At 34.6% G+C, this 57,671-nt stretch carries 56 protein-coding genes and 1 pseudogene (2 of these 57 only partly in view); 23 read left to right on the top strand and 34 right to left on the bottom strand.

Going from position 1 to position 57,671, the window contains the following annotated elements; all coding sequences use genetic code 11:
* From Q5N74_RS12875 to xrtF, 4 genes are all read right to left on the bottom strand, one after another.
* A protein-coding gene (locus Q5N74_RS12875; protein WP_304389266.1) for a TonB-dependent receptor crosses the window boundary here: on the bottom strand, positions 1–764 show its beginning. The gene continues 1,483 nt to the left of window position 1, outside the view; the window shows 764 of its 2,247 coding nt (coding positions 1–764); its start codon is at positions 762–764; the stop codon falls past the left edge of the window.
* Positions 765–900: 136 nt separating this feature from the next.
* On the bottom strand, positions 901–1,314 hold the full coding sequence (locus Q5N74_RS12870) for a hypothetical protein (protein WP_304389264.1): 414 nt from the start codon (positions 1,312–1,314) through the stop codon (positions 901–903).
* Positions 1,315–1,363: 49 nt separating this feature from the next.
* Complete coding sequence (locus tag Q5N74_RS12865) at positions 1,364–1,792, bottom strand: exosortase F system-associated protein (RefSeq protein WP_304389263.1); 429 nt, start codon at positions 1,790–1,792, stop codon at positions 1,364–1,366.
* 1 nt (position 1,793) lies between these two features.
* Positions 1,794–2,336 (bottom strand): exosortase family protein XrtF, encoded by a 543-nt coding sequence (gene xrtF / locus Q5N74_RS12860; RefSeq protein WP_304389262.1) that lies wholly within the window; start codon positions 2,334–2,336, stop codon positions 1,794–1,796.
* Positions 2,337–2,428: 92 nt separating this feature from the next.
* On the opposite strand from xrtF, the gene Q5N74_RS12855 reads away from it, so the two are divergent.
* Both Q5N74_RS12855 and purH read left to right on the top strand, forming a co-directional pair.
* Positions 2,429–2,887 carry a GAF domain-containing protein gene (locus tag Q5N74_RS12855; protein ID WP_304389272.1) on the top strand — a complete coding sequence of 153 codons (459 nt, stop codon included), beginning with the start codon at positions 2,429–2,431 and terminating at the stop codon, positions 2,885–2,887.
* 185 nt (positions 2,888–3,072) lie between these two features.
* A complete protein-coding gene (gene purH, locus Q5N74_RS12850; protein WP_304389260.1) occupies positions 3,073–4,605 on the top strand; it encodes a bifunctional phosphoribosylaminoimidazolecarboxamide formyltransferase/IMP cyclohydrolase in 1,533 nt (510 codons plus the stop codon).
* A 500-nt stretch (positions 4,606–5,105) separates the two neighbouring features.
* Here purH and Q5N74_RS12845 read toward each other — a convergent pair whose 3' ends face one another.
* From Q5N74_RS12845 to Q5N74_RS12835, 3 genes are all read right to left on the bottom strand, one after another.
* The gene (locus Q5N74_RS12845; RefSeq protein ID WP_304389259.1) at positions 5,106–5,852 is read right to left on the bottom strand and encodes a LytTR family DNA-binding domain-containing protein; all 747 of its coding nucleotides are present in this window, start codon (positions 5,850–5,852) and stop codon (positions 5,106–5,108) included.
* A 1-nt stretch (position 5,853) separates the two neighbouring features.
* Positions 5,854–7,587: a tetratricopeptide repeat protein gene (locus tag Q5N74_RS12840; protein ID WP_304389257.1), complete on the bottom strand. Its 1,734-nt coding sequence runs from the start codon at positions 7,585–7,587 to the stop codon at positions 5,854–5,856.
* Positions 7,588–7,690: 103 nt separating this feature from the next.
* Entirely contained in the window at positions 7,691–8,110 is a 420-nt protein-coding gene (locus Q5N74_RS12835; protein WP_304389256.1) for a hypothetical protein, read from the bottom strand.
* Positions 8,111–8,494: 384 nt separating this feature from the next.
* Between Q5N74_RS12835 and Q5N74_RS12830 the strand changes: the two genes are divergently transcribed.
* From Q5N74_RS12830 to def, 6 genes are read left to right on the top strand one after another with little or no spacing between them, the layout of a single operon-like run.
* On the top strand, positions 8,495–9,523 hold the full coding sequence (locus tag Q5N74_RS12830) for a rod shape-determining protein (RefSeq protein ID WP_304389255.1): 1,029 nt from the start codon (positions 8,495–8,497) through the stop codon (positions 9,521–9,523).
* An 11-nt stretch (positions 9,524–9,534) separates the two neighbouring features.
* Positions 9,535–10,359, top strand: a complete 825-nt coding sequence (mreC, locus tag Q5N74_RS12825; protein ID WP_304389254.1) for a rod shape-determining protein MreC — start codon at positions 9,535–9,537, stop codon at positions 10,357–10,359.
* Positions 10,352–10,858 (top strand): rod shape-determining protein MreD, encoded by a 507-nt coding sequence (locus Q5N74_RS12820; protein ID WP_304389253.1) that lies wholly within the window; start codon positions 10,352–10,354, stop codon positions 10,856–10,858. The genes mreC and Q5N74_RS12820 overlap by 8 nt, the downstream gene beginning before the upstream one ends.
* On the top strand, positions 10,855–12,831 hold the full coding sequence (locus tag Q5N74_RS12815; RefSeq protein ID WP_304389252.1) for a penicillin-binding protein 2: 1,977 nt from the start codon (positions 10,855–10,857) through the stop codon (positions 12,829–12,831). Before Q5N74_RS12820 ends, Q5N74_RS12815 begins: the two co-directional genes overlap by 4 nt.
* A gap of 19 nt (positions 12,832–12,850) precedes the next feature.
* Positions 12,851–14,128 carry a rod shape-determining protein RodA gene (gene rodA, locus Q5N74_RS12810; protein ID WP_304389251.1) on the top strand — a complete coding sequence of 426 codons (1,278 nt, stop codon included), beginning with the start codon at positions 12,851–12,853 and terminating at the stop codon, positions 14,126–14,128.
* 32 nt (positions 14,129–14,160) lie between these two features.
* Complete coding sequence (def, locus tag Q5N74_RS12805; RefSeq protein ID WP_304389249.1) at positions 14,161–14,796, top strand: peptide deformylase; 636 nt, start codon at positions 14,161–14,163, stop codon at positions 14,794–14,796.
* Here the strand turns inward: def and gldC are convergent, their stop codons facing one another.
* Positions 14,797–15,129 carry a gliding motility protein GldC gene (gene gldC / locus Q5N74_RS12800; RefSeq protein WP_304389248.1) on the bottom strand — a complete coding sequence of 111 codons (333 nt, stop codon included), beginning with the start codon at positions 15,127–15,129 and terminating at the stop codon, positions 14,797–14,799.
* Positions 15,129–16,091 carry a gliding motility lipoprotein GldB gene (gene gldB / locus Q5N74_RS12795; RefSeq protein ID WP_304389247.1) on the bottom strand — a complete coding sequence of 321 codons (963 nt, stop codon included), beginning with the start codon at positions 16,089–16,091 and terminating at the stop codon, positions 15,129–15,131. The genes gldC and gldB overlap by 1 nt, the downstream gene beginning before the upstream one ends.
* 92 nt (positions 16,092–16,183) lie before the next feature.
* On the opposite strand from gldB, the gene nadE reads away from it, so the two are divergent.
* Together nadE and Q5N74_RS12785 are read left to right on the top strand one after the other, a co-directional pair.
* Complete coding sequence (gene nadE, locus Q5N74_RS12790) at positions 16,184–16,972, top strand: NAD(+) synthase (protein ID WP_304389246.1); 789 nt, start codon at positions 16,184–16,186, stop codon at positions 16,970–16,972.
* Between the two features lie 102 nt (positions 16,973–17,074).
* Positions 17,075–17,707, top strand: a complete 633-nt coding sequence (locus Q5N74_RS12785; protein ID WP_304389245.1) for a response regulator transcription factor — start codon at positions 17,075–17,077, stop codon at positions 17,705–17,707.
* Here the strand turns inward: Q5N74_RS12785 and dnaG are convergent.
* Positions 17,702–19,660, bottom strand: a complete 1,959-nt coding sequence (dnaG, locus tag Q5N74_RS12780) for a DNA primase (RefSeq protein WP_304389244.1) — start codon at positions 19,658–19,660, stop codon at positions 17,702–17,704. The genes Q5N74_RS12785 and dnaG overlap by 6 nt on opposite strands.
* Before the next feature lie 178 nt (positions 19,661–19,838).
* Between dnaG and Q5N74_RS12775 the strand changes: the two genes are divergently transcribed.
* On the top strand, positions 19,839–20,345 hold the full coding sequence (locus Q5N74_RS12775; protein WP_304389243.1) for a hypothetical protein: 507 nt from the start codon (positions 19,839–19,841) through the stop codon (positions 20,343–20,345).
* A gap of 366 nt (positions 20,346–20,711) precedes the next feature.
* On the opposite strand, the gene Q5N74_RS12770 is transcribed toward Q5N74_RS12775, so the two are convergent.
* From Q5N74_RS12770 to Q5N74_RS12760, 3 genes are all read right to left on the bottom strand, one after another.
* On the bottom strand, positions 20,712–21,803 hold the full coding sequence (locus tag Q5N74_RS12770) for a hypothetical protein (RefSeq protein WP_304389242.1): 1,092 nt from the start codon (positions 21,801–21,803) through the stop codon (positions 20,712–20,714).
* A gap of 81 nt (positions 21,804–21,884) precedes the next feature.
* Positions 21,885–22,628, bottom strand: a complete 744-nt coding sequence (locus tag Q5N74_RS12765; protein WP_304389241.1) for a hypothetical protein — start codon at positions 22,626–22,628, stop codon at positions 21,885–21,887.
* Positions 22,615–23,181: an RNA polymerase sigma factor gene (locus Q5N74_RS12760; RefSeq protein WP_304389239.1), complete on the bottom strand. Its 567-nt coding sequence runs from the start codon at positions 23,179–23,181 to the stop codon at positions 22,615–22,617. The genes Q5N74_RS12765 and Q5N74_RS12760 overlap by 14 nt, the downstream gene beginning before the upstream one ends.
* Before the next feature lie 310 nt (positions 23,182–23,491).
* Between Q5N74_RS12760 and Q5N74_RS12755 the strand changes: the two genes are divergently transcribed.
* From Q5N74_RS12755 to Q5N74_RS12725, 7 genes are all read left to right on the top strand, one after another.
* Positions 23,492–24,934, top strand: a complete 1,443-nt coding sequence (locus Q5N74_RS12755; protein WP_304389238.1) for a circularly permuted type 2 ATP-grasp protein — start codon at positions 23,492–23,494, stop codon at positions 24,932–24,934.
* A gap of 17 nt (positions 24,935–24,951) precedes the next feature.
* A complete protein-coding gene (locus tag Q5N74_RS12750; RefSeq protein WP_304389237.1) occupies positions 24,952–25,878 on the top strand; it encodes an alpha-E domain-containing protein in 927 nt (308 codons plus the stop codon).
* A gap of 14 nt (positions 25,879–25,892) precedes the next feature.
* Positions 25,893–26,867 (top strand): transglutaminase family protein, encoded by a 975-nt coding sequence (locus Q5N74_RS12745; RefSeq protein ID WP_304389236.1) that lies wholly within the window; start codon positions 25,893–25,895, stop codon positions 26,865–26,867.
* Between the two features lie 93 nt (positions 26,868–26,960).
* Complete coding sequence (locus tag Q5N74_RS12740) at positions 26,961–27,290, top strand: helix-turn-helix transcriptional regulator (RefSeq protein WP_304389234.1); 330 nt, start codon at positions 26,961–26,963, stop codon at positions 27,288–27,290.
* A gap of 38 nt (positions 27,291–27,328) precedes the next feature.
* Complete coding sequence (locus tag Q5N74_RS12735) at positions 27,329–27,799, top strand: DUF6428 family protein (RefSeq protein WP_304389233.1); 471 nt, start codon at positions 27,329–27,331, stop codon at positions 27,797–27,799.
* Between the two features lie 16 nt (positions 27,800–27,815).
* A complete protein-coding gene (locus Q5N74_RS12730; protein WP_304389232.1) occupies positions 27,816–28,439 on the top strand; it encodes a low molecular weight phosphatase family protein in 624 nt (207 codons plus the stop codon).
* The gene (locus Q5N74_RS12725; protein ID WP_304389231.1) at positions 28,432–29,211 is read left to right on the top strand and encodes an MIP/aquaporin family protein; all 780 of its coding nucleotides are present in this window, start codon (positions 28,432–28,434) and stop codon (positions 29,209–29,211) included. Before Q5N74_RS12730 ends, Q5N74_RS12725 begins: the two co-directional genes overlap by 8 nt.
* A gap of 44 nt (positions 29,212–29,255) precedes the next feature.
* Here Q5N74_RS12725 and Q5N74_RS12720 read toward each other — a convergent pair whose 3' ends face one another.
* From Q5N74_RS12720 to rsgA, 10 genes and pseudogenes are all read right to left on the bottom strand, one after another.
* The gene (locus Q5N74_RS12720) at positions 29,256–30,233 is read right to left on the bottom strand and encodes a polyprenyl synthetase family protein (protein WP_304389230.1); all 978 of its coding nucleotides are present in this window, start codon (positions 30,231–30,233) and stop codon (positions 29,256–29,258) included.
* 47 nt (positions 30,234–30,280) lie between these two features.
* Positions 30,281–31,321 carry a 23S rRNA (adenine(2503)-C(2))-methyltransferase RlmN gene (rlmN, locus tag Q5N74_RS12715; RefSeq protein WP_304389229.1) on the bottom strand — a complete coding sequence of 347 codons (1,041 nt, stop codon included), beginning with the start codon at positions 31,319–31,321 and terminating at the stop codon, positions 30,281–30,283.
* Between the two features lie 226 nt (positions 31,322–31,547).
* Positions 31,548–32,597, bottom strand: coding sequence for a tRNA preQ1(34) S-adenosylmethionine ribosyltransferase-isomerase QueA (queA, locus tag Q5N74_RS12710; RefSeq protein WP_304389227.1), 1,050 nt, complete (start codon positions 32,595–32,597; stop codon positions 31,548–31,550).
* Positions 32,598–32,712: 115 nt separating this feature from the next.
* Positions 32,713–33,945 carry a 3-phosphoshikimate 1-carboxyvinyltransferase gene (locus Q5N74_RS12705; RefSeq protein ID WP_304389226.1) on the bottom strand — a complete coding sequence of 411 codons (1,233 nt, stop codon included), beginning with the start codon at positions 33,943–33,945 and terminating at the stop codon, positions 32,713–32,715.
* 95 nt (positions 33,946–34,040) lie between these two features.
* Complete coding sequence (locus tag Q5N74_RS12700; RefSeq protein ID WP_304389225.1) at positions 34,041–34,367, bottom strand: nucleotide pyrophosphohydrolase; 327 nt, start codon at positions 34,365–34,367, stop codon at positions 34,041–34,043.
* Positions 34,368–36,386 carry a DUF3857 domain-containing protein gene (locus Q5N74_RS12695; RefSeq protein WP_304389224.1) on the bottom strand — a complete coding sequence of 673 codons (2,019 nt, stop codon included), beginning with the start codon at positions 36,384–36,386 and terminating at the stop codon, positions 34,368–34,370.
* Entirely contained in the window at positions 36,387–38,303 is a 1,917-nt protein-coding gene (locus tag Q5N74_RS12690) for a DUF3857 domain-containing transglutaminase family protein (protein ID WP_304389222.1), read from the bottom strand.
* A 68-nt stretch (positions 38,304–38,371) separates the two neighbouring features.
* Positions 38,372–38,907: pseudogene (locus Q5N74_RS12685) on the bottom strand (metal-dependent hydrolase).
* Positions 38,907–39,359, bottom strand: a complete 453-nt coding sequence (gene dtd / locus Q5N74_RS12680) for a D-aminoacyl-tRNA deacylase (RefSeq protein WP_304389221.1) — start codon at positions 39,357–39,359, stop codon at positions 38,907–38,909. Before dtd ends, Q5N74_RS12685 begins: the two are co-directional and overlap by 1 nt.
* Positions 39,360–39,410: 51 nt before the next feature.
* Complete coding sequence (gene rsgA / locus Q5N74_RS12675) at positions 39,411–40,361, bottom strand: ribosome small subunit-dependent GTPase A (RefSeq protein WP_304389220.1); 951 nt, start codon at positions 40,359–40,361, stop codon at positions 39,411–39,413.
* Between the two features lie 87 nt (positions 40,362–40,448).
* Here rsgA and Q5N74_RS12670 point away from each other — a divergent pair, with 87 nt between their 5' ends.
* Entirely contained in the window at positions 40,449–41,099 is a 651-nt protein-coding gene (locus Q5N74_RS12670) for a hypothetical protein (protein WP_304389219.1), read from the top strand.
* A 44-nt stretch (positions 41,100–41,143) separates the two neighbouring features.
* On the opposite strand, the gene Q5N74_RS12665 is transcribed toward Q5N74_RS12670, so the two are convergent.
* From Q5N74_RS12665 to Q5N74_RS12650, 4 genes are all read right to left on the bottom strand, one after another.
* Positions 41,144–42,226, bottom strand: a complete 1,083-nt coding sequence (locus Q5N74_RS12665) for a bifunctional 3-deoxy-7-phosphoheptulonate synthase/chorismate mutase type II (RefSeq protein WP_304389218.1) — start codon at positions 42,224–42,226, stop codon at positions 41,144–41,146.
* A 219-nt stretch (positions 42,227–42,445) separates the two neighbouring features.
* Positions 42,446–43,297 (bottom strand): prephenate dehydrogenase, encoded by an 852-nt coding sequence (locus Q5N74_RS12660; protein WP_304389217.1) that lies wholly within the window; start codon positions 43,295–43,297, stop codon positions 42,446–42,448.
* Positions 43,298–43,373: 76 nt separating this feature from the next.
* Positions 43,374–44,519, bottom strand: coding sequence for a pyridoxal phosphate-dependent aminotransferase (locus tag Q5N74_RS12655; protein WP_304389216.1), 1,146 nt, complete (start codon positions 44,517–44,519; stop codon positions 43,374–43,376).
* Positions 44,516–45,343 carry a prephenate dehydratase gene (locus Q5N74_RS12650; RefSeq protein ID WP_304389215.1) on the bottom strand — a complete coding sequence of 276 codons (828 nt, stop codon included), beginning with the start codon at positions 45,341–45,343 and terminating at the stop codon, positions 44,516–44,518. The genes Q5N74_RS12655 and Q5N74_RS12650 overlap by 4 nt, the downstream gene beginning before the upstream one ends.
* A 284-nt stretch (positions 45,344–45,627) precedes the next feature.
* On the opposite strand from Q5N74_RS12650, the gene gldA reads away from it, so the two are divergent.
* The 4 genes from gldA (at position 45,628) to Q5N74_RS12630 (ending at position 51,048) form a co-directional block, all read left to right on the top strand.
* The gene (gene gldA, locus Q5N74_RS12645) at positions 45,628–46,524 is read left to right on the top strand and encodes a gliding motility-associated ABC transporter ATP-binding subunit GldA (RefSeq protein WP_304389213.1); all 897 of its coding nucleotides are present in this window, start codon (positions 45,628–45,630) and stop codon (positions 46,522–46,524) included.
* Between the two features lie 40 nt (positions 46,525–46,564).
* A complete protein-coding gene (locus Q5N74_RS12640; protein ID WP_304389212.1) occupies positions 46,565–47,506 on the top strand; it encodes a hypothetical protein in 942 nt (313 codons plus the stop codon).
* A gap of 261 nt (positions 47,507–47,767) precedes the next feature.
* Complete coding sequence (pta, locus tag Q5N74_RS12635; protein WP_304389211.1) at positions 47,768–49,858, top strand: phosphate acetyltransferase; 2,091 nt, start codon at positions 47,768–47,770, stop codon at positions 49,856–49,858.
* A gap of 2 nt (positions 49,859–49,860) precedes the next feature.
* Complete coding sequence (locus Q5N74_RS12630) at positions 49,861–51,048, top strand: acetate/propionate family kinase (RefSeq protein ID WP_304389210.1); 1,188 nt, start codon at positions 49,861–49,863, stop codon at positions 51,046–51,048.
* Here Q5N74_RS12630 and Q5N74_RS12625 read toward each other — a convergent pair.
* The 7 genes from Q5N74_RS12625 to Q5N74_RS12595 all read right to left on the bottom strand — a co-directional run.
* Positions 51,034–51,780 carry a head GIN domain-containing protein gene (locus Q5N74_RS12625; protein WP_304389209.1) on the bottom strand — a complete coding sequence of 249 codons (747 nt, stop codon included), beginning with the start codon at positions 51,778–51,780 and terminating at the stop codon, positions 51,034–51,036. The two genes, Q5N74_RS12630 and Q5N74_RS12625, sit on opposite strands and share 15 nt — an antisense overlap.
* A 1-nt stretch (position 51,781) precedes the next feature.
* Positions 51,782–52,882: an acyloxyacyl hydrolase gene (locus tag Q5N74_RS12620; protein ID WP_304389208.1), complete on the bottom strand. Its 1,101-nt coding sequence runs from the start codon at positions 52,880–52,882 to the stop codon at positions 51,782–51,784.
* A 35-nt stretch (positions 52,883–52,917) separates the two neighbouring features.
* On the bottom strand, positions 52,918–53,874 hold the full coding sequence (gene metF / locus Q5N74_RS12615) for a methylenetetrahydrofolate reductase [NAD(P)H] (protein ID WP_304389207.1): 957 nt from the start codon (positions 53,872–53,874) through the stop codon (positions 52,918–52,920).
* Positions 53,875–54,014: 140 nt separating this feature from the next.
* A complete protein-coding gene (locus Q5N74_RS12610; RefSeq protein ID WP_304389206.1) occupies positions 54,015–54,254 on the bottom strand; it encodes a hypothetical protein in 240 nt (79 codons plus the stop codon).
* A gap of 78 nt (positions 54,255–54,332) precedes the next feature.
* Complete coding sequence (gene metH / locus Q5N74_RS12605; RefSeq protein WP_304389205.1) at positions 54,333–57,008, bottom strand: methionine synthase; 2,676 nt, start codon at positions 57,006–57,008, stop codon at positions 54,333–54,335.
* The gene (locus tag Q5N74_RS12600) at positions 57,008–57,289 is read right to left on the bottom strand and encodes an antibiotic biosynthesis monooxygenase (RefSeq protein WP_304389204.1); all 282 of its coding nucleotides are present in this window, start codon (positions 57,287–57,289) and stop codon (positions 57,008–57,010) included. Before Q5N74_RS12600 ends, metH begins: the two co-directional genes overlap by 1 nt.
* A gap of 29 nt (positions 57,290–57,318) precedes the next feature.
* Positions 57,319–57,671, bottom strand: the end of a protein-coding gene (locus Q5N74_RS12595) for a homocysteine S-methyltransferase family protein (RefSeq protein ID WP_304389203.1). It continues 649 nt past the right edge of the window; 353 of the gene's 1,002 nt are visible here — the last part of the coding sequence; its start codon lies off the right edge, out of view — the gene reads right to left on this strand; its stop codon occupies positions 57,319–57,321.

Raw genomic sequence — 57,671 nt, 5'->3', positions numbered from 1 at the left:
ATGTGCGTATTTAATTCCACACGTTCACTACTGGCAGCGTAAAGGTTTATAAATAATTTATCGTCGGTTGATGGTTTTACCAATTCCGCATTTATTTGCCCCGCAATACTTTCATAACCATTTACAGCACTTCCCGCTCCTTTGGTAATTTGAATACTTTCTACCCAAGTTCCAGGAATAAAACTCAACCCAAAAGCTTGAGACGCCCCACGTATGGATGGAATATTCTCTGTAGCGATTAAGATATATGGACTTGTTAAACCCAACATTTTTATTTGACGCGTACCTGTAACGGCATCGGCAAAATTAACATCGATAGATGGGTTGGTTTCAAAACTTTCCGACAAGTTACAGCAGGCTGCTTTCAGCAATTCGTCACTACTTACCGTAAAGGTATTTGTTGCCTGTAAATACGATTTTGCGGTTGCTTGCTTTCTTGAGGTTACGGTTACCGAATTCAAATTATCGGTTGGTTGCAACCAATGGCGCACCTGTTTTGGTTTTGAAATAGTTAGAGTATCTGTTTTATACCCTACATAACTAATAACCAATTTTGTGTTTTCTTTTGAATAGGAAAGCGTAAAGGTTCCATCCAAATCGGTAACCGTTCCTATGGTTGTATGAAGCCAGTACACATTGGCACCCGCTAAACTTATACGCTCATTTTTCTCATTAGCTTCCATAATAATACCCGAAATATGTTCCTGGGATATGCTTATAAACGGAAGTATAAAAAGTATAAATACTAAATTTTTTGTTGTCATTATATAAATGAAATTCACCACGCGCTTTGAATTCTAATTCGTAGCGCTATTTATGGTTTTTAAATATTTTGAAATAATAAGTTGGCATGCTTACTCGCTAATAACCGAGCACATGCAGAAACAAAAAATATAGGAATCAAATAATGAAAACTTGGTCTAAAACCTGAATATCGGCAACCAAATTGGGTGGTGAGTAGTTTTTATGAGGAACTACATATTCTCGTAACCCTTCAAAAGCATCACTAAAAACAAGCTTAATGTTCGCAATAAAAAGTTGCTTATTGAAATCAAAATCTTCAAAAGTAGTCAGTCTTAAATTCTCTTGACCTTGAATAATTTTAATTTCATCTGTACAACATATTTTCTTTGTGAGCACTTCTTGCTCTGCTTCAAAAGCTTCTAAAATACATTTTTGAGCTTCGGTATAAACAGAGACATTTACCAACACATCACCACAAAAATGCTTCTCAATAGTAAAAGATACTGTTGAAAACAACACAAGCAAAGCTAGGAGTGCCGAAAAACTTTTATGTAGAATCTGTTTTATCACACTGCGAAAATACAAAAAATCTAAAACGCGGCCTTACTTTTATGCCACCTTAACTTCTAAGTTTATGGTAATAAAATGCTGGCAACAGCAATATTAAAATAATAGGCTGAATTAAAAACCGTCGTAAATTGAAAAACAAATAGTAATCTTTTTGCCTTGGGTTAATTACAAAATATAGATAAACCGTAATTAAGGCTAGAAATGCCAGTGCATAAACAAGCGTAGAAAATTTCACTATGCTTTTATCTTTAAAAACTAAATACAGAATACCCAACGACGTGGCACTGTTTAACACGTAGCGCAACCCAGTAAACATGGTAACTTTAAACACCTCACGTCTAGGACTATCGATATACAAATAATCGTTTTGGAAGAATATTAAATAGGGATCGTAAAACAGTTCGTTTTCAAATAACCGAATTAAAACTAATACGCCAACTAAACAAAAAACCAAGATATATGTAATGTGTTTCTGCATACTATTTTTTTAGTTTAGAAAATCTGTTTACCCAAAACACCCACAATAGAAAAACCATTCCGTAAATAACGGCAGGAAATACAACGGTGTGAAAAACATCTTTTTGTTGCGGAAAATGATACAAGCCAATACTCAACAATACAATACGCAATAGGTTTACCGTATAAAGTAGCACGCTACCAGCAAGCATATAAAAAAACGTGGTTTTAAATTTAGAAGCAAACGCCGCTATGAACGATACAAATAAAATAATCACACTTATAGAATTGCACCCTTCTATAACTCGGGCTAAATAAGTACCATTAAGTACCACTTTCATAGAGGGTTCATTGGGGTGCGGCAGCATTTCCACATCGTATCCTAAGGCATCTAACAAAGCGTCACTTTGCATCGCGACTAAATGCGTCATGTAATCGGGATAGTATTTAGACCCGTCTGAAAACTGTAAATAAAACTTATACATCACAGACAAGATCATATACACCAACAAAAACGCAAGCATAAACCGGATAACTAACTTATATTTTACTAGGAGTGACTTCAAAAAAAACGTAATCTATTTATAAGGTTAAAATTATGCAAACCAAATATAATATTCACCCCATTTTAAATACTTTTGCCAAAACTTTTGATGTTATGACTTTTGAACTATTAAAACCCCAAGTAGAAACTATTGTTTTAAACACGAATAAAACAGTAAACGATCGCCTTTTAAACATTTGCGAATTACTTGAAAAACATATTAACCACTACAATTGGGTGGGGTTTTACTTTAGAAATGGCAAAAAAGAAGAACTTATTTTAGGGCCATATGTTGGCGCACCAACAGATCACACCATCATCCCGTTTGGAAAAGGCATATGCGGACAAGTAGCCGTAAGCAATCAAAACTTTGTAGTGCCCGATGTGGCTGCGCAAGACAATTATATTGCCTGCAGTATTACTGTAAAGGCTGAAATTGTAATCCCTATTTTTGTAAATGGCGAAAATATTGGACAGATTGATATCGACTCTAACACCCCAGACCCTTTCACCGAAGCAGACGAACGTTTTCTAGAATTTGTTTGTACGCAAGTGGCAACTATAGTGGCATAAATTTAAATTAAAAAAAAACAAGCATAAATACCCACGCAAGAAATTTCACATTGAAATTTTGGAATTTAAAAAACCTTGTTGCTAATTTTCATATTTAGTTAAAAAATCGACTCCTTTTTTATTTTATAAACAGTTGTATTTTAGTTGAAATAACTACTTTTGCAACTTCTAATCAGATTAAAAAAATGAGCAACGAAAAAACAGTAAAATCAGCATTAATATCCGTATTTAGTAAAGACGGTTTAGAGCCTATTGTTAGAAAACTAAACGAGCAAGGTGTAACCATTTATTCTACTGGTGGTACCCAAACATTTATTAACGATTTAGGTATTGATGTGGTTCCTGTAGAAGAAGTAACATCTTACCCTTCTATTCTTGGTGGTCGTGTAAAAACATTACACCCAAAAGTATTTGGTGGTATTTTAAACAGACAAAACCATGACGGTGACGTTAAAGAATTGAAGGAATTTGATATCCCTCAAATTGATGTGGTTATTGTTGATTTATATCCGTTTGAAAAAACAGTTGCTTCAGGTGCAAGCTCACAAGATATTATTGAAAAAATTGACATAGGTGGTATTTCACTAATTCGTGCTGCTGCTAAAAACTTTGCAGACGTTGTTTGTGTAGCATCTGTTGATGATTATGCCGAATTTTTAGAACTTATTTCAGCTAATAACGGAAGTATTTCTGAAGAAGACAGAAGACGTTTTGCAGGAAAAGCATTTAATGTATCATCTCATTACGACACAGCTATTTTTAATTACTTCAACCAAAACAATGAAGAAACTGTTTTAAAAATTAGCGAAACTAAAGGAAAAACACTTCGTTACGGTGAAAACCCACACCAAAAAGGATCTTTCTTTGGTGATTTCGATGCGATTTTCACAAAACTTAACGGAAAAGAATTAAGCTACAACAACCTTTTAGATGTTGATGCTGCCGTTAATTTAATAAACGAATTTAAAGGTGAAGCACCTACGTTTGCGATATTAAAACACAACAATGCTTGTGGTTTTGCACAAGCCAACAGCATTCACCAAGCTTATAAAGATGCTTTAGCAGGAGACCCTGTTTCTGCTTTTGGTGGTGTATTAATTAGTAATACTGAAATAGATAAAGCAACTGCCGAAGAAATTAGTAGCTTGTTCTGTGAGGTTGTGATCGCTCCTTCATACAATGCAGAAGCTTTAGAAATTCTTAAAGGCAAGAAAAACAGAATTATTTTAATTCTTAAAGATGTGGTTTTACCACAAACCAACGTGAGATCTTGTTTAAACGGTGTTTTAGTTCAAGACAGAAACAATGTTACAGATACTATTGAAGGTTTAACATACGTTACAAACACAAAACCATCTAACGACGATTTAGACGATTTAATATTTGCTTCAAAAATTTGTAAGCACACAAAATCGAATACCATCGTTTTAGTAAAAAACAAAAAACTATTGGCTAGCGGAACTGGACAAACCAGTCGTGTAGATGCTTTAGAGCAAGCAATTCACAAAGCACAAACTTTTAAATTTGATTTAACAGGAGCTGTTATGGCAAGTGATGCTTTTTTCCCGTTTCCTGATTGTGTAGAAATTGCTAAAAACGCAGGTATTACTTCGGTTATTCAACCAGGAGGTTCTATTAAAGACCAGTTGAGTATTGATTACTGTAATGAAAACAATGTAGCTATGGTGATGACAGGAACACGTCATTTCAAACATTAAGCATACACACATTATATATCACAAAGAGAGCGCTAATTATTAGCGCTCTCTTTTTTTAAATTAATTCTTATAATTAATATCCCTTATTATTTATAGCCTAAATTAATTTACATATTCGATATATTAAAACTCCTAACTGAACTACTACAGCCACTACAAGTAGTAACATCCAGTAATTAGATTTTGTTTGATCAGTCATCTTATGTACAATCATTTTTTATAATTTACTTTAGTAACTTCTTATTTTTCAGAAAAGAACTTCCTTTTTCTTCTGTAAAACTAGAGCATAACTAGAGGCAATTACATAAAATAGGCACGAAAGCGGTTTTTTTATCCATAAGAGCGGAAATATTTAAAACAGCGACCTCTTTAATTAAATTTTAGATGATTTTATTTAGAAAATAAGCATGAAAAATGAAAACATCCCATGGTTTATAAGTTGTTTTTTTAGAAGCTGTACGACTTAAAGTTATAAGAAAAGCTAGAGTTTCTCTTTATACTTATTTTAAAGTAGGGAGTTTTTTTAAGAAGTCTTTATAATTTTCACTTAGTGTTACTTTGTGATTACCAGATAACATAATAAGATTATCTCCTGGCACTATTTCAATTATTTTAATGGAATTGACAATATAGTTTCTGTGCGTTCTAAAGAAAATGGTAGCATCTAATAATTTCAGCATTTTTGTTAACGAGATTAGAATTACGAACTTCTCATTTTCTGTGATGATATTACAGTATTTCTCTTCTACTTCAATATAAATTATATCTGCAATAAGTACTTTTTTAAGCGACTTTCCTTTCTTTATAAAGAGGTATTCGTTACTTATAACAGTATCTTCTTCCTCTCCTAAAAACACATCGGGTTGTGCGTAAAATTTTTCTACGGCCATTTCTAAGGCATACAGAATTTCTAGCTCATTAAACGGTTTCATTAAATAACTGAATGGCTGTGTTAACTTGGCTCTTTCAAATATTTTCCTATCGGTAGAACTCGTTAAAAACACAAATGGTTTTGAGGCATTCGGACTCCCATTTATAGTTTCGGCAAACGAAATTCCTTCAGGAAACCCGTTCAAAAAAATATCAATAACAACAATATCAATCTTATTATTATAAAACAAATCGAGTGCTGCTTTAAAGCTAGTTGCCACACCAACAATGTTGTAATTATTAACTTCAAGCACCTTTATTAAAGCATCACTTTCAGCAGGTGTATCTTCTACAATAAGCACATTTACATTATCCATCTCATGTTGTTTTAGGCAAAGATACAATCATTTTCGCGCCTTTTTCTAGCTCACTTTCAATTGAAAACTCACCTTTATTAATTTTAATCATCGATTTACATAATTGTAAACCTAAACCGGTTCCTATCACATCTTCATGCTCTTTTTTAGAGAGCATGCCCGTCTCTTTTAACAATTCCAAACGGGTAATCTCACTCATCCCCAATCCAGAATCTTCAATAACCAAATCGCAAAAAGCATCGGTCGTACTTCTGGTGTAAATTTTAATACTTCCGTTAGGTTTAGAAAATTTTATGGCATTGTCTAATAAATTTCTCAACACAATTTTTAACGATTCTTGGTCTGCAAAAACCACTTCACTTTTTAAAACAGAATTATCAAACTGAATGTTCTTTTCTTGCATTAAGGGTTTATAATTGTAAGCCGTTTGCTCTACGATAAAAAACAAACGAAGGGAAGCAATTTCAAAATAAGATTGCTTGGTTTGTAATAATGCCCAATGCAACAAATTATCTAACAAATTATAGGCGCCATTTACAATGCCACTATTAGTATGCAAAAGGCTATCGAGTTGCTCTAAATTCTTAGCTTCTAAATGGCCTAACAACTTCGTGTTACTTGATTTTAGTGCATTTACAGACGATCTTAAATCATGACTTACAACAGAGAATAGCTTATCTTTAGTAGCATTCAAAGCATCCAAATCTTCTTTTTGTGCCACTATAATTTTATTAACCTTGGCTTTCTCTTTATAGAAGTATATGGAAATACCTAACAAAAACAACAGTACAACTGCCGAATACAACAACCCGTTTCTCTCTATTATTTTCGCTTTATTTTCGGCTTGCAGCAAACCAACTTCCTTTTGTTTTTCTTTAACTGCAAATTCTTTTTCGAGTTTCGCGACTTCCCATATTTTATTCTGGTCGTTTAAAGAATCCTTCCATTTTTCATATTCTTTTCGATAAGCTAGTGATTTCACAAAATCTTTTCGATTTTCTTCTACCACAGCCATATTAAGGGTGGACCTTCTCTTGACATTAAAATCCTTGATTTTTTTTGATAGTTGATAGGCTTTCTCAAAGTACGGAATCGCTAAATCATCTTGATATTGTTCGTAATATAAATTGGCGACATTGATGTACGCATTTATTATCTCGAGAGTATCTTTTTGTTGTTCTTTCAATTCGACACTTTCACTTAAATATGGTGCTGCTTTTTTAAAGTCTCCTAAATGAAGATAACATAAACCTAAGTTATTAAGAGTGGCACTCTTTTCAAAATAAAACGAATCTTCTTCTGATAATTCTTTTAAAGCTTGAAAATAAGGAATTGCTTCTTCAAACCGATTTTGCTCTAGTGCTATTTGGCCCAAACGCGCAGTAACTAGGTAATAAAACTCAAACGCCTTCGATATCAATTCAAATTCATTTTGAGCCTCTTTAAACATCTTTTTTTGTTTAAAACTATAACCTCTAAAGTAATGCGCATAATCCGTTAACGTGATATTCTCTTTTGAGGTATCTAGCAACTTCATGGAATTAACCAAGGTAGAATTCCATTCCTTTTCAATAAAAAAGGAAGCCGCTTTGTAAAAAAACGTATTGCTTTTAAAGGCCTCTGCTTTTTTCATAATTTCAGCATGAAACAAGTCTTCTTTATAGTGTTCCTGAGAAAAAACTACAGTACAAAAAAACAGGGTAATTAAAACGAATCGTAATTTAAATTTAGCCATTATAGTTATGCCTTTTATTTAAATAAAATATACTTAAAAAAGAATCCGGAAGCTTTTCAAACCAACGGATTCTCACTCTTTCTTTAGAATTAAATAACCTCTATCAACCTCCTACTACCGCTGTTTCTGTACCTCTAGAAGTTACAGGATCTTCATCCCACAGAAAAGACTCAATGTTTTTAATAGATTTTGTTGGATCCTCAAGATCAAACGAAAAAGTGTAAGGGTACAAGGCCTCAGGTATTTCCTCTTTGTAGTTATACACAAAATAAACACCCTGCGTATCACCTACCAACGGTTGGGTTATATACACATCAATACTATTTAAATTATCTGCAGCATCCACATATATGGTCGCAGTAATCGTTATAGTGTTTCCGTTTTCTACAGCGCTTACGTGGTCTGGTTGCAGTGGCGTTAGAGATGTTTGTGTGGACGGACTTATTAAAGCCCCTTTTTGTAGGTTAGAAATTGTTTTAAAAAGAACAGTTCCTGTTGGTAATTCGATGCTTTCTGTACTCATATTTACAAGTTGGTTTATCAATTAATATTTAGAGTTTTACTACGACCTTAGCAATAAATTTCAACCCTAATGACGCCTAAAGAAACGACAAAATATCTAAGTTTAAAAAAGAAAAGAATGAAAGAAAGCATAAATTAACGGCCACCGTTAAAAACGGATTGAAACCCACTTTTCAACCTTCACTTTTTAGGTTTCACGTACACACAGAATATCAATAACTTATGAGAAATTAAACATAAAAACGTGACCATTTTCCTCTTTTTCGGACGAACAACACACCTTAGAAAATTAATTCTACAACTAAACATAATAAACTCTTTTTTTTTCCTTAGATTTATTACTTTTACACCATTCGTTTATTCAACTTCTAATTATTAATAGCACATGGGCTTTTTTGACTTCTTAACCGAAGAAATTGCAATCGATTTAGGTACTGCAAATACTCTTATTATTCATAACGACAAGGTTGTGGTTGACGCACCTTCCATTGTAGCACGCGATAGAATTTCTGGTAAAATTATAGCAGTTGGTCAAGAAGCTAGTTTAATGCAGGGAAAAACGCATGAAAACATTAAAACCATTCGCCCATTAAAAGATGGTGTAATTGCCGATTTTGATGCGTCGGAACAAATGATAAGTCTATTTATTAAAAACATACCAGCCTTAAAAAAGAAATTTTTCACACCAGCGCTTCGTATGGTAATCTGTATCCCTTCTGGCATTACAGAAGTTGAAATGCGTGCGGTAAAAGAAAGTGCTGAACGTGTAAACGGAAAAGAAGTGTATTTAATACACGAACCTATGGCAGCAGCTATTGGTATTGGTGTAGACATTATGCAACCTAAAGGAAATATGGTGGTGGATATAGGTGGTGGTACTACCGAAATTGCTGTAATTGCATTAGGTGGTATTGTATGTGACAAATCGGTTAAAATTGCCGGTGACGTTTTTACAAATGATATTGTTTATTACATGCGTACTCAACACAACTTATATGTTGGTGAGCGTACTGCTGAAAAAATAAAAATTCAAATTGGTGCTGCCACGGAAGATTTAGAATTGCCTCCAGAAGACATGAGTGTTCAAGGGCGTGATTTACTTACAGGTAAACCAAAACAAGTATCTATATCTTACAGAGAAATCGCTAAAGCTTTAGATAAATCTATTTTACGTATTGAAGATGCGGTTATGGAAACCTTATCGCAAACACCTCCAGAATTAGCTGCCGATATTTATAATACGGGTATTTATTTAGCTGGTGGTGGCTCTATGTTAAGAGGTTTAGATAAACGTCTGTCTCAAAAAACAGACCTCCCAGTTTATATCGCAGAAGATCCTTTAAGAGCTGTAGTTAGAGGTACAGGTATTACTCTTAAAAACTTAGCGAAATATAAAAGCGTTTTGATTAAATAGGCTTATAAAACATGCAACAGATTATTAATTTTATAATAAGAAACAAAAATTTTTTGTTGTCCTTGTTGCTGTTTTCTATTTCTATGGTTTTTACCATTCAAACACATTCTTACCATAAAAGTAAGTTTATAAACTCGGCCAATTTTTTAACTGGAGGTATTTACAACTCCATTAATAATTTTACAGGCTATTTAAGTTTGAAGTCGCAAAACCAAGTATTGGCAGAAGAAAACAGTCGATTAAAAATGCTGATATTTAATTCTGAAAACAAAAAAGACTCTACTTATTTAGACACCATAACTTATAGCGGTACTTACAAGTTCACATTAGCAAACGTAATTAAAAACACGTATTCTGGAGCGAACAACGTTTTACTTTTAAACCGTGGAAAAAACGATGGCTTAAAAGAAGATTTGGGTGTTATAAGTTCTAAAGGTATTGTGGGTATTGTGGATGGCACAAGCAAACGCTACGCCACCGTTATTTCAGTATTAAATACGGTAAACAAAATTAGTGCTCAACTTAAAAAAACAAACCATTTTGGCACCCTTTTCTGGAATGCCAAATCACCCTATTACATTCAACTTATCGATATTCCTAAAATAGCACCTATAGTTAAAGGCGACACTATTATTACATCAGGACGCTCGTCTATTTTCCCTAAAGGTATTCCTATTGGGATTATTCATGGGTTTAAACTGGATGCAGCCGAAAACTACTATGAAATAGATATCAAGTTATTTAATGACATGACGAATCTGGAGCATGTGTACACCATTGAAAACATTGATGCCACAGAAATTGATAATTTACTAAATAAAAAAGTGAATGAATAACACAGTGTTTTTACATATTACGCGTTTTATTTCATTGGTTTTCTTACAAGTCGTGTTGTTTAATAACATCAACTTTTCTGGCTACCTAAACCCGTACATTTACATTATGTTTATTGCGTTGTTTCCAGTAAAAAACAATCGTTTCATCATTATCTTTTTAAGTTTCTTTTTAGGATTATCTATCGATTTGTTTTCAGATACGGGAGGTATACATGCGGCAGCCTGTGTGTTTATTGCTTATATAAGACCCGCTATTTTAAAGTTTTCTTTTGGGGTCATTTATGAACATCAAACCATAAAATTCACCACCGTTGAATTTGGTGAAAAACTAACCTATTTAACCATACTCACCTTTTTGCATCACCTCGTGTTATTCCTATTAGAAATGTTTAACTTTTCTGAGATAATATTAGTGCTTCAAAAAACGTTATTCTCAAGTATTTTTACTATTTTATTAATTCTAATAGTAACCATTATTTTTAGTAAAAAAACTAAATGAGACGATTTTTACTTGTTATAGCCATAACCATTGTTGGGCTTATATTCATATCTAGACTTTTCTATTTACAAATCTATAGTGAAGGTGTTCATGATATATTTAGTGATAACGCTTTAAGAAAAGTTTACGACTACCCGAAACGTGGTTTTGTTTTTGATAGAAATGGCGAATTGCTGGTTTCTAACCAACCCTCGTACGATGTTATGTTTATTCCACGCGAGGTAAAACCCTTAGACACTACAGAATTTTGCCGCTTATTAAAAATTGAAAGACCACGGTTTAAAGAAATATTTGAAAAGGCATACCGCTACTCCCCTTGGCTCCCATCGGTTTTTATTCCGCATTTATCAAAAGAAGATTATGCTAGTTTGCAGGAGAAGATGCGAAAATTTGAAGGTTTTTATATTCAGAAACGTTCTTTAAGACATTATGAAACCACTATAGGTGCCAATGTATTAGGTGATATTGGAGAGGTGAATGATGCCATAATTGCCCGAGATCCTTATTACAAAATGGGTGACCTTATAGGAAAACAGGGTATCGAAACATCCTATGAAAAAACATTACGAGGTGTAAAAGGCCTTAAAGTAATTCAAAAAGACCGGTTTAATAGAGATTTAGGCCCCTATAAAGATGGTATTTATGATACTTTACCAAAACCAGGTAGCGACATTACTATTACCATCGACGCTCAGTTACAAGCCTATGGCGAGTTACTTATGCAAAACAAACACGGTGGAATTATTGCAATAGAACCTGCTACGGGTGAAATTCTAACAATGGTCTCTACGCCCACTTACAACCCTAATTTACTAGTAGGGCGCAACAGGTCTGTCAATTTTTCAAAATTATATAACGACAGCATTAACAAACCTTTATATGACAGAGGTTTGCAAGCCATGTACCCACCTGGGTCGCCATTTAAAATTTTAAACGCCCTTATTGGTTTACAAGAAGGTGTGGTTACCACACAAGATCGTTTTTATTGCAACCACGGTTACAGTTATGGCGGTAGAAAAATGGGGTGTCACGGGCACGCCAGTCCTTTAGCCATGAACGGTGGTATTTATAATTCTTGTAATGCCTATTTCGCAAATGTTTACAGACGCATTATAGACAAAACTAAAAGTCCTGGCACAGGGTTGGATGTTTGGAGCGAGCACGTAAAAAGTTTTGGGTTAGGTAATTATTTAAACAACGATCTATCGGTAGGGCAACCTGGTAAAATCCCAACGAGCAAAACCTACGACCAACTTTATGGTAAAAACAGATGGGGAAGCACCTTCAACTTATCCAACGCAATTGGTCAAGGTGAAGTTTTAACAACCCCAATACAGTTGGCTAACATGACGGCAGCTATAGCCAATAGAGGTTACTATTACACACCTCACATTATAAAAAATATTGAGGGCCATACCATCGATACGAAATACACAACCCGCAACCAAACCACGATAGACAAAGAACATTTCGAACCCATTATACAAGGTATGTTTGATGTTTACAACCTCGGTACTGCTGCTGGAGTACGAGTAAACGGTATTGAAATTTGTGGTAAAACAGGAACCGCCGAAAACTTTGTAAAAGTTGACGGCAGGCGTATGCAACTAACAGACCATTCTATATTTATTGCATTTGCTCCCAAAGACAACCCAAAAATAGCCTTGGCTGTTTTTGTTGAAAATGGTTATTGGGGCGCTCGATTTGCTGGAAAAATTGCCAGTTTATTGATTGAAAAATATATTAACGACACAATTACCAGAACAGATATGGAAGATTATCTTTTAAAGCATACTTTAGAGCATGAGTATGCCAAACCCTATTCTGGACAAGCTTTTGGTATTAACAAGAATACCACTCTGGAAGTAGTTGATGAGCCAGAATACAAACAACTTAAAGAACTATTAAATCAGCTAAATAGTAGATCAAAAAAATCTCCAGAATTTAAGAAAAACCAAGGCGCTAATTTATAACCCAGACCATACCTAATTAATGATAACAGAAGCTAGTAAATATTATAAATTCGATTGGATTACCATTCTTTTATTTCTATTACTTGTTGGTTTTGGATGGTTAAATATTGTATCGGCTTCACATGTAGGAGAGACGATTAACTATTTCGATTTTTCGCAACCTTACGGAAAACAGCTCATGTTTATCTTTTTAACCATAGGGCTTATTATCCTTATTTTAGCTGTAGAATCTAAATTCTATGAACGGTTTTCAAGCGTTATATACATTATTTCCATGCTTTCACTGGTTGGTTTATTCGTGTTTGGAAAAAGCGTTAACGGCGCTACCTCATGGTACGGCATTGGAGGCATGACGCTACAACCCAGTGAATTCGCTAAAGCCGCTACCGCACTTGCGGTTGCTAAATATGTAAGTGATTTAAACACCGACCTAAAACGTGTTAAAGATCAAATTGCTGTATTTACTATTATTGCGATTCCTGCACTATTGGTATTACTTCAAAAAGATGCTGGTAGCACCCTGGTATATGGCTCGTTTCTTTTTGTTTTATATAGAGAAGGCATTTCGCCTATCTATTTAATCTTGCTATTAATGCTTATTGTTATTTGTTTGTTTTCTTTAAAATTTGGAAGCATCATAACCTCAATTATTATTACTATAGGTGTTTTAATCCATCATTTTACAAGAAGACGGAAACCACTTCTTATTCAACCTATTTCCATCATTCTAATAAGTATTTTAATTTCGTTTGGGGTTCGTTATTTTTACGATAACATTCTACCTTTTCACCAGAAAGACAGAATTACTATTTGGCTGAGTCTTGAAAAAGATCCTGCAAAATTAGAGCGCATGAAAAAAACCATCGCTTATAATTTAAATGAATCTGAAAAAGCCATTAGCTCTGGCGGTTTAACTGGGAAAGGCTTTTTAGAAGGCACACGAACTACTGGTAAATTTGTACCCGAACAACATACCGATTATATTTTTAGTACTGTTGGTGAAGAATGGGGCTTTATAGGCAGCTCAGGCGTCGTTATCGTTTTTATACTACTGTTTCTTCGTATTCTTCATTTAGCCGAACTGCAACGCTCGCAATTCAGCAGAATGTATGGTTACGGTGTCGCGTCCATATTCTTTATGCACTTTTTTATAAATATAGGTATGGTTATGGGGGTGATTCCTACTATTGGTATTCCATTACCCATGTTTAGCTATGGTGGTTCCGGGCTTTGGGGCTTTGCTATTCTATTGTTTATTTTTGTTAAATTAGATTCCGATAGAATCAACCAATGGTAATTAGTAAGCCGTATCTTAAATTTTAATTTCATATGAAACTAAACGCATTCCTTCTCTTAGGCTTGGCGCTATTGCTCTCTGCTTGTTACGGTTCCAAAAGCATGTTGACGCATTCGTTTTCGGGAGAACAATCAGAATTGATTATGGATTCCGATTCTTTAACTGCGATGCGTGTTTTCAAAATAACTAATAACCAAGATTCGTTATTGTTACGTAGCAAAAGCAAGCACATAAAAGCCAATCCAAACGACCTCGTATTACAACGTTTTGTAAAACGACTTTATGCTACCGTTAGAGACAGCATGTCTTTAGGTGTTGGTATTGCCGCACCACAAGTTGGGATTTTAAAAAACATTATTTGGGTACAACGTTTTGATAAAGAAAACGTTCCGTTTGAAGTGTATTTAAACCCCGTAATTAAAACCTATTCCAACAAAAAACAAACGGTTAAAGAAGGTTGTTTATCCATTCCCAACCGATCAGACACCTTAAATTCTCGTGCTTTTTCCATTGTCATTGAATACGACACGATGAATGCTAACCATAAAACAGAAACCGTTGAAGGCTTTACATCTGTGATTTTTCAGCATGAAATAGATCACTTAAATGGCATTTTATATTTAGACCATTTAGCAAAAGAAGTGACCGATGCTAAACAGCAAAATTAACTACTTTTTAATCTCTAATTTTTCAGCGAAATAGTCGCAAAAATCTTTCATAGTAGCCGTCATTTTATCATCCTGCGTCGCTCTTTGAAAGGTATCACTCATAGCCACTAGCGTTTGATGGAAAAATACTTTCATTTCATCAACAGGCATATCTTTAGTCCATAAATCGATACGTAAGGTTTCTTGAACTTTAGAGTCCCAAACAGCCAACATCATTGCTTTAGCTTCTTCATTACTAATGCCACCATCTTCTGCAGTCCAAAATAATTTTTCTGGTACTCTGTTAGCATCAAGTTCTACGTTTAATTCTATTTTCGATGTAATCTTCGACATTATTTTCTTGGTTTAAACTTTGAATTATTAAAAATTTCTTCAGGGCTTTCAATCAACATATCTTTTAAAGACACGTTGTTTTCTTGCATATACGCGCGCACAATTTGCCAACCTATATATTGTCCCAAACGCCCTGGCGATTCGGCATCCACATCTTCCAAATAAAATTTAGAAAAGGGTGCTGCAGTAATAAACCTGCCAGCCAATTTACTATCGGTACTAAACAACAGTTCGCGTTCTACAAAATAGCGCCATATATAACTTTCGTTGGATACCGCCCAATCCAGTTGTTCTTGGGTATAGCCAATACGGTCTGCTTCTGTTTTAAAAGGAATCACAGCATCTTTAAAATACAACTGCTTTCCATAATAAATAAGCTCGTCTAAAAAAGTATTACTAGGTTGTTGGTAAATGAATCTCTTGGCATATTCAGACGCCAAATCCACCACAATTTGTTCCTTTTTTAAATCTTCTCTTATATATTTAGGAATGTTTTCATAAAATTTATGCGCACTACCTAAATAGGTGTCCAAGGCCATCAACACAATGGTATCGGTTACAATAATGCGATTTCTATAATCCACATCACTTGTAGTAGCGATAATTCTAGGGGTATGAAACTCTGGAAAATAATATTTTAAATGATTGAATAAAGATTCAACCTCCAATTCAATACCATCTATATTTAAAAACACGCTTTCAACCTCGCGATATAGGTGCTGTTGCAAGGTATCTTGTGCCTTTTCTATCCAGAAAGAATCTTGGTATTTTGCTGAAAACATAAAGGGATAGGCTTGCTTCAAATTAGCAAGGCTTTCGCTATCAATTTTAGCAAATAATAAATCAAACCGTTCAATTTTGGCGTCTAAATTTATTTTAGCAATGTCACTTTCTAACTGACTTTCATTTTTACAAGAAAATGCCATTACTACCAGAGCCAAGAAAATTAATACATGCTTCATATGAAACTTAACCGTCAGAAATTTTTATTAATAAAGTGTTTCGTTTATTTTTGTTTGCAAAGGTACAATTATCGGAATTAAATTCATTTAAAATGCATACAGAAAAAGTTGTAAATTATATAGTTGATTGGTTAAGAGATTACGCAACCAAGGCCGGAGTTAACGGTTTTGTAATTGGTATCTCTGGAGGTATAGATTCCGCAGTCACATCTACATTATGTGCCAAAACAGGCTTAAATGTGTTATGTATTGAAATGCCTATTCACCAGGCTGAAAGTCATGTAACCAGAGCACATGAACATATTAAACAATTAAAAGAACGCTTTGAAAATGTTAGCGATACAAGAACCGATTTAACCCCTGTTTTTGAATCTTTCAAAAATGAAGTATTTTTTGATGGCGACCAAGCAACGGTTGATATGGCATTAGCCAATACCCGTGCCCGTTTACGTATGACGACTCTTTACTATTATGCAGGCCTTTACAAACTATTAGTTGCCGGTACTGGAAATAAGGTAGAAGATTTTGGAGTGGGCTTTTATACCAAATATGGTGATGGTGGTGTAGACTTAAGTCCTATTGCCGATTTGCTTAAAACTCAAGTTTATGAATTAGGCACTTTTCTAAACGTTCCAGAATCTATAATGACAGCTGCACCAAGTGATGGATTGTTTGGAGATACGCGAAGTGATGAAGATCAAATAGGTGCATCTTACCCCGAATTAGAGTGGGCAATGAAAATGGATGAGGCCGGAAAAACGGAAACTGACTTTTCTGGAAGAGAACAAACGGCATTTAAAATCTATAAACGGTTGAACAATTCCAATAAACATAAGATGATTCCTATACCTGTATGCGAAATCCCTAACAATATCGCATAAATTTTGCACATTGTTTAAAAGTTTACTACTTTTGCGGAAAGCCTATTCTCTCAATTATATATTTCTCTCAATCCAACATTTAAAAAATAGGCTTGAAATATTATGATAAATTTATTAATAGCAGACAATCACCCTATCACTAGGAAAGGGCTTGAGGTACTTTTTTCGGCATCTTCCGACATTAAAATTGTTGCAAGTGTAGACAATGGCGACGCCATTTTAGAGTACATCAAAACAAATCCAGTAGACATTATTTTAACCGAAGCTGATCTCCCAAAGCTTAATGGTTTAACAGTTTTACGTTATTTAAAAAATGACTATCCGGACATCAAAACAATTATTTTTAGTGGACAACCTGAAGAGGTGTATGCCGTAAATGCCATCAAAGCTGGTGCGCATGGTTACATTCACAAATCGGTTAACGTTATTACCATTAACGAAGCGATACTAAAAGTAAACGATGGCGGTATTTATTTAAGTAACGACTTAACGCAACAATTAGCTTTTGGAAACAGAGTTAATAAGGGAGGTTCTTTCTACAAAAAACTATCAACTAGAGAAGCAGAAGTTTTAAAGCTTCTTACTATTGGTAGAAAAAACAAAGAAATTTCTAAAGAATTAGATATTAACGAAAAAACTGTTAGTACTTACAAAGCACGTTTAATGCGTAAATTGAAAGTTACTAATCTAGTTGATTTAGTTAATCAAGCAAAACTTAACGAAACCTTGTCATAGAACACGGTTAAGTTTTCTAGACAACAACATTTTTAGACCCGAATAGTCTTTTACTTCTTCAAGTATATTTCTATTCGTGTCTATTTTGTTTTGTAAGGTTTCCTGTTGAAACTCTTTCACCTTTTGGTCTATTAAAAAACAACGAAGACTCAATATAGTTTCACTTACTAATTGGGCTACACTATCTGTTTTTACTTTCGGAAAAATATCCATACGGTTCCAATCATCTAGCACGTAACGTTCATCTTCCATTAAAATATGAGTGATTTCCGTTCCCATTTCTGCATCTACAGAATTTATATAGTTCTTAAGCTCAAACTCTGGTTTTTGGTTTAAGGTATCAATAATACTATAGTACAAGGTTTTAAATTGTGGATTTGTAAATTGCATTTCATCATCTTGAAGGTCTAAAAACACTTTTTCAAACACTTTTGCTTGATGAATAACTGGTTCTAACTCCAATTCACCTTTCGCATTTTCTTTGAAAACCAAATCTTCAAAATCTTCTGTTCTATCACCATAAAGCAATAACAATTCAATAATTTTACGTTCTAACAGATACAGCACATCTACCTTTTCTACAGGCTGTTTATGCTTAATAACTTCAAACGCTTTTTGCTCTGTTTTATACTGGTTATTTTCTTCTTGAGACTCCTTTTTATTCATTTGAGCCAGGGTACTAAAAAGTACTTCCTCGCTAATATCCATAATTCGGGCACATTCCTGAATATAGATTTCCTTTTTAATACGATCTGGAATTTTCGAAATGCTGTTTACAATATCACGAACCGTATCTGCCTTTTTAATCGGGTCGTTTTTAGATTCTTCAAATAAAACAGATGCTTTAAACTGAATAAAATCTTTAGCATTATCTGCTAAATAAGCGCCCAATTCTTCCAAAGTGTTTTGGCGTGCAAAACTATCAGGATCTTCACCTTCCGGAAACGTACATACTTTTACGTTCATGCCTTGCTCCAGAATTAAATCGATACCTCTTAAAGAGGCACGCATACCTGCAGCATCGCCATCAAAAAGCACCGTAATGTTTTTAGTAAGCCTATTTATTAATCGAATTTGCTCTGAAGTTAACGCGGTACCCGAAGAGGACACCACATTGGTAACACCCGTTTGGTGAAACTGAATCACATCGGTATATCCCTCAACCAAAAAGCAATTATCTTCTTTAGCAATACTTTGTTTGGCATGATGAATACCATACAACACATTACTTTTATGGTAAATATCACTTTCGGGAGAGTTTACATATTTCGCTGCTTTTTTGTCGCTAGTTAAAATACGCCCACCGTAACCCAAAACACGCCCGCTCATACTTTTTATAGGAAACATAACGCGCCCTTTAAACCTGTCGAAACGTTTTTGATCTTTAACGATGGTTAGCCCCGTTTTTTCTAAAAAATCGATGTTATAACCTTGTTTTAGAGCTTCGTCTGTAAACGCTTGCCACTCATCAAGTGAATACCCTAAATCGAATTTCTTAATAGTTTCTTCTGTAAAACCACGTTCTTTAAAATAGCTTAAACCAATCGATTTCCCTTGATCTGTTTTATGCAGTATTTTTTGAAAATACGTGTTTGCAAATTCACTTACCAAATACAAGCTTTCACGCTCACTCGCCTTTTCTTTTTGCTCGTTACTTTGTTCGGTTTCGTCAATTTCAATATTATACTTTTTAGCCAAGTATTTTATAGCTTCCGGATAGGTAAAATGTTCGTGTTCCATTAAAAATGAAACCGCCGTACCACCTTTACCTGTTGAAAAATCTTTCCATATCTGTTTCACCGGAGACACCATAAAACTCGGGGAACGCTCTTCGCTAAAGGGGCTTAAGCCTTTAAAGTTACTACCCGATTTTTTCAGTTGAACAAAATCGCCAATAACCTCCTCTACGCGAGCAGTTTCAAAAACTAAATCTATGGATGCTGGTGATATCAATTAAAAGGGAATTATAATTAGACTGTAAAGGTAATTATAAACTATCGATTTTTGTAATATAGATTTATTTTGGGTGGTTGAATTTGTGAGAAAAAAGAACTAACTTCGTGTTGCAACTGATAAAGTTCATTAAAAACAGAACTTCGTCATAGCATTGTAATTCATAAATGAATGAGAGATGAGAAATCAAATTTGGGCTGAATTGTGTAATCTAAGATTTAAAGGATATTGTCTAAACTTTTTGATGGGTAAATTTCAAAAATGGGATAGAAATATTAATATTTTTTTAGCCATAGCATCTTCAGGAAGTATTGCTGCCTGGGCAATTTGGGACAGCAACCCATTGATTTGGGGAGGAATTATTGCTCTATCTCAAGTAATCACGGTCATAAAACCGTATTTTCCATATTATAAGTATGTTAAAGAATTGAACTCAAAATGCCTAAAAATTGATGTATTAAATATTGAATTTGAACGGTTATGGCACAAAATCCAAAATGGATTAATTACAAGTGAGCAATCGGCTGACGCCTATTTTGAATATAGAAAAGAAATCGCAGAAATATTAAACTTCAATGATGACATACTGTTTGAAGTAGGAAATAATATCATAAATAAATCAAATTTTAAGATGAAAATTTATCTTAAAAACAATTACGGAATTGACATAAATATTAACAATTAAATATACCGATATGCCAGACAAAACAAACAAAGCCCCCCTAAATGAAGGCCAAGGAAGAAGAATTACTGAAAGACCTAATTCTGAACCTATAATCAAGAGTGACGTTCCAGATTTCGTATACACACCCACTCCTCCCGCTCCTAACAATGATAGGACTATTGATAAAAAAGAATAGTTACAAGGAAGCACAAAAGAACACATAAAACAACAATAAGTTTTAAATTGTATTTATTTGCAAAGACCAAAAAAATTGAAACCTGATTCAGTGTTACAAAAACGAGTATTTAACACTTCTCTTCAAATACAGAACCTTAGTTAAACAGGCAAATTAAAAAGCTTCCGTTTGGAAGCTTTTTGATGTTTCATTTAATCCATATCAAACCGCAATCCAATAGATATATTATTTTGCTTAATCGCTTGATCTTTAAAAATAGGTGAGAGATCATACTTCACATACAGTGCCACTTGATCGAAAGCAATGTAACCGCTTAAACCATACACCAGGTTACTGGTATTAAAGCTTTGTTTTTGCTTCTCTTTTTTGGCATCACCATCTAAGTCGTATTTTAATTTTTGACGCGTTCCTATATTAAATCCGCCATAACCACCAAATCCTATTTTAAATTGATTCGTGGTTGAATACCTAAAATACGTGTCTTTTTCTACTTTTTTTGATGGGCCAAACTCAAAATGCACAGGAAATACTAAATTGCTCACCGTTAGTTTTGCTTTTTTCAAATCGGATGGAAATGTTTCCAAAACCGTTTCATCACCTTGTTGTACAAAATATTGATTATCCACTGGTTTTAAGCCATTCATTTGGAAGGAATACCCATATTTAATTCTCATAAAATTAGACTCTTTAAAAACGCGGGTTTTCCATGCCCACCCTATTTCGAAAAAACGGGAACCTCCAAATTTATAAGGAGAATCGTCTAGTTTTTCACCTTCAACAAGTGCATTATTTAAACCAAAGGCTAGTACAAAATCGCTTGAAGTACGCCTGTCATATTTTAAGTTTTTAGGGGTATCGTTACCCTTATCACCTATAAAAATAAAACTTTCGTTGGTATCGTCGCCCGTTCCTATTCTTATAATGCCATTTATACCGCGCTCACCTACAAATTCATAACCAGTTTCATTGCGTTCAGAAAGAGCAATTTTATTATCGATAATCGCCATTCGGTTTTCAATATTTAAAGCATGTTTTTTGGCAGCTTCCTTTTTTAACATGTCGGCTTCTTCATTTGAAATTTCGCCATTTTCAACCTGCTTATTAATAGCTTCTACTTCCTTTTTCAAAAGTGCCCGTTCTTCATTTACAATTTGGTCTTTTGCTTTTTGAAATGTTTCTAGTTTACCATCCTGATTAGGTTTTGAGATCGTGTCTTGTGCAGCGATGAATTGCACGCTTAAACTTAGTAGCAAGAGCGCTACATACTTAGTAATTGTTTGCATAACTGTTCGTTTTTTTGATTTTGATTGATGAATTTTTATTTGATATTACTGTTTTTCTAGAATCAGGATTTGATACGAGTATTAATCGTTTCGCTGTGCCACCGCCGTTTTCACTGTTCCGTAACTTGCTTTTATCGCTTCAAACACTTTACTTCTAAAGGACTGGTCTAATTCGGCTTCCACTTCCTGAAGAAGTGAGTTGGCATCCACAACACTTGTGCTCGCATTATACATGCGGTTTACTCGAATTTGTTTTTGGGCTTTTTGTAATAAGTCATCGATAACAGCATCGGTCACCACTAAGCTCTGGTCTCTCAAACCTTGCACGGTTGCAACCACATCTTGTATTTTTTGTTCTTCAAAGGACAAAACTTCTTTTACGATCTCCACAGGTTTGATTATTTCTTTAGGGTTTACAGCTGTGTTAGTTCCGACAACCACTACTGGACTTTCTTTAACCTGAGTACTTTTAATTTCTTCTAAAGTCGGTTTAATTAAACTCTCCTTCAATTGAATCTCCTTAACAGCCTCTTTTGGCGTCTCTTTTGTATCTACAACCGCCTGGATAGTTTCCTTGTTTGAAATCTCGGTTGGGACATCTACTATAATAGGTGATACTACTTCCGTTTTATAAAATTGAAATGCTACAAACAAAATACCCACAACACTCGCTGCGATACCCAACCACCAAGCCGCTTTGAACGTTTGCTTCTTGTCTTCCTTTTCTAAACGACCTGAAAGTTGCTCCCACCCCTTATTTGATGGCTGTAAATTTCTACCTTCCAGCTTCTCTTTTATACTGTGATCAAATTTATTTGATTCCATAACTTGTTTTTTTATCCAATTCTTGTAATCGCTCCTGAAGCATTTTGCGCGCTTTAAATAATTGCGATTTCGACGTCCCTTCACTTATACTCAGCATGCTCGCTATTTCATGATGTTTATACCCTTCAATCGCAAACATTACAAATACCATTTTATAACCTTCAGGCAAGGCATCAATTAATTGTTGTATTTGGTCGAGCTCTATATCTGTATTTATAGGGTCGTTACATTCGTTTCTAAAATCGATTTCTTCAACAGGAAATTCAATATGTTTCTGACTTCTTAAAAACGAGATAGACTCCCTTACCATAATGCGGCGAATCCACCCTTCAAAACTACCTTCTGCTCTAAAATTTTTCAAACTTGAAAACACTTTAAAGAAACCATTCAACATGGCTTCCTCAGCATGCTGCACGTCTTTAATATAATACCGGCATACGCTTAGCATTTTGGGTGCATACCATTCATACAACATATGTTGTGCGTCCCGATGACCTTTCGCTGCCCGCTTTATTAGTACGGGTTCGTTTTTATGGAGTTGTATGACTTTCAAAAATGAGTTCATTTAGCTTTCTATCTATAAAGACGCCAATTTTATGCCAATGGTTGCCTAGTTTTAAATATTTTTCTTAAATATAACTTGAAGTTGCTCTTTTAATAAATATAATTCACTAATTTGAACACATGCTTTCTTACAAAAATTATTTAGCCCATAATTAAAGCAGAAAAAAACAGGTTACTTATCAAAATATCGAATTATTTTTAACAAATTGAAATAAAGCCTGTGTTTTATTCACATAAACCGTTAATTCATTAAAAATTTTTCAGCAATTTATTACTTTTGAGACTATAGCTTTTAATATATGAATAACAATCATCTTTTCTCGTCTTACGACAAACTCCCTAGTACATGGGATGAAATGTACTGTGATAGTAAGAAATTCAGAGCCCAATACGAAGGTTTTATTGAATATCTAAAAAACACATCTCCAGAAAAACTTACAAAAAAAGAAGACCTTTCTAAACAGCTATTTATGAGCCAAGGGGTCACCTTTACGGTTTATAATGACAATGAAGGTATTGAAAAAATATTCCCCTTTGATATTGTACCTAGAATTATTACAGCGCCTGAATGGGATAAAATTGAAAAAGGTATTAAACAGCGTCTTAAAGCCTTAAACCTTTTTATAAAAGACATCTATAACGAGCAGTTTATTATTAAGGACGGCATTATTCCTGCCGATTTAATTTACTCTTGTCCTAATTTCTTAAGAGAGATGAAAGGGGTAAAAGTACCATACGATGTGTATGTGCATATTTCTGGAGTAGATTTAATACGAAATAATGATGGTGAATTTTATGTGCTTGAAGATAATTTAAGAACCCCATCTGGCGTAAGTTATATGCTAGAGAACAGAGAAATTTCGAAGCGCTTATTCCCTGGTGTTTTACCAAAAAGCCATGTGAGGTCGGTTTCAAACTACCCAAACTTGCTTTATAAAAAACTAAAAGAACTTTCAGATTTACCCAACCCGAATATTGTATTACTAACACCTGGTATTTATAATTCTGCGTATTACGAACATACAACCCTGGCCCGATTAATGGGAATTGAATTAGTTGAAGGCACCGATTTGGTAGTAAAAAACCACTTTGTTTACATGAAAACTACCAATGGTTTAAAGCAGGTAGATATTATTTACAGACGTGTTGATGACGATTATTTAGACCCACTAGAATTTAATGCGAAAAGTGTTCTAGGTGTTGCTGGCATCATGGCTGCTTACAGAAAAGGGAATGTAAATATTGTAAATGCACCCGGAACTGGTATTGCAGATGATAAAGCCATATACATTTACGTGCCAGATATGATTAAATATTATTTAAATGAAGAACCGCTTTTAAAGAATATTGACACCTACCAATTAGGTAAACCAGACGAATTGGAATATGTTACTAAAAACATACGCGACATGGTTATTAAAAAAACCGATGGTAGTGGTGGATATGGTATGCTTATGGGCCACGAAGCTAGCGATGAGGAAATAAAAGACTATCTAGACAACGTTAAGAAAAAACCAGCGAACTTCATTGCTCAACCCATATTAAGACTATCAACTGCCCCGTGTTACATCAATGGTCAGTTATCACCTCGTTGTATCGATTTACGCCCATTTGCCCTAGCTGGTAAAGACGGTATTGATATTTGCCCTGGAGGCCTCACAAGAGTCGCACTTAAAAAAGGCTCTCTGGTAGTAAACAGCTCGCAAGGTGGTGGTAGTAAAGACACATGGGTATTAGAATAATTCATAAAAAATAAAATATGTTAAGCAGAGTAGCAAATAACCTTATTTGGTTAGACCGATACATGGAACGTGGTAATGGAATTTTAAGTTTACTTAAAGTAAATTTTTATGCAAATCAAGACTCCCCAGAACTATTCTCATGGACCCCCATTATTAAAAACTTCACAACTTCTGAAAATGATTTTTACACAGAAGACGCCATAGAATGTATCGATTTCATGGTATTTAATATTGGTAATTCAAACTCCATTTTAAACATTGTAACCAAGGCCCGAGAAAACGCCCGAAGTGTTCAAGAACACATCTCCAGAGAACTTTGGTTATGCATTAACAATTACTACTTATACCTTACAGATAAAGATTTACCTAGAAGACTTAGGGAAGAAGACCCTGTTCAATTTTTAGAAGATTTAAGAAAGCACCATTTAATTTACTATGGCACTTCTGACGTAACACAAGAACGCGGTCCTTCCTATTACTTTATGCATGTTGGTAAGTTCTTAGAACGTGTAATTCAAATATCTGATTTCACGGCTCTTAAACTGAAGGAGATTGCTAATACTTCAGATAGTTTAGAAAAAAGTTTCTATTGGAAAAACTTATTACTATCCATTGGTGGCTATCAATTGTATTTAAAAACACATAAATCAACATTTAACGAAGAGCATATCATTCGAATGGTTTTCCAAGACAAATCATTTCCAAGATCAGTATATTACTGCGTTAATAAACTAAACAGACATATCAATCAACTTATTGAAACCAACGAACTTGAAAAAAACAATTTAGAATTCTTATTAGGAAAGCTAGAAAGCACCATCAAATACACAACCACAGAAAGCATTATGGAGCAAGGCTTAAATAATTATATTGAAGGCATAAAAGAAGATGTTCGAAATATTTCAGCTAATATAAATTCCGTTTACTTCTCTAACGTTAATTGATTTTTAAAATAATTATGGCCACATTCTTTATAAAACATATTACCAAATTCAGCTACAGCAACACTGTAATTGACGGTGCCAATTTAATTAGACTACACCCTATTAATGATGATTACCAAAAGGTAGTTTCGCATTTTATATCGGTCACAAAAAACCCGCTTGTAGAAACATATTTTGATTTTTACAACAATCGAATAGGTACTTTTTTAATTACTGAACCACATGATGAACTCATGATTACTTCTGAAGCAGAAGTTATTACTACGAATCGCTTATTTCCAGATGATAGTGTAAAAACTTCAGAACAGTGGGAAGAATTAAAATTAAGAAAATATGATGCTGATGTAATTGATTTCTTAAAACCAGCAGTATTTAGTGGCTCTGATGATGTGTTAGACTTAATTCAGTCAAAAAACCTGAATGAGACCACGCCATACAAAGCAGCTTTACTACTTTGCGAATATGTTTACACCAATTTTAAATACATTAAAGGCGTTACCAATGTAGACTCTACTCTTGATGATGTTTGGAATTTAAAAGCTGGTGTTTGTCAAGATTTCACCAACATTTTACTGCAAATGGTTAGAATGACTGGCATCCCTGCGCGTTATGTTAGCGGCTATATTTGCCCTACAGATGGTATATCGCGAGGTGAAGGTGCTACCCACGCTTGGATAGAGGCATACATTCCGTTTTATGGCTGGTTAGGTATCGACCCTACCAATAATGCCATTGCAAATGAAAACCACGTACGCTTAGCGGTAGGAAGAAATTATACCGATTGCTCGCCCGTAAAAGGCGTCTTTAAAAGAAAAGTTGAATCTGATTTATTTGTAAAAGTTGAAATTAACACATCTAAACAACAAGAAGCGACATTTATACCGCCAAATACCTTTGCCGATTCTGAAAAAGGTAATAGTTACCAACGTAATTTAGAACGCATCCAACAACAGCAACAACAGCAACAACAGCAACAACAGCAACAGTAACAGCAGCAACAACAGTAAAATTTTAAAAAAATTATTGTTGTTGTTTCCTTATTCAATTATTAATCGTAATATTGCAATATAACAATACAAGACATGGGATTAGCCAAAACTGAAATATTTACCGACTTACAAAACGAAATCGCCTTGTTCGCCAAAGTGTTTGGTCACCCTGCACGCGTAGCGATTTTGCAGCATTTATTTAAAATTGACACCTGTGTATGCGGTGATTTGGTTAATGAAATTGGGCTTGCCCAACCCACCATTTCTCAGCATTTAAAAGAATTAAAAAACTTAGGACTCATTAAAGGTAACGTAGAAGGCACCAGTGTTTGCTATTGTATAAACACGGAAAACTGGACAAAAATGAAGGCAGTTATGCTTCAATTTTTAGATCAAGACCTTCCCCAAACAACCTGTTGTTAAAAAAAATTACATTTATTAATCGCATTAAATAGATACATATGAAACTTTCAGAAGTAAAAAAAGTATTAAGTGAATTAGACACCATCGCTTTTAAATTACCTAACGGCGATTTAGTACCAACCCATTTCCATGTGACCGAAGTTGGTAAAATAACCAAAAACTTTATCGATTGTGGTGGTACGGTGCGTAAAGAAGAAGTTGTGAATTTTCAACTTTGGAACGCAAACGACTACGACCACAGATTGCACCCAGAAAAATTACTAAACATTATTACCCTTTCCGAAAACATATTAAACATTCAAGATTTAGAAATTGAGGTAGAATACCAAGCCGATACCATTGGAAAATTCGGATTGGACTTTGATGGAACCTCTTTCCTACTAACCACAAAACAAACAGACTGTTTGGCGCAAGACCAATGCGGTGTGCCAGTAGAAAAACAAAAAAATCAACTATCTAAAATAGCACCTGCAGGCGCATCTTGTGCTCCTGGAAGTGGTTGTTGCTAATTTAAACAAACAGTACATGACATTATTTAACACCATTGAGAGCCTTATTTCAACTTTAAACGTTGAAACCATCACCAAAGAACGTAAAGAAACGCTACAGCCTTTAGTCGATTATATTCAAGCTAAAAGTGATGCACAGCAAACAATACGCATCAACTTTATCTGCACGCACAATTCAAGACGCAGCCACTTATCGCAAATTTGGGCACAAACCATGGCAGCACATTTTAATATTAAAAATGTGTTTTGTTATTCTGGTGGTACCGAAGCAACTGCTTTATTTCCTGTGGTTGCAGAGACCTTAAAAAAATCTGGTTTTGAAGTTAACACGCTTTCTCAAGGTGAGAATCCTGTTTACAGCATAAAATACAGTGATAACGAACAGCCTATCATTGGTTTTTCAAAGAAATTAGATGCGTCTTTCAACCCGAAATCGGAATTTGCAGCCATCATGACTTGCTCACAAGCCGATGGCGGTTGCCCATTTATAGCAGGTGCCGATTTACGTATTCCTGTCACCTTTGAAGACCCTAAAGCCTTTGATAATACGCCACAACAAGCCGAAAAATATAATGAAAGAAGTTTACAAATCGCCACAGAACTTTTATATGTATTTGCTTCAATAAAAACCAATGGCTAACATTAAAGAGTATCTAGGTGAATTCGCTGGAACTTTCATTTTAGTACTATTTGGGTGTAGTTCTGTGGCTTCTGCCGTTATACTAGGTGCTTTTAATAGTCTTTTAGAAGTTGCTATTATTTGGGGTATTGGCGTTGCCATTGCTATTTTCACGGTTAGAAACATGTGTCCTGCACACCTAAACCCTGCCGTAAGTTTAGCCATGTGTTTCGCTCAAAAATTAAAATTTAAAAAACTTCCTTTTTATATTTTAAGTCAAAGTTTCGGAGCCTTTATGGCAGCAGCATTGATTTACTTTATATTTAATGACAGTATTATAATTTACGAAACCACCCACGCTATTGTTCGTGGCAGTGCAGATTCATACCGCTCTGCCATGATGTTTGGCGAGTATTTTCCAAACCCAAGCTTTGAGGGCTTGTTGCATACATCACCATTAAAAGCAGGGTTTATGGAAGGACTAGGTACATTTATTTTGGTTCTCGTTATTTTCAGGTTGATAGAAAGACAGGAACAAATTGACAACACTACACCCATACTCATTGGACTTACAGTTACGTTACTCATTTGTTTAATTGCTCCTTTTACACAAGGTGGTTTTAACCCGGCTCGAGATTTTGCACCAAGACTAGTTGCTTATTTTGGTGGTTGGAAAATGGCTGCATTTCCTAGTTACCCGTATAGTTTTTTTACCGTATACATCCTCGCTCCTTTTATTGGCGGCCTATTAGCTACATTAATGAATAAAATCATTAATAACATTAAAGCATAAAATTCAGAGAAATTATTAATTCTTGGAGATACCCAACCAAACGGTTATTTTTTTCTATCAATTACATAATTCACCATTAATTCTAGTGAATTTCTATAGGCTGATTCTGGGTAGGTTTTTAGAATTAGAAGCGCTTCTTCTTGAAACTCCTTCATTTTGGTAATAGCATAATCTAAACCACCATGATCTTTCACATACGTAATCACTTCTTTGACGCGTCGCGTGTCTTTATTATGATTCTTAATGGAGTTGATTAACCACTTTTTATCTTTTCTATCTGCTTGATTTAGCACATAAATTAAGGGAAGTGTCATTTTTTGTTCTTTAATATCGATACCTGTAGGTTTCCCTATTTGGGCGTCGCTATAATCAAACAAATCATCTTTTATTTGAAACGCCATTCCAATAAGTTCACCAAACTTACGCATAGCTTCTACGTGAACCGATTCTGGCTTAACAGAAGCAGCACCCAAACTACAACAAGCAGCAATTAAAGTTGCTGTTTTTTGACGAATAATCTCGTAGTAAACAGCCTCGGTAATATCAAGTTTTCTTGCTTTTTCAATTTGAAGTAATTCGCCCTCACTCATTTCACGTACTGCGATAGAAATGATTTTAAGCAAATCGAAATCGTTATTATCAATACTTAAAAGCAAACCTTTAGACAGTAAATAATCGCCTATTAAAACGGCTATTTTATTTTTCCAAAGGGCGTTAACAGAGAAAAATCCGCGGCGACGGTTACTATCATCTACCACATCATCGTGCACCAAAGTAGCGGTATGTATCAATTCAATAACCGAAGCTCCTCTATAAGTACGTTCGCTTACCTCACCATTAGACACCATTTTGGCTACTAGAAACACAAACATAGGGCGCATTTGCTTCCCTTTGCGGTTTACTATGTAGGTTGTAATTCTGTTTAGTAAGGCCACTTTACTAGACATTGAAAGCAGGAACTTTTGCTCGAAAAGATCCATCTCAAAGGCTATGGGGTGTTTTATTTGCTCTACTATTTTCAAATTTCTATACTATGAAGATTCAAATATAAGTTATAGAATTTTATCATTTAACTTTTATTTGCTAATTGTCCGCATGCCGCATCAATATCTTTACCTCTACTACGGCGTACATTTACTACAATACGGTTTTTTTCTAATGCTGAAATATAATTTTGTAATGCTTCGTCTGATGCTTGTTGAAACTCACCATCATCAATAGGGTTATATTCAATAATATTGACCTTACATGGCACATATTTGCAAAACTTCACAAAGGCATCAATATCCTTTTTGGAGTCGTTAATACCACCCCAAACTACATATTCATAACTTATTCTACTTTTGGTTTTAGCATACCAATATTCTAAGGCTTCTCTCAAATCATCTAAAGGAAAATGCTCATTAAAAGGCATGATAGTCGTTCGAACCTCATCAATAGCAGAATGTAATGACACCGCTAAGTTGAATTTCACATCATCATCAGCCATTTTTTTAATCATTTTTGGCACACCCGATGTAGATACTGTAATACGTTTTGGAGACATCCCTAAACCTTCAGGAGATGTAATTTTATCAATAGCCTTAATAACGTTATTGTAATTCATAAGAGGCTCACCCATGCCCATAAAAACAATATTACTAAGTGGGCGATTGAAATACAATTTGCTTTCATTATCAATGGCAACTACTTGATCGTAAATTTCGTCGGGGTTTAAATTACGCATGCGTTTTAAACGTGCCGTAGCACAAAATTTACAATCTAAACTACAGCCTACTTGACTCGACACACAGGCTGTTGTTCTGGTGGCGGTTGGTATTAAAACCGACTCTACAATTAGCCCATCGTGTAAACGCACTGCATTCTTAACCGTACCGTCGCTACTGCGTTGCATGGTATCGACTTTTATGTGGTTGATAACAAAGTTTTCTTCCAACATGTTTCTGGTTTCTTTCGAAACATTCGTCATATCATCAAACGAGTGTGCGCCTTTTTGCCACAACCATTCGTAAACCTGGTTGCCACGAAAGGCTTTATCGCCTTCTTTTTCGAAAAACTCACGAAGTTGCTCTTTAGTTAATGCGCGTATGTCTTTTTTTGTTATTGCCATAAGTGATGCAAAAATAGGGAAAGGATTTATGAATAACGATTTTTGACTTATGATTTATGATTGCTTAACATACTTTGAAGTTATGAACTGCATTAGGGATTGAGGCATTGTTGAAGCTCTCCCTATTTTTTTTATAGGGAAGCGACTGCCGAAAGCCCGACCCGACAGGGGAATGCCCAAATTAATTATATAAAAAAAGCCTTGAATTAACAAGGCTCTTTTAAAATTATATGATTAGCATGGCATCGCCATAACTGTAGAATTTATACTTTTCTTTTACAGCTTCTTCGTATGCTTTTTTGATAAAATCATGACCTCCAAACGCTGAAGCCATCATTAACAAGGTTGATTTTGGTGTATGGAAGTTAGTAATCATGCAGTTTGCAATACTAAAATCGTACGGAGGGAAAATGAATTTATTTGTCCATCCTTCAACTTCGTTTAATTCGCCTCCTGAAGAAACCGAACTCTCTATAGCACGCATCGCTGTTGTACCCACAGCACAAATACGTTTTTTATTTTTCTTAGCGGTATTTACTATTTCTACTGCTTTTTCTTCAATTTTAAGTTCTTCACTATCCATTTTGTGCTTAGAAAGATCTTCTACCTCAACTGGATTAAAAGTACCTAAACCAACGTGTAAAGTCACCTCAGCAAATTTAACACCTTTAATCTCTAAACGTTTTAATAAATGTTTAGAGAAATGAAGTCCTGCTGTTGGTGCAGCTACGGCTCCTTCATTTTTAGCGTAAATGGTTTGGTAACGCTCTTCATCTTCTGGTTGCACTTCTCTTTTTATATATTTTGGAAGTGGTGTTTCACCTAATTCGTTTAATTTTCTGCGGAATTCTTTATAAGACCCGTCATATAAGAAACGTAATGTACGACCACGAGAGGTTGTATTATCGATAACTTCTGCTACTAAAGTTTCATCATCACCAAAGTATAATTTATTACCAATTCTTATTTTACGTGCTGGATCTACCAATACATCCCAAAGGCGTTGTTCTTCATTTAATTCTCTTAATAAGAACACTTCGATTCTTGCGCCTGTTTTTTCTTTATTACCATATAATCTGGCAGGAAATACTTTTGTGTTATTTAGGATTAAAACATCATCTTCATCAAAATAGTCGATAATATCTTTAAACATTTTATGTTCGATGGTTTGTTTTTTTCTATCTAAAACCATTAAACGAGACTCATCTCTATTTTCTGCGGGGTATTCTGCCAGCAATTCTTCTGGTAAATTAAAACCAAAGTGTGATAACTTCATATAAAAAAGAGTTTATGTATTTGTTTGTTATACGTTTGTAAACCAATACTTAAAATTACAAACGGTTGCAAATATACGATTGTGGCATAGGCCTTGTCAAGTAAATGCGTGATTATTATTTAGTTATTTTAAAACCGATAGATTCTAAATCGTCCCAAAAGGTTGGGTATGATTTTGAAACCACCTCAGCATCTTCAATAACTATAGGTGTTTTAAGTGCTAAAGGTGCAAATGCCATAGCCATTCTATGGTCGTTATAGGTACCAATAGGCACGTATTCCTTTATGACAGTTGACCTTAAAAGGTGTAACGACTTATCAGTTATATTTACTTGTCCACCTAATTTTTCAATTTCAGTTTTTAAAGCGACTAATCTATCTGTTTCTTTAATTTTCAACGTGTGAAGTCCTGTTAAATTACAAGCCATACCTAAAGCAAAGCAAGTTACTGCAATGGTTTGAGCAATGTCTGGGGCATTAGCCAAATCGAATTCGATTATAGACTCTGGATTTACGTTTACCGCTTTCACCAAGGTCATTGCATTGTTTTCAAAAGTTGTTTCTACACCAAAAGATTTATAGATTTCAACTAATACAGAATCACCTTGTAATGAGTTTTCTTTATATGAAGACAGTGTAATTTCTGTTCCAACTTCACAAAGCGCAGCAATACTGAAGTAATAAGATGCCGAAGACCAATCCGACTCTACCGTTAAGGTTCGTGGTTGTTGGGTGCTCGCTGCTGGTTTTACGGTAATGGTATTACCTATGAAAGTTGATTCTACGCCAATTTCATCTAACAAGGCAAGCGTCATTTTTATATAAGGAACCGAAGTAATTTCACCTTCTAGTGTTAACTCTATACCGTTTTCTAATTTTGATGCCATTAAAAGTAATGCTGAAATATACTGGCTACTCACATTTGCTTGTAAAGACACTTTATTTTTAGTTAGCTTCTTCCCAGTAATCTTTATTGGAGGAAACCCACTATTCTCAACATATTCTATTTCTGCTCCTAATTCCTGAAGGGCTTCTACTAAAATTTTAATAGGGCGCTCTTTCATACGTTTAGAACCTGTAAGCGTTACTTCACGACCTTCTTGAACCGAAAAATAAGCGGTTAGAAAACGCATGGCGGTACCTGCATGATGAATATCTACAAGGTTAGAAGTAGATTTTAAGGCGTCCGTCATCAAACAACTATCATCTGAATTTGAAACATTATCTAGAGTAATAGTTGGGAACAAGGCTTTTAAAAGCAACAATCGATTCGATTCGCTTTTAGAACCTGTTACAGTTATTTTTGATTGACGATTTGCAATTTGAGATTTCTGAAGTGTAATATTCATTTTATAATTTAAAAAACTAACAAAACAGTTCGTAACGAAGCCCGAACTGACATAAAAAACGCTTCTTAAAAGAAGCGCTCAAATATACTTATAATTTATTTTAGTTTTTCATTATTATGGTGCCTATCGTGGTCACGCTTCCCTTTCTTATCCATTCTGGCATCGAAAGCTTGCTGTAAATCGACACCGGTTTGGTTTGCTAAACATAAAACAACAAACATGACATCTGCCAATTCTTCGCCTAGATCTTTCCCTTTGTCGCTTTCCTTTTCACTTTGTTCTCCGTATCTACGGGCTATAATACGAGCCACCTCCCCAACCTCTTCTGTAAGTTGTGCCATATTAGTAAGTTCGTTAAAGTAACGAACACCGTGCTCTTTAATCCAGTTATCTACCTCTTTTTGTGCGTTTTGAATATTCATTTATACTTTGGTTAAAACAATTTGTTGTGCTTCCAATTCTATTATTTTGCTAAAATACTCTTTTAATGCTTGATAATGAAGTGCTGAAATAATCGGTTGGTTTACTTGAGAATCAACAACCAATTGAATCGAAGCCCCCTCATTATTGATGTTAAACTTGAAAACACCTAAATTATCTGGCATCATCAATACAGCGGGCTCTGGCAAACTTTCAACTTTATACCCATCTGGAATTTTAATAAGCATTCTATGGGATGTTGTAGAAGCATACCCAAAATCTACAGGGAATTCTCTATTTTCTAGCTTAAACGGATTTTCATTTTCTTTTAAAAAGAAAAATGGTGAAAAATACAGTTTATCTCCTATAATATCTGCCTGACTTTCCTTGGAAAATTTATAACTTTCAATAATGGGTTTGGACAGATCTAGATCGTTTACAACCTTAAAATCAGAAATTTCTATGCCATTATACTTATTCTCTAATTTTTCTAAAAAATCTTCTTTATTGACATTGTTATACTTTTCTCTATACAGAAGTGCTTCGTGGTTAGTTTTTACAGACCTATAATTACCATTTAGATTACCGTTATTATCCAAAACAGCCATAAAAGACACGGTGTTTTTTGATATCTCATTTGGGTACAGGTCAATTAATTCAGACCCTCCATGCTCTGAAATAATTCGACCTTGCCAATTTAAGGTCCTAAATGGAAGCACATTGGGTACACTAAATTTATTGGTAGCATCTAATAAAAAACCACCTCCTGCTAATTTCACGTAGGCCACCACATAGTTATAACCTTCCCTTGTTGGAAATAAAGGCACCCCATGTTCTCGGGTACTTATCAAAACCGGATATACTTTTAAACCTGCATAGCGCAACATAGAGGTTAGCATTAAATTGATTTCACCTACGTTACCTACTTGATCTTTATATGCTTTTTTAACACCATCGTTGGTATAAAATCCATAATACCCATTCCAATTAACTCTAGATTTAACGAAATCAAATATTAACATGGCACGTCTTGCAGGATCGGATACACTGCCAATTAAAGCGTCGACCTCTGTTTCAAAATACCCCGTTTTATCCAATTCATCACCGAAATTATTACTCTTATAAATCTTATCTACAACATCTTCCCAGGTTGTAGAATAATAGGTTGCGCTTGAATTTGGAAACTTAGTATAAGACAACTCATATTTAACCGAGGAACGGTAATTATTTATCGCATTGACATAAGGCTCATCTTTTAAGGCTGGAATATTTTCTAAATTATAGGTTGTGATACTTTTCGTGAATTCGACATCTGACGTACTATAGCTTGTTGTGACAGCCGCTTTTGAATTTGTTCCTCCTCCAGTTCTTTCTTTATTAGTAAATGAAATTTTATCCCTTTTGGTTTCGCTCACTGGAACAACAGGTAGAAAACCTTTAGTATTAAGTTTAAAATTAAAATACTCTGGAACTTCAAACTTAAAATCAATCTGTTTTACAGGAATATTATGTTGAAACACAAAATCATCTATATTAGACACAAAAGGAGACGTTACGCTGTATTTATATTCCACAACCGAACCTGATTTAATATTAGGCATCGTAAATTTCACTTGATTGGCATATTTATGTAATTCAGATTCAAAAACTCCATCTCTCCCTATTTTATCTTCTTCAATTTTCCCTTCTACCAAATTATAAGTATAAGCTTTTAAGCTTGAAAATTCTTCATCATCACTCCCTCTTTTACCTAGGTTTACTGTTTTAGTCGCATAATCAAACCCTTCTTGATTATAAATTTTAACCCGCTCATGAATTTCGGTAACCAACTCAAACCCTTTTTCTGGCCGGTATTCAAAAAAGGTTTTTCTATATTTATATAAATAGGTTGCATTTGCCGAAGAATCTAATGGATTAAATTTTTCTTCCAATTCTTCTTTTGAAACTTTACCAAAATTGAAATTTTGTGCAAACGTGGTCATGCAAAAGCAGACACTTAATAATAGGGTTATAACTCTCATTTATAGTTGGTTTTTAATTAATGCTATTTTTGAATTATCTAGTTTATTTATCTCCTTATAAAACGCTCTATAAGCCTCATAAGCTTCTTTAGGATAGTCGCCATCGTTAATTTGCAACTCGCGTTTATAAACTATGGTAGAAGCGTCCTTAATTATAATTTCAGCTTTATAACTACCAAATTCATTTTCTATACTCGCATTATCGGGAGCAGATTCTATGGTAAAACCTGTAGGAAGCGTAATTTCAACTTCATCAACATCTTTAAAACCTCTTTTAATTTTTAGTGGTAATTTTCTATTTCTATAACGATCGGGGATATTGGTATTTCTATTTAATGCGTTTACCGTAAGTAACATTCTATCACCTATTATTTTCGAGTAATTAGGTGCCACAAAACTAATAGCTTCCACAAATTCATTATCCAGTTTATTATTGTTAATATGCATGTTATTTATGCTCATACCGTTCACATAACTCCATCTGTTTTTATAATGACTATCTAAATCACGCTCGGTTTCGGTTTCTAACCAATACTTATTATCATATTGTATGCCTTTAGAATTAACGGTTACATTCACATCAATAAAACCTGCATCGGATATGGTATAGGTTCCTGATATAACTTGTAAATTCTCATCAGTGCCATACTTTTTGGTATGTTTTATTTCACCATATTCAGGCGTTATTACCAACACATCTCTATCATCGGTAAAATCGCCAATAAAACCAAAAGGTAGTTTTTGGCTGGTACACTCCAACCAAAGATCTTCTTCGTTTTCCACAGGAATATTAAGAATAACATGGTTTCCCTGCATCGCCGCAAAATCTTTTTCTAGACTTCTTTGAGAGCTTCCAGCATAAACAACCGTATAATTTGATTGAATGCCCGCTGCGTTTAAAAGCGACATCGTGTAATTAGTTAAAGCCTTACAATCGCCATAACCCAATTTATCGACTTCTGATGCTTGAAACGGTTTCCAGCCTCCAATACCTACTTGCACACTTATATAGCGGGTTTTATTTTGAACGTATTCGTAAATTTTTCGCGCTTTGTCTATATCGGTAACTTCATCTTTAACAAGGTTTTGAATCATCGCAATAGTGCTTGCAGGTAAATCGTGGGTATCTTTTATTAAATCTTGATACATCCATTTCCCGAAAGCTTTCCAATCATCCACCTCTGTTTGTACACCTTCCAATGTAAATTTATTGGAAGACACCAACACTTTTGGAGCCATATCAACCAAAGCAGGACTGTGATCTTCCGGCTTAATAGCCTCCATGTTTTTTACAGAATAACTTATTTTATTTTGAAGCGCTTCCTTTGTGATATCGAGGGTTTCTAAATTCTTTTCTTTAGTTCGAATGGTTATATCACTTGGAAAACTAATGGTATACGCGCTTTTTTCAACACTTAAAAAATAATCATTAACAGGCGTAAACGATTCTATGAAAGCGGTGTTTTTAGTATGGACTTCACATACAAATTCGATAGTATATGGGTATGAAACGGGGGTGTATTCTAAATATTTCACTCTAGAATCTGAATACAGCGTACCACCATCAACCGCACTCACATCTTTAAAATCGTTCTTTTTTATCTTTTTAATTTCGACACCTAATTGATTAAACACCAAAACTTCTAAAGTTTTAATTTTCACATTATTATCATAGTGCACAAAAGCCTCCACATTACTATTCCCTTCTTTATTTAACACGGTTATGATGCGTTTTTCATAAACCGTCATATCATCCACAGAATTAATGGTAACATCTAATTGATTGGAACGAATCACAGCGTTCGCATTTTCCTTTAAACTGCTAGGAATTGTAAAGCTAATATGTGACTTTTCTTGGGAATAAATTTGTAGTGTGGTGACTAAGCTAAAATATAAAACAATGTACTTCACCTTCATATATTAAGTCTAAGTATGGTTAGATTCTTAAATATAAAATAATACAGGAATTAATTAGATAAGAAAAATCACATTTCGTTGTAATACCTATCTTTTAGTTTAAAAACTAAACCTCTTACTCCCAAAACAATAAAACATGGGATAAAAATATACTTGAATTCGCTTAAAAGTACTTGAATACCGCGTTCAGAAAAAAACCTTTCAACACCAATAGGCGACACTTTAATGTCTCTAAAAGGAAAGAAAAAACGATTATTATCAAAAGGAATAAAAAAACCAACACCTTTACCTCCGGAAGTCATCGCATCCAAAATACCATGTGATAATGTTGAGAAAAGAATGACCAGAAACCAAATAAGTTTACGTTTCTTCCCTAGCGTGAACATTAAAAAAACGCCCACAAAAGAGCAAATACAATAGAATGTGTAAACCCTCGATGTCCTAATGGGTGTAAATATGGAATTTCTAATTGGAAACTTACTACATCAAAATCTGGTAAAATAGTTGAAAAGATAGCCGCTACAAGCAACCATTTTGTATGTGTTGTGTCAATAACTTTTGTTAAGGTAAAACCAACAATGCTATGACCAAAAAGAGACGCCACTATTCTTTGTTTTTGGAATCTATGATAATGGTTACAGGCCCATCATTAAGCAGTTCTACTTTCATGTCCGCTCCAAATTCACCTGTTTGAATGGACTTACCCAAATCAGTCTCTACTTGTTTCACAAAAGCTTTGTATAAGGGAATCGCAACATCTGGTTTTGCTGCTTTTATATAACTGGGGCGGTTACCCTTTTTAGTCGCTGCATGCAGCGTAAATTGACTTACAGCTATCACATCGCCATTACTATCTAACAGTGACTTATTCATAACACCATCAACATCACCAAAGACACGAAGGTTTACAATTTTGTTGGACAGCCATTTAATATCTTCCTGCGTATCATCATTTACAATACCTAAAAGTACTAAAAGTCCGTTAGAAATAGACGCCACTTTTTCACCTTCAATAGTAACGCTTGCTTTTGACACTCTTTGAATAACTACTTTCATTTTTTACTAACTCTTTCCAATTCTCTGCAAACCACGACTGAATACTATATTTTACTGGTTTTCCCAATTATCCGTTCTGTAATGCTCATCTTCACCTTCTACAATTTGAAGATAACTACGGTAACGCGAAAAAGAAATTTCATCTTTATCTAAGGCTTGTTTTACAGCGCAATTCGGTTCTTTAATATGTAGGCAGTTGTTGAACTTGCAGTCTTGTTTAAGTTTGAATATTTCTGGGAAATAATCACCTATCTCTTCCTTATCCATATCTACCACGCCAAAACCTTTAATTCCTGGAGTATCGATAATTTGGCCGCCAAAGCTAAGGTCGAACATTTCGGCAAAGGTGGTTGTATGCTGCCCTTGCATGTGTAAGGTTGAAATTTCTTTGGTTTTAATATTCAAATCGGGTTCAATCAAATTTACAAGTGTCGATTTACCAACACCGGAATGACCCGAAAACATACTCACTTTATTGTGCATTAAGGCTTTTACCTTATCAACATTTTTACCAGTTACAGATGATACACCAATACACTCGTACCCAATTTTTCGATACACATGTGCTAAGTAACGAACCTCATCAAGGGTTTCCTTATCATAGGTATCAACTTTATTAAATAGTAAAACCGTTTTAATGGAGTACGCATTGGATGTCACTAAAAAACGATCGATAAAACTGGTTAAAGTTGGTGGATTATTAATGGTAATCATTAAAAACACCTGATCAATATTAGAGGCAATAATATGTGTTTGCTTGGATAGATTTACAGATTTACGAACAATATAATTTGTTCTATCATGTATTTTATGAATCACACCCGAATCTTGATTGTTATCGGTTTCTAATTCAAAATCTACAATATCACCAACCGAAATGGGATTGGTACTTTTAATTCCTTTTAAACGAAATTTACCTTTTATACGGCATTCGTAAGTATCACCTAATTCGGTTTTCACGGTGTACCAGCTTCCTGTAGATTTATAAACGAGTCCTGTCATTCAATTATTTTAAACTTTACAAATTAACAACTTTTCAATTTAACAAAAAGTGTATATTACGCACATAATTCAAAAATCAACAACCAAATGAAAAAAATTCTAGTTTCTTTTTTGCTTTTAGCAGTTGCTCACACTGTTTCAGCACAAACCAATTTGTATGAAAACCCTAATTTCGATGACATTTCAAAAACGCACAAAATCATTGCAGTAGTCCCCTTTAAAACTCAGGTAAAACTTAGACCTAAACAAATGAAGGACATGACTACCGAACAACTATACAAATTAGAAAAAGCCGAAGGTGAAGGCATTCAAACCGCCATGTATTCTTGGTTTTTAAAAAGAAAGAAACGCGGTAAATTACAAACTCTTGAAGTTCAAGATCCAAAAACCACTACGGCATTATTAAAAAGAAATAACATTAGTTATGATAATATAACCGATTTAACACCTCAAGAATTAGCCATCTTATTAAAAGTGGATGCTGTTATTACTGGTGAATTTGAAACAGACAAACCAATGTCTGATGGTGCTTCTATTGCATTAGGCGTTCTTGTAGGCTTCTGGGGAAGCACAAATAACGCACTAATAAATATGAGCGTTCACAATGCTGAAGACGGCGTTTTACTATGGAATTATAACAAAAAAGTAAGAGGTAGTATTGGCAGTAGCCCAGACGATTTAATAAACACCTTAATGCGAAAAGCATCTCGAAGATTAGCTTACACAAAAAACGATTAAAAACAAAAACGCCTCACAATTGTGAGGCGTTTTTCTATTTAGTATTAACCGTTAATTACCTTCTCTTGGTGATTAATTGATTCTTGGTGAATTGCTTTAAACATTTTTAAAATGAACTCTTCACTTAAGCCTTGAGTTTCTCCCTCAATAACCATATTACCTAAAATCTCATTCCAACGTTTGCTTTGTAAAACGGCAACGTTTTTCTGTTTTTTAAGTGCTCCAATACCATCGGCAGATTTCATACGTTTTCCTAATAATTCGATAATTTGATTATCAACCACATCAATCTGTGCTCTTAAATTATTAAGTTCTTTATTATAATCAGCTTCTGGATCGCTTTCTTTTCTTATTTTCAAATCTTTCATAATTTGAACTAAGCTTGCTGGCGTTACTTGTTGCGCAGCATCACTCCATGCATTTTCAGGGTCGTAATGAGTTTCAATCATTAATCCGTCAAAATTCAAATCTAAAGCCGCTTGAGATACATCAAAAATCATATCACGTTTTCCAGTAATATGCGATGGGTCGTTTATTAATGGGATATCTGGATATTTGTTTTGAAACTCAATAGCTAATTGCCATTCTGGATTGTTTCTGTATTTTGTTTTTTCATACGTTGAAAACCCTCTATGAATCGCTCCAATGTTTTTAACACCCGCTTTGTAAATTCTTTCAATTCCACCTAACCATAAAGCTAAATCTGGATTTACTGGGTTTTTAATTAAAACAGGCTTATCTGTGCCTTGTAACGCATCTGCAATTTCTTGCATAATGAATGGGCTTACTGTAGAACGTGCACCAATCCATAATAAATCGACATCATGCTCTAAAGCTAACTTTACATGGGCAGCATTTGCAACTTCAGTACAAATTTTCATACCTGTTTCTGCCTTTACTTTTTGCAACCATTTTAAACCTAATGCTCCAACACCTTCAAACATTCCTGGACGTGTTCTTGGTTTCCAAATACCTGCTCTAAAATAACTTACATCTGTATCTTTTAGCTCGTGCGCTATTCTTAATACTTGCTCTTCTGTTTCAGCACTACAAGGTCCTGCAATTACCAGTGGGTGACTTAAATTTAAGTCATCCAACCACGTTCTCATTTCTTTTTTGTTTTCCATTTTCTTTGATTTACTTTAAATCTACTTGATGTGAAACTCACATGTTTCGAAATAATTTTTTATAATTAATATTTACTCGTTTACATTTTATTTGGGCGTTACCCTAAGGGTCGGGCTTTTCGCTACAAGTCCGCGCTCCTGCGTCGCTGTGGGCTTTCCGCTGCAATCCCTAACGCGGGGGTACAGCTAACTTTCCAGCTTTAACCATTTTTGGATACTTTAAATAATACCGTTTAAAATATCTTTTATATGGTTGGTTTCTTTCATTTCATTAAAAATAGCATCAAAATCGTCCCCTTTCATTAGGTCTTTAAAATGAGTTAGGTTCGTGATGTATTCCTCCAATGTTTCTATAACATTTTGTTTATTCTGTTTAAAAATAGGCGTCCACATTTCTGGCGAACTTTTAGCCAAACGCACCGTCGATGCAAATCCGCTGCCCGCCATATCAAAAATATCGCGTTCATTTTTCTCTTTATCAATCACCGTTTTCCCTAACATAAACGAACTGATATGCGATAAATGCGATACATAAGCAATGTGCTTATCATGCGCCTCCGGATTCATATAACGAATACGCATACCAATAGATTTGAATAAGTCTAATGCTTTTTCCTGAAGTTTGAATGTTGTTTTTTCAACTTCACAAATAATATTCGTTTTCCCCACAAACAAATCAGGAATAGCAGCACTAGGTCCCGAATGTTCGGTTCCTGCAATAGGATGCATTGCTAAAAAATTTCTTCGTCTTGGGTGGTTTTCAACCACTTTACAAATATCTACTTTCGTAGAACCCGCATCTACCACCAAACCAGTATCCGATATTTTATCTAAAATAGTTGGTAATAATTTCACAGTAGCATCCACAGGAATAGAAATAATCACTAAATCGGCATGAACTATATCATCTAAAGTAGCCTTTTTATCAATTAAATTAAGAGCCAAAGCTTCGTCTAGCGTCGTTTCTTTTCTACTGATACCGTGAATTACCACATCGGGGTATTTCCTTTTAATATCGATAGCAAGACTTCCGCCTATTAAACCTACGCCTATAATATATATATTTTTCATTCCTCTTTCAACCCACTCCAAAGAAGCAAGCTTTTTTAATTACTAGTTATTTCTTTTGCTTACAGCAACTGTAAACTTATTTCATTCTTGCAATAGCCTCTTCTAAAACCTCGGTAGAAGCACATAACGAAAACCGAATATACCCTTCACCTTTACTACCAAAAATAGTTCCTGGTGTTATGAATATGTGGTTGTTTTTAAGCACCATATCTATAAATTCTTCCGAATTTATAAAAGGTGGCAACTTAGCCCAAACAAATAATCCGGTCGCATTTTTATCATACGTGCAATTTAGAGCTTCGGCCAATTTCCAAACTAAATCTCTTCGTTGTTTGTACACATTATTTAAGGTCACAAACCACATGTTCGAACACTTTAAAGCTTCAATAGCACCTTTTTGTATGCCATAAAACATTCCAGAATCCATATTACTTTTCACCTTTAATATGTTGTTAATATGTTTGTTATCGCCAACAACCATACCTACACGCCATCCTGCCATATTAAAAGTTTTGCTTAACGAATTCAATTCTAAACAAACCTCTTTTGCACCTTCAACTTCTAAAATACTTCTATATGAATCGTTTAAAACAAAACTGTACGGATTGTCGTTAACAATTAAAATATTATGTTTTTTACCAAAGGCCACTAAATCCTCAAACAAGGATTTGCTTGGTTGTGCACCTGTTGGCATGTGCGGGTAATTAACCCACATTATTTTTACTTTACTTAAATCTAATTTTTCTAAAGCATCAAAATCTGGCAACCAATTTGTAGCTTCATCTAATTCATAAAAAACAGCATTAGCGCCAACTAACTTGGTTACCGACGCGTATGTTGGATACCCTGGATTTGGTATCAAAACCTCATCACCTTCATTAAGATATGCCATAGAAATGTGCATAATCCCTTCCTTACTTCCCATTAACGGCAAGATTTCTGTAGACGGACTTAAGTTTACCGAAAAATGCGCTTTATAAAAATCGGCAATAGCTTCTCTTAACTCTGGCAACCCTTGGTAACTTTGGTATTTATGCGCACTTGGGTTTGCAAAACCTTCATTTAAAGCATCTATCACTTTTTGTGGTGGTTGCATATCTGGGCTACCAATACCTAAATTGATAATAGGCTTGCCACTGGCAATAAGCAAGTTCACTTCTCTCAATTTTTTTGAGAAGTAGTACTCTTCAACGGTGTTTAATCTGTTAGCTGCCTCAATCATAACTTTGCATTTTTATACTCACCCAAAACTTTAAAACTTTGTGCCATAATTTCTATAATCGATTTTGCTTTTTTAAAATCGTCATACTTTTCAAAAGTAACATCTACAAAAAAGGCATATTTCCAAGGAGTTTCCACAATTGGAAGAGATTGTATTTTAGTTAAACTCATTTTACAATCGCTCATCACATTTAAAATAGCCGCTAAACTACCTCGTTTGTGGTCTGCCTCAAAGCGAACCGATGCTTTATTAATTTGCATCTCTGGCACTTCAGAATTGGTACGCTTCACTATTACAAAACGGGTTTCGTTATGTTTTATAGTTTGAATACTTTTTGCTAAAATATCCAACTCAAAAATTTCGGCAGCCATAGCACTCGCAATAGCACCTACCCCTTTAAGTTGTTTTTCTTGTATACGTTGTGCAACCTCGGCAGTATCTTTATCTTCTACCAATTTAATATGTGGATGTAATTTAAAAAACTCCACACACTGCAATAATGCCATAGGGTGCGAATACACTTCCTTAATTTCTTTAATACTCTGATTAGGTAGTGCCATTAAATTGTGCTGAATATCTAAATAATGTTCACCAACAATATGCAACCCAAATTTATTAATTAAAGCATAATTAGGAATGATAGACCCAGCGATAGAATTCTCTAAAGCCATAATAGCAGCATCGCACTCTTTAGTAATTAAAGAATCGACTACTTGGTCGAATGTTAAACATTCTATAGCATCAACAGGCTTATCAAAAAATTGCTGTGACACAATATGATGAAAAGATCCTTTTACGCCTTGTATGGCCACTGTGTTTATCATATACAAAAAAAAGTCCCGATTTTCATCGAGACTTAGTATTAAAATTTATGTTTATAAATTATACATACAACGTCTCGTTCTTTCTGCTAAAGAAAAAATAAAATCCGCTAAAATATGTATAACCTACTGTTGTCTTCATAATTATGATGCTAAAGTAATTAATTATTTAGGAAATCAAAACAGCATAAAACCTTTTTTTGATATTTATCAAAACTTTTAAATATTTTACAGCAAAACTCACATTACATTAGATAATCATTATTTTTGAACAAATAATTTTAAATATGTCAATACAGGTAGAAGGCATTTCGAAACTTTACGGAAGCCAAAAAGCATTGAATAACATCTCCTTTAAAGTTGAAAAGCCAGAAATCGTAGGTTTTTTAGGTCCTAATGGCGCAGGAAAGTCTACTATGATGAAAATTTTAACCACTTACCTAGATGCTAATGAAGGCTCTGCTACCGTAAATGGATTTGATGTTACCTCCCATAAACAACAAGTACAACAAAGTGTGGGTTATTTGCCAGAACACAACCCCTTGTATTTAGACATGTATATTAAGGAGTATTTAGCTTTTAACGCTAGCATCTATAAAATTAATAAGGAACGTATTGACGAGGTCATAGAACTTACGGGTTTAACCCCAGAAGCTCATAAAAAAATCGGGCAACTCTCTAAAGGATACCGCCAGCGTGTTGGTTTAGCCAATGCCCTATTGCACAACCCCGATGTTTTAATTTTGGATGAACCCACCACTGGTTTAGACCCTAACCAACTGGTAGAAATTAGAAACCTTATAAAATCTATAGGTAAAACTAAAACCGTTTTTCTTTCTACACACATTATGCAGGAAGTAGAAGCCATGTGCGACCGCGTTATTATAATTAATAAAGGTGAAATTGTCGCCGACAAAAAACTTAACGACTTACGTGAAAGCAAAGAACAAATAGTTATTGTGGAGTTCGATTACCGAGTTGAAGACGCCTTTTTATTAAAATTACCAAAAGTAAAAACAGTTGTAAATACCCATGATTTTGTTTATGAAATCACTTTTTCAACTTCGGAAGACATGCGCTCGCATGTATTTGATTTTGCCCATGACAACCAATTAAAAATTTTACAACTCAACCAAAAAAACGCAAGTTTAGAATCGCTTTTTAGAGAGATGACTTCGAAGTAGTGTTAATTGTAGTTTATAAATTTATTTATATGGCTTTGAAATGAAATACAAACTATTAATAGTATTCAGCCTATTAGCTTTAAACTCTTGTAAAAATCAAGATAAAGAAAAAACGTTTCAAGAAGCACATATCAGTGCTAACAATCCAAATACAGAAAACATATCAGAACAACCAATGTCTGATTGCGAAGAATATTGGAAAAACAGATATAAAAATGACAGTTTAAAGACTGAATATATTAATCAAATAATATCTAAAAACAAGTTAACCGTAAACAACTTGATTTTTTTGAATGCCTTAAAATCTGAAAAACAAAACGATTATGCATTTAAACAAGTTCTTTCCCCAATTTTCAGGCTCTCTAATACTGAAATTGGAATATTGACTTTTCCTAAATACAACCTTATAGAAAATAAGTTCATCCCAGTTTCAAAGGAAATGGACTTGATTAAAAAGCATGATACAGTACCGAAAAACACGATGGAACATTTCGGGAAAATTAAGTTTTACCCCATACTCCTAAATTCAATACTTAACACAAGTGCCAAACCTAAAACATATTATTATACTACAAACAAAGTTGGATCAACCCAAATAATGGAATTAGGTGCTTATGTAGATGAATGTTTAGAATATTTTGAATACTCCATTGACACAACAACTTTTTCTAAAAACGACAAACTACTATTCAGTAGCCCTTTTTTAATTGATTTAATTTTTGAAAACAACCCCCAAGTAGATTTACATATACTAAATGATTATAAAAACGAATGTTTCGATTGTCCAACCAATTTAAACCTTCAAAAATCATTTGCTAAAATAAAGGGCACTAACAACTTGTATTTTGTATATGCAGACTCCTTCCCTATTAATAACGAACTAGACACACCTTCTAGAGCATTGATTTATATTAATGAAAATAATGAACCAGTATATTTATGGTATGAAGAAATTGACCTATTTGGCTGCAGCTGTTTATAACAAATAATTTGGGGAAATAATTTCACAATAGCATATATCATTCCACCCTCTAAATTATAATTAAGAATTCCTTTTAGGAATTAACGCCATCATTCTAAAAGCTAAAAAAGCCAATCTTTATATTAGAATAATGACTAATATCATCTTTACTTAAAAGTACTAGTATTACCTTTGCAACACCACTTTTAACAATAAAATAAACATAATTATTATGTTTGAAAGCGCGTAACAATTATCTTTATAACTCTACAAAAAAACAAGATGAGCAAAGGAATTTATGTAGCCACTATAGAACCTAACAGCGGAAAATCTGTTGTTGTTTTGGGTTTAATGCGTATGCTTTTAGGTAAAACAGCCAAAGTTGGGTATTTCAGACCTATAATTGAAGATTTAGATGCTGGTGAAATGGACAACCATATTAGCACCGTGCTTTCGCATTTTGAGATTGATATCAACTACAAAAAAACCTATGCATTTACTAGAAATGAGGTTCTAGATTTATACAACCAAGGAAAATCTGGCGAAGTGCTAGACGAAATAATCAAAAAATACAAGCACCTTGAAACTCATTTTGATTTTGTTTTAGTTGAAGGAACCGATTTTTCGCATGAAAACTCTAGTATTGAACTCGATTTAAATATCTTAATTTCAAAAAACTTAAGCCTACCTGTTATTATCGTGATGCAAGGCGATAAAAAAGAAAACAAGGAAATTGTTGACAGCGTTCAATTGGCCTATGACACCTTTAGAAGTTCAGTGGACGTGCTTTCAATAATGACTAATAAGGTAGACTCCAATGAGGTTTCAACCTTAAAAGAGTTATTACAAAAACGCATTCATATAGATACAGATATTACGGTTATTCCAAAAATTAATAACCTAGCGAGTCCTACGGTTAAAGAGGTTGTAAAATCGCTTGATGGTAAAGTACTTTTTGGCAAAGACATGCTAAACAATCTTATTGACAGTTTTAGTGTGGGAGCCATGCAATTACGTAATTACCTCACACATTTAAAAGAAAATGCTTTAGTAATTACACCTGGCGATAGAGCCGATATTATTTTAGGAGCCTTACAAGCCAATATTTCTAAAAACTACCCTAAAATTTCGGGTATCATTTTAACTGGCGGCCTTATTCCGGAAGCCCCAATTTTAAAGCTTATTGAAGGTCTTTCTAGCGTGGTGCCCATAATAAGCGTGAAAGACGGCACCTATTTGGTAACGAATAAAATTGGCGGTATTAAATCTAAAATATACGCTGAAAATGATGAAAAAATAACCACCTCTATTTCTACTTTTGAAAAACATGTGGATACCGATAAGCTTGCTGAAAAATTAATAACCTTTGAATCTGGGATATTCACCCCAAGGATGTTTCAATATAATTTATTGCAAAGGGCATTAAAAAACAAAAAACACATTGTGTTACCGGAAGGTTCGGACGAACGAGTTTTAGAAGCTACAGCACGATTAATAAATGCACAAGTTGTAGAATTAACACTTATTGGTGACGAAGACTTAATTAAAGAGCGTATTGAAAAACTAGATATCTCTTTAGATTTGAATGCTATAAACATTGTATCTCCTACAAAATCACCCTATTTTGATGATTACGTAAACACCTTCTACGAACTTAGAAAACATAAAAACGTTAATTTAGAAATGGCTCGAGATGCCATGGCCGATGTATCGTATTTTGGCACCATGATGATTTACAAAGGGCATGCCGACGGTATGGTGTCTGGCGCAGTACACACCACACAACACACCTTACGTCCTGCTTTACAGTTTATAAAAACAAAACCAGGTGTAAATATTGTGTCGTCTATTTTCTTTATGTGTTTAGAAGATAGGATTTCTGTTTTTGGCGATTGTGCCATTAACCCAAATCCCAATGCTAAGGAATTAGCAGAAATCGCCATTTCATCAGCACAAACCGCTAAAGATTTTGGTATTGAACCCAAAGTCGCCATGTTGTCCTACTCATCGGGAGCATCTGGAAAAGGCGCCGATGTTGAAAAAGTAAGAGAAGCGACTGAAATTGTTAAAATAGAAGCACCCACGTTAAAAATAGAAGGCCCTATTCAATATGATGCTGCTGTTGATATGCGAATTGGACAAACCAAATTACCAGACTCTGAAGTTGCAGGTCGTGCCAGCGTACTTATTTTTCCAGATTTAAACACTGGGAACAATACCTATAAGGCTGTGCAACGCGAAACAGGCGCCCTAGCCATTGGTCCTGTATTACAAGGTTTAAACAAACCCGTAAACGACCTAAGTAGAGGTTGCACCGTAGATGATATTTATAGCACCGTAATTATAACCGCCATACAAGCCCAAGAAAACTAAATATGCAAGTATTAATATTAAATTCCGGGAGTTCTTCCCTAAAGTTTCAGTTATTTTCAATGCCTCAAGAAACGATTGTATGTTCTGGAATTGTGGACCGTATTGGTTTTAATGATGCTATTTTTAAATTTAAAACTGATAAGGATTCTATTGAATTAGAATCTAAAATTTTAAACCATAAAACGGGATTAAAATTGGTAGCACAACACCTTTTAGATAAAAAGATAGGCGTTTTAAAATCGCCTGAAGATGTCGCCATTGTAGGCCACCGGGTAGTACACGGCGGTATTCATTTTAGTAATACCACTGAAATTACGCCAATCGTTAAAGAGAAAATAAAAGCATTATCCTCTTTAGCGCCCTTACATAATCCTGCCAATTTAGAAGGTATTACAGTTGCCGAAGATATTTTTCCTAATGCCAAACAGGTAGCTGTGTTTGATACCGCTTTTCTTCAATCCATTCCTGAAGTAGCTTATAAATATGCCATACCTAACGAATTTTTAAGCGAACATCACATTCGTTTATATGGTTTTCACGGAACAAGTCATAAATATGTTTCAGAAAAAGCCATTGAATTTTTAGGTAAAAAAGAATCCAAAATCATCACCATTCACTTAGGAAATGGGTGTAGCATGACGGCCATTAAAAACAGAAAAAGCATCGATCACTCCATGGGTTTTTCTCCTTTAGATGGTTTAATTATGGGAACACGCTCTGGCGACATCGACCCTTCCATCATTTTTCATTTAAAAGACAAACTAAAATACAACCTAAAAGATATCAATGCGCTTTTAAATAAAAAAAGTGGCATGTTAGGGCTTACTGGTTATAGCGATTTACGAGACATTGAAACCATGGCTGAACGTGGTAATAAAGAATGCATCTTGGCTCTAGAAATGAATGCCTACCGTATTAAAAAATACATTGGAAGTTATGCGGCCGCTTTAAACGGTTTGGATGCGATTGTATTTACTGCGGGTATTGGTGAAAACTGTAAAGTGATGCGAAAACTGGTTTGTGAAAATCTAGACTTTTTAGGCATTAATTTAGATGCTGAAAAAAATAATTCAGATTTAAGAACCATTCGAGCCATCAATACAGACGCCTCTAAAACTCAAATTTTGGTAGTTCCCACGAATGAAGAACTTGAAATTGCAAAGCAGTCGGTCGAGTTAATTAAAAATTAAGCGGCCTCTATATACTTCTTCAACCTCTACAACGGCTGGTTTTGTTTTCGAAATAACATTACCAGTCCCTGAAATGAGTCCTTTAATAGATACTTGAGGGTTTACAATCATATCATTAGCCCCTCGATTCCATAAGACTACATTTTGAGCTATTAAATCAGCACCTTCAAAACGCGACGTACCTGATGCAAATGTAATATTGAGATTATTAGTCTTTCCGGAGATATAACAATTAGACAAGTTGTTGAACCCTAAATTAAAAGCATCATTATCAATTTGCAACACAAACTCCCCACTAACAAACGAATCGGGCAGACTGTAATCTTCTGCCAAAACAGTTAAAGTTGGGTACCTAAGAATCCCTTCAGAACGCACCTCATATTGCGTAGAACTTCTAATTTCTGTAATATTAGGCGAGGTAACATACACTTTGGTTACGCCATAACCACGTACATAATTGCACGTATTATTATCTATAAGAATCAGTTGTCCATCTACAACAATAGCTTCCACATCGTTTAATAAATTGCCACCCGTTTCAACAAGTACCTTTTGCTCGCTGCCTTGCTTAACAATTAGCTCAATATCTCTATTCACCAATATCTTATCAAAGCTAGAAACACTTAATTCTTGTTGTACAATGGCTCCAGTAGTTTGGAAACAATCGCCTGCCGTTTCACTGTTACACGACAATACTAAAACAGACACTATTATATATATTAGTTTTTTCATTTTACAACCGTACACCTATTCCTAATTCAACCGCTTCTGCTTTGGCGCCATGCGTTTTTAAACTAATCGCAGCAAACCATGTATCGTTTATATAACGCTTCAAACCAATTCTGGCATACATTCTGCCTTCAAAATCGAATGGATAATAAACATAATAACCTAATTGGGTTTCAATAGTGGTTTTGTTTACAAACAACTCATGCCCAACAAAAACACCCACGCGTTTATAATCTTCATCTCCCGAAACATCCTCCTCAGGAAACGAGACACTTTTATAATAAATATATTCCTTTAAAAAGTTTGAAAAGAACACATCAGTTCCAAATTGAAGTGCGCTTTTTACATTAATACGCTTATCTGCATATGCTGAAAATATATAAAACGGAAATTGCCCGCTACCAACCACATCACTTTCATTTACGCCTCCTCTAAAAACAAGATTGTATTTTATGGGTTGTGTGAATTTTTCTTTTTCACCATCGGCAATAGTGGTAATAAATTCGGGGGCTTCAGCATCTAAATTATAAGTTACCCCTAAATTAAATGCTAAGGTATTAATACTAGCGTTTGGCGCTTTCACATTGGCATTGGAATAATGAATCAATGAAAAACCTGCTTGCACACCCCATTTATCTATAATACGCTCTTTCTTATAATTAAGCATCATCATGGTGCTACTTAATAAATGAGAACCAAATGCAATATTTCTATAATTGGTTTCTTTATCATAAGGATTGGGCGCATAACCAATACCTTGGCCAATTCTAAACATTAAATTCCGATTCAAAAAATAGAAATTATAATGCGCATATAAGGAGGCATTATTGCCTAAAACGTCGTTTTTCAGGTTTTGATAAGCGAAACTAATACCGTAGTCGGGATAATTAAAACGTTGTTCCCAAGCGTTAAACCCATAGGTTTTCTTGTTCCAACTTAAAATAACACCTTCAGGGTGCCCGTTAATTAAATGCAGCACATCATTATTATGTTCTGCAACATTCCCTTTAAAATAATTCACATCAATGTAAGATGTGTGTTCTTTATCTTGTGAAAAAACAAAAAAAGTAACAACTAAAAAAGTGTAGGTTAAAAATGGTTTCATTAAAAATTTGCTGTTGCGCAAAAGTAGTGGTTTCCTTAGAACAACTCCGATGCTATCGCTTTTATATTATCGCTTTTACCCATAGAGTAATAATGTAAAAACGGCACGCCTGCAGCTTTTAATTCTTTAGATTGCTGAATGGCAAACTCAATACCTACCTGTCTCACTGCCTTGTTATCCTTACAAGCCTCCACCGCATCGATAAGATCTTCTGGTAAATCTATTTTAAAAACTTGTGGTAATACTTGTAAATGACGTTTCACTGCAAGAGGCTTAATACCTGGAATAATAGGCACCGTAATACCAATGGATCGGGCTTTTTCTACAAAATCGAAATATTTTTTATTATCAAAAAACATTTGCGTTACTACATAGTCTGCCCCTGCATCTACCTTTGCTTTTAGGCGCTTTAAATCGGTGTTAAACGAAGGCGCTTCCATATGCTTTTCAGGGTAACCAGCCACACCAACACAAAAGTCATAATTATGCTCAACTATAATCTCGTCGTGTAAATACTTACCTTTATTTAAATCGCTAATTTGTTGCACCAACTCACTTGCGAAAGCATTTCCGCCTTCGGTTGGGGTAAAATAAGACTCATCTTTTCTAGAATCACCACGTAATGCTACGACATTGTCTATACCTAAATAATGACAATCAACTAAAACATACTCTGTTTCTTCCTTTGTAAAACCACCACATAACAAATGCGGAATGGCATCTACATTATATTTATGCATAATAGACGCACAAATTCCAACAGTTCCAGGGCGCAAACGTGTAATACGTTTATCTAAAAGCCCGTTGCCTTTATCAACATAAATATACTCTTCTCGAGACGTTGTTACATCAATAAATGGTGGGTTGAACTCCATTAATGGATCGATATTATTATATAAATCCTGAATATTTTTACCTTTTTGAGGTGGTACCACTTCAAAAGAAAATAATGTTTTGCCGTTAGCTTTTTTTATGTGATCTGTTACTTTCATGTTCCACTAAATCCCTAAAGGGGACTTTTAATTTCTAAATTCTTATTTTATTTTGGGCGTTACCACAAGGGTCGCGCTTTACGTTTCAAGTCCTCGCTCGTGCCTCGCTGCGGGCTTTCCACTACAATCGCTAACGCAAATTAAAGCAATAACTTTTTAACGTCTTCATAATCCTCTTCATATTCCCAATAAATCCATCTACCATCAACATAATCGGTCAAAATATACTTTTCACTAACCGATTTTATTCTAGAAACCGCTATTAATTTCTTCGCGAAATGTTCCGAAGGAATATGCTCCATCACCTCTTTTTGTTTCGTACCGTAACCGTGAGAAATAATGTAACTACCTAATGATAATTCTATAAAGCTATCTTTCATTTAAAATTTTATTATCTCTATTGTAAACTTAGTGAAGTAATCTACTCTACTTCGCTGTCCTACTCGTAATACCGCTATTTACTCTTCAGCAATAGTAGGATGCAACCATTTTCTTGCCTTTTCTTTGGTGATGCCTTTACGCACCGAATAATCGGTTACTTGATCGTCTGTTATTTTTCCTAAGCCAAAATACTTTGCTTCTGGGTTTCCAAAATAATATCCTGAAACCGCTGCAGCTGGCCACATGGCTAAACTTTCAGTTAAGGTAACTCCTATTAACTTTTCAACCTCCAACAACTCCCAAATAGTTTCTTTTTCTAAATGGTCTGGACATGCTGGATACCCTGGTGCTGGACGAATCCCCTTATAACTTTCTTTAATTAAATCGTCGTTAGTTAAGTTTTCATCTGTAGTATAACCCCAGTGTTTTGTTCTCACTTGTTTATGTAAATACTCGGCTAAAGCTTCTGCAAACCTATCGGCAATGGCTTGTGCCATAATCGCGTTATAGTCATCTTCTTTGGCTTTATAACTATCAGCTAGTTCTTGTGCACCAAAAATAGCAACACAAAAGGCTCCCATATAATCGGTTTTTCCGCTGTCTTTAGGCGCAATAAAATCGGCTAAAGCAATATTCGGAATCCCTTCTCTTTTACTTAATTGCTGACGCAAGGTTCTAAAAACAGCTATTTCTTTTCCTTTTTTCTGAACGGAAATATCATCATCATGTATGGCATTTGCTTCAAACAACCCAAAAACAGCCCTTGGTTTTAATAATTGCTTCGCTATAATTTCTTTAATCATAGCTTGGGCTTCATGATACATTATGGTTGCTTGTTCACCAACAACCTTATCGGTTAAAATATCGGGGAATTTACCATGTAAATCCCAACTTCTAAAAAACGGGCTCCAATCTATAAAAGGCTCTAATTCTTTTAAGCTTAATTGCTTTAAAACTTGAACACCTAGTTCGTTTGGTTTTGCAATTTGAGAAGTTTCCCAATTTATTTTAAACTTTCTTTTTCTAGCTTGATTTATAGAAATATACGATTTCTCTTTACCACGTTTTAAAAACTTAGTTCTGAATTCATCGTAATCTTTTTTCAAATTAGCGACATACGCGTTCGCTGTTTTCTTGTTCAGTAAATCGCCCACAACGGTTACTGCTCTAGATGCATCATTCACATGAACCACGGCATTTTTATACTGCGGATCAATTTTTACAGCGGTATGTGCCTTCGATGTTGTTGCCCCTCCAATAAGTAAAGGCAAACTGAAGTTTTGACGCTCCATTTCCTTTGCTAAATACACCATTTCGTCTAGCGACGGCGTAATAAGTCCAGATAAGCCAATAACATCTACATTATGTGCTTTTGCTTCTGCTATAATTTTTTCAGGTGGTACCATAACCCCTAAATCGACTATTTCATAATTATTACAAGCCAGTACCACACTCACAATATTTTTACCAATATCATGCACATCGCCTTTTACGGTGGCCATTAATACCTTACCTATGGCTTGTTGAAACTCGCCTTTTTCAGCTTCAATAAACGGATTTAAATAACCAACCGCTTTTTTCATAACACGTGCCGATTTCACAACCTGTGGCAAGAACATTTTTCCTGCACCAAACAAATCGCCCACCACGTTCATTCCAATCATTAAATTACCTTCAATAACATCAATGGGTTTTTCGGCTTGTAATCTGGCTGCTTCCACATCTTCAATAATAAAAGCATCAATACCTTTTACTAAGGCATGTGTAATACGATCTTGAATGGAGTTTTCTCGCCAAGATAAATCGACTCCTTTTTCAACTTTAGAACCTTTAACGGTTTCTGCAAAGTCTAATAAACGTTCGGTAGCATCATCACGTCTATCTAAAATAACATCTTCAACATGCTCTAATAAATCCTTTGGAATATCGTCATAAATCTCTAAAAGGGCTGGATTCACAATACCCATATTCATACCCGCTTGAATCGCGTAATATAAAAACACCGAGTGCATCGCTTCACGAACTCCATCATTTCCTCTAAACGAAAACGAGACGTTACTTACACCACCACTCACACTTACATTTGGCAAGTTTTCACGAACCCAACGTGTGGCTTCAATAAAATCGATAGCGTTTCTTTTATGTTCATCCATTCCTGTTGCTACAGGAAATATGTTTAAATCGAAAATAATATCTTCAGAAGGAAAACCTACTTTGTTTACTAAAACATCATACGAACGTTTACAAATTTCAAGACGTCTATCATAATTATCGGCTTGTCCTACTTCATCGAACGCCATAATAACCACGGCAGCTCCATAACGTTTTATTTGTTTTGCTTCCCAAATAAATTTCTCTTCCCCTTCTTTTAAGGAAATAGAATTCACCACGCATTTACCTTGCACAACTTTTAAACCAGCTTCGATAATTTCCCATTTGGAACTATCAATCATGATAGGCACTCTGGAAATATCGGGTTCGGCTGCTATTAAATTTAGAAAACGCACCATAGACTCTTTCCCGTCTATAAGGCCGTCGTCCATATTAATGTCGATAATTTGTGCGCCTCCATCAACTTGATGACGTGCAATAGCTAAGGCTTCATCAAATTGTTCGTCTTTAATAAGTCTTAAAAACTTTCGTGAACCTGCTACATTGGTACGTTCACCAATATTAATAAAATTACTGTTTTCGTTTAGGATTAGAGGTTCTAATCCTGACAAGCGCATGTATTTTTTTTGGATATTCTTCATTATTTATAATGCTCTACTATTGGGAATGGTTCATAAAAATGATGTAATAATTTTTTCCATTCTTGATATTCTTCTGATTTTCTAAATCCGATTTCGTGATCTTCTACTGTTTCCCAATTCACTAACAAGATATACTTATCGTTCTTCTCAATACATTTCTTTAATTCATGAGAGATATAACCTTTCATTGAAGAAATAATCTTCTGAGCTTCTTGAAAACTTTTTTCAAAATCTGAAGAAAGTCCTTTTTTTATAGTTAGTGTTGCTATTTCTAAAATCATAATTCATCTATATAGACCTAGTCTAATGCTCACACAAGTTCAGCATGAGGACGAGGTTTATATTTAGCAGCTATATCTGCAATCGTTCTAATATGCTCTGGAGTGGTACCACAACAACCTCCAATAATATTAATTAAATCCTTTTTTAAATATTCTTCAATTTGTTCGCCCATTTCCTCAGCAGTTTCGTCATATTCTCCAAAAGCATTTGGTAAGCCGGCATTGGGATGTGCAGAAATAGCAAAATCAGTTTTATTAGCAATAGCTTCTAAATGCGGTTGTAATAAATTAGCACCTAAAGCACAGTTAAATCCAATAGATAATAAAGGAATATGGGATACAGAAATTAGAAAAGCTTCAGCTGTTTGTCCTGACAAGGTTC

This window comes from Mariniflexile sp. AS56, from assembly GCF_030552475.1.
Lineage (GTDB): Bacteria > Bacteroidota > Bacteroidia > Flavobacteriales > Flavobacteriaceae > Mariniflexile.
Note: the sequence above shows the minus strand (reverse complement) of the source record. Positions and strands in the feature narration are given on the sequence as shown.

Coding starts and splice junctions, on each gene's coding strand:
- Q5N74_RS12725 (WP_304389231.1), top strand. CDS start 28,432: ATGGCTAACATTAAAGAGTATCTAGGTGAATTCGCTGGAACTTTCATT.
- Q5N74_RS12660 (WP_304389217.1), bottom strand. CDS start 43,297: ATGAAAAATATATATATTATAGGCGTAGGTTTAATAGGCGGAAGTCTT.
- metF (WP_304389207.1), bottom strand. CDS start 53,874: ATGAAAGTAACAGATCACATAAAAAAAGCTAACGGCAAAACATTATTT.
- Q5N74_RS12835 (WP_304389256.1), bottom strand. CDS start 8,110: ATGAGTACAGAAAGCATCGAATTACCAACAGGAACTGTTCTTTTTAAA.
- Q5N74_RS12755 (WP_304389238.1), top strand. CDS start 23,492: ATGAATAACAATCATCTTTTCTCGTCTTACGACAAACTCCCTAGTACA.
- Q5N74_RS12750 (WP_304389237.1), top strand. CDS start 24,952: ATGTTAAGCAGAGTAGCAAATAACCTTATTTGGTTAGACCGATACATG.
- Q5N74_RS12740 (WP_304389234.1), top strand. CDS start 26,961: ATGGGATTAGCCAAAACTGAAATATTTACCGACTTACAAAACGAAATC.
- rodA (WP_304389251.1), top strand. CDS start 12,851: ATGATAACAGAAGCTAGTAAATATTATAAATTCGATTGGATTACCATT.
- Q5N74_RS12630 (WP_304389210.1), top strand. CDS start 49,861: ATGCAAGTATTAATATTAAATTCCGGGAGTTCTTCCCTAAAGTTTCAG.
- Q5N74_RS12785 (WP_304389245.1), top strand. CDS start 17,075: ATGATAAATTTATTAATAGCAGACAATCACCCTATCACTAGGAAAGGG.
- Q5N74_RS12700 (WP_304389225.1), bottom strand. CDS start 34,367: ATGAATATTCAAAACGCACAAAAAGAGGTAGATAACTGGATTAAAGAG.
- Q5N74_RS12845 (WP_304389259.1), bottom strand. CDS start 5,852: ATGGATAATGTAAATGTGCTTATTGTAGAAGATACACCTGCTGAAAGT.
- Q5N74_RS12745 (WP_304389236.1), top strand. CDS start 25,893: ATGGCCACATTCTTTATAAAACATATTACCAAATTCAGCTACAGCAAC.
- Q5N74_RS12730 (WP_304389232.1), top strand. CDS start 27,816: ATGACATTATTTAACACCATTGAGAGCCTTATTTCAACTTTAAACGTT.
- gldB (WP_304389247.1), bottom strand. CDS start 16,091: ATGAAGCATGTATTAATTTTCTTGGCTCTGGTAGTAATGGCATTTTCT.
- Q5N74_RS12665 (WP_304389218.1), bottom strand. CDS start 42,226: ATGGAAAACAAAAAAGAAATGAGAACGTGGTTGGATGACTTAAATTTA.
- purH (WP_304389260.1), top strand. CDS start 3,073: ATGAGCAACGAAAAAACAGTAAAATCAGCATTAATATCCGTATTTAGT.
- Q5N74_RS12815 (WP_304389252.1), top strand. CDS start 10,855: ATGAGACGATTTTTACTTGTTATAGCCATAACCATTGTTGGGCTTATA.
- Q5N74_RS12865 (WP_304389263.1), bottom strand. CDS start 1,792: ATGCAGAAACACATTACATATATCTTGGTTTTTTGTTTAGTTGGCGTA.
- def (WP_304389249.1), top strand. CDS start 14,161: ATGAAACTAAACGCATTCCTTCTCTTAGGCTTGGCGCTATTGCTCTCT.
- metH (WP_304389205.1), bottom strand. CDS start 57,008: ATGAAGAATATCCAAAAAAAATACATGCGCTTGTCAGGATTAGAACCT.
- rsgA (WP_304389220.1), bottom strand. CDS start 40,361: ATGACAGGACTCGTTTATAAATCTACAGGAAGCTGGTACACCGTGAAA.
- Q5N74_RS12620 (WP_304389208.1), bottom strand. CDS start 52,882: ATGAAACCATTTTTAACCTACACTTTTTTAGTTGTTACTTTTTTTGTT.
- Q5N74_RS12640 (WP_304389212.1), top strand. CDS start 46,565: ATGAAATACAAACTATTAATAGTATTCAGCCTATTAGCTTTAAACTCT.
- Q5N74_RS12655 (WP_304389216.1), bottom strand. CDS start 44,519: ATGATTGAGGCAGCTAACAGATTAAACACCGTTGAAGAGTACTACTTC.
- Q5N74_RS12670 (WP_304389219.1), top strand. CDS start 40,449: ATGAAAAAAATTCTAGTTTCTTTTTTGCTTTTAGCAGTTGCTCACACT.
- rlmN (WP_304389229.1), bottom strand. CDS start 31,321: ATGGCAATAACAAAAAAAGACATACGCGCATTAACTAAAGAGCAACTT.
- Q5N74_RS12600 (WP_304389204.1), bottom strand. CDS start 57,289: ATGATTTTAGAAATAGCAACACTAACTATAAAAAAAGGACTTTCTTCA.
- mreC (WP_304389254.1), top strand. CDS start 9,535: ATGCAACAGATTATTAATTTTATAATAAGAAACAAAAATTTTTTGTTG.
- queA (WP_304389227.1), bottom strand. CDS start 32,597: ATGAAGTTATCACACTTTGGTTTTAATTTACCAGAAGAATTGCTGGCA.
- Q5N74_RS12735 (WP_304389233.1), top strand. CDS start 27,329: ATGAAACTTTCAGAAGTAAAAAAAGTATTAAGTGAATTAGACACCATC.
- Q5N74_RS12775 (WP_304389243.1), top strand. CDS start 19,839: ATGAGAAATCAAATTTGGGCTGAATTGTGTAATCTAAGATTTAAAGGA.
- Q5N74_RS12830 (WP_304389255.1), top strand. CDS start 8,495: ATGGGCTTTTTTGACTTCTTAACCGAAGAAATTGCAATCGATTTAGGT.
- Q5N74_RS12625 (WP_304389209.1), bottom strand. CDS start 51,780: ATGAAAAAACTAATATATATAATAGTGTCTGTTTTAGTATTGTCGTGT.
- gldA (WP_304389213.1), top strand. CDS start 45,628: ATGTCAATACAGGTAGAAGGCATTTCGAAACTTTACGGAAGCCAAAAA.
- Q5N74_RS12820 (WP_304389253.1), top strand. CDS start 10,352: ATGAATAACACAGTGTTTTTACATATTACGCGTTTTATTTCATTGGTT.
- Q5N74_RS12650 (WP_304389215.1), bottom strand. CDS start 45,343: ATGATAAACACAGTGGCCATACAAGGCGTAAAAGGATCTTTTCATCAT.
- gldC (WP_304389248.1), bottom strand. CDS start 15,129: ATGTCGAAGATTACATCGAAAATAGAATTAAACGTAGAACTTGATGCT.
- Q5N74_RS12855 (WP_304389272.1), top strand. CDS start 2,429: ATGACTTTTGAACTATTAAAACCCCAAGTAGAAACTATTGTTTTAAAC.
- Q5N74_RS12840 (WP_304389257.1), bottom strand. CDS start 7,587: ATGGCTAAATTTAAATTACGATTCGTTTTAATTACCCTGTTTTTTTGT.
- Q5N74_RS12610 (WP_304389206.1), bottom strand. CDS start 54,254: ATGAAAGATAGCTTTATAGAATTATCATTAGGTAGTTACATTATTTCT.
- Q5N74_RS12705 (WP_304389226.1), bottom strand. CDS start 33,945: ATGAATATTACACTTCAGAAATCTCAAATTGCAAATCGTCAATCAAAA.
- dtd (WP_304389221.1), bottom strand. CDS start 39,359: ATGAAAGTAGTTATTCAAAGAGTGTCAAAAGCAAGCGTTACTATTGAA.
- Q5N74_RS12765 (WP_304389241.1), bottom strand. CDS start 22,628: ATGGAATCAAATAAATTTGATCACAGTATAAAAGAGAAGCTGGAAGGT.
- Q5N74_RS12770 (WP_304389242.1), bottom strand. CDS start 21,803: ATGCAAACAATTACTAAGTATGTAGCGCTCTTGCTACTAAGTTTAAGC.
- nadE (WP_304389246.1), top strand. CDS start 16,184: ATGCATACAGAAAAAGTTGTAAATTATATAGTTGATTGGTTAAGAGAT.
- Q5N74_RS12690 (WP_304389222.1), bottom strand. CDS start 38,303: ATGAAGGTGAAGTACATTGTTTTATATTTTAGCTTAGTCACCACACTA.
- pta (WP_304389211.1), top strand. CDS start 47,768: ATGAGCAAAGGAATTTATGTAGCCACTATAGAACCTAACAGCGGAAAA.
- Q5N74_RS12695 (WP_304389224.1), bottom strand. CDS start 36,386: ATGAGAGTTATAACCCTATTATTAAGTGTCTGCTTTTGCATGACCACG.